The sequence below is a fragment of the Amycolatopsis sp. SB7-3 genome (genome assembly GCF_041021335.1).
Taxonomy (GTDB): domain Bacteria; phylum Actinomycetota; class Actinomycetes; order Mycobacteriales; family Pseudonocardiaceae; genus Amycolatopsis; species Amycolatopsis japonica.
Genome location: NZ_JBFPJQ010000001.1, coordinates 2,928,056 through 2,985,306, shown reverse-complemented (window position 1 = coordinate 2,985,306; position 57,251 = coordinate 2,928,056). Strand labels below are relative to the sequence as shown.

Annotated in this window: 53 protein-coding genes and 1 tRNA gene (1 of these 54 cut by a window edge); 30 read left to right on the top strand and 24 right to left on the bottom strand. The window is 68.3% G+C overall.

Features of this window, described 5'->3' with window-relative positions; genetic code table 11:
- Together AB8M46_RS14730 and AB8M46_RS14725 are read left to right on the top strand one after the other, a co-directional pair.
- On the top strand, positions 1–276 hold the 3' portion of the coding sequence (locus AB8M46_RS14730; protein ID WP_037332783.1) for a helix-turn-helix transcriptional regulator. Its footprint begins 15 nt before the window's first position; the window shows 276 of its 291 coding nt (coding positions 16–291); its start codon lies beyond the left edge, outside the window; the stop codon is at positions 274–276.
- Positions 273–662 carry a VOC family protein gene (locus AB8M46_RS14725; RefSeq protein WP_394360504.1) on the top strand — a complete coding sequence of 130 codons (390 nt, stop codon included), beginning with the start codon at positions 273–275 and terminating at the stop codon, positions 660–662. The genes AB8M46_RS14730 and AB8M46_RS14725 overlap by 4 nt, the downstream gene beginning before the upstream one ends.
- A gap of 60 nt (positions 663–722) precedes the next feature.
- Here AB8M46_RS14725 and AB8M46_RS14720 read toward each other — a convergent pair whose 3' ends face one another.
- A complete protein-coding gene (locus AB8M46_RS14720) occupies positions 723–1,103 on the bottom strand; it encodes a VOC family protein (protein ID WP_037332786.1) in 381 nt (126 codons plus the stop codon).
- A 47-nt stretch (positions 1,104–1,150) separates the two neighbouring features.
- Positions 1,151–1,294, bottom strand: a complete 144-nt coding sequence (locus AB8M46_RS14715; RefSeq protein WP_158633258.1) for a hypothetical protein — start codon at positions 1,292–1,294, stop codon at positions 1,151–1,153.
- 96 nt (positions 1,295–1,390) lie between these two features.
- On the opposite strand from AB8M46_RS14715, the gene AB8M46_RS14710 reads away from it, so the two are divergent.
- From AB8M46_RS14710 to AB8M46_RS14690, 5 genes are all read left to right on the top strand, one after another.
- The gene (locus AB8M46_RS14710) at positions 1,391–2,029 is read left to right on the top strand and encodes a TetR/AcrR family transcriptional regulator (protein WP_037332789.1); all 639 of its coding nucleotides are present in this window, start codon (positions 1,391–1,393) and stop codon (positions 2,027–2,029) included.
- Positions 2,030–2,069: 40 nt separating this feature from the next.
- The gene (locus tag AB8M46_RS14705) at positions 2,070–3,284 is read left to right on the top strand and encodes a DUF4241 domain-containing protein (RefSeq protein WP_394360503.1); all 1,215 of its coding nucleotides are present in this window, start codon (positions 2,070–2,072) and stop codon (positions 3,282–3,284) included.
- A 17-nt stretch (positions 3,285–3,301) separates the two neighbouring features.
- The gene (locus AB8M46_RS14700) at positions 3,302–3,724 is read left to right on the top strand and encodes a PPOX class F420-dependent oxidoreductase (protein WP_394360502.1); all 423 of its coding nucleotides are present in this window, start codon (positions 3,302–3,304) and stop codon (positions 3,722–3,724) included.
- A 96-nt stretch (positions 3,725–3,820) separates the two neighbouring features.
- Positions 3,821–4,390 carry a dihydrofolate reductase family protein gene (locus tag AB8M46_RS14695; RefSeq protein WP_394360501.1) on the top strand — a complete coding sequence of 190 codons (570 nt, stop codon included), beginning with the start codon at positions 3,821–3,823 and terminating at the stop codon, positions 4,388–4,390.
- 99 nt (positions 4,391–4,489) lie between these two features.
- Positions 4,490–4,861: a hypothetical protein gene (locus tag AB8M46_RS14690; RefSeq protein WP_394360500.1), complete on the top strand. Its 372-nt coding sequence runs from the start codon at positions 4,490–4,492 to the stop codon at positions 4,859–4,861.
- Positions 4,862–5,266: 405 nt separating this feature from the next.
- Here the strand turns inward: AB8M46_RS14690 and AB8M46_RS14685 are convergent, their stop codons facing one another.
- From AB8M46_RS14685 to AB8M46_RS14675, 3 genes are all read right to left on the bottom strand, one after another.
- Entirely contained in the window at positions 5,267–6,667 is a 1,401-nt protein-coding gene (locus AB8M46_RS14685; protein WP_394360499.1) for an MFS transporter, read from the bottom strand.
- The gene (locus tag AB8M46_RS14680) at positions 6,664–7,236 is read right to left on the bottom strand and encodes a TetR/AcrR family transcriptional regulator (protein ID WP_394360498.1); all 573 of its coding nucleotides are present in this window, start codon (positions 7,234–7,236) and stop codon (positions 6,664–6,666) included. Before AB8M46_RS14680 ends, AB8M46_RS14685 begins: the two co-directional genes overlap by 4 nt.
- Positions 7,237–7,330: 94 nt before the next feature.
- A tRNA-Tyr gene (locus tag AB8M46_RS14675) sits at positions 7,331–7,412 on the bottom strand.
- Between the two features lie 119 nt (positions 7,413–7,531).
- Between AB8M46_RS14675 and AB8M46_RS14670 the strand changes: the two genes are divergently transcribed.
- Positions 7,532–8,023, top strand: a complete 492-nt coding sequence (locus AB8M46_RS14670; RefSeq protein WP_016331028.1) for a YajQ family cyclic di-GMP-binding protein — start codon at positions 7,532–7,534, stop codon at positions 8,021–8,023.
- Positions 8,024–8,072: 49 nt separating this feature from the next.
- Here AB8M46_RS14670 and AB8M46_RS14665 read toward each other — a convergent pair whose 3' ends face one another.
- Positions 8,073–8,747, bottom strand: a complete 675-nt coding sequence (locus AB8M46_RS14665) for a hypothetical protein (protein WP_125732094.1) — start codon at positions 8,745–8,747, stop codon at positions 8,073–8,075.
- Positions 8,748–8,931: 184 nt separating this feature from the next.
- Between AB8M46_RS14665 and AB8M46_RS14660 the strand changes: the two genes are divergently transcribed.
- Together AB8M46_RS14660 and rfbA are read left to right on the top strand one after the other, a co-directional pair.
- Positions 8,932–10,080 (top strand): sialidase family protein, encoded by a 1,149-nt coding sequence (locus AB8M46_RS14660; protein ID WP_037332807.1) that lies wholly within the window; start codon positions 8,932–8,934, stop codon positions 10,078–10,080.
- Between the two features lie 53 nt (positions 10,081–10,133).
- On the top strand, positions 10,134–11,015 hold the full coding sequence (rfbA, locus tag AB8M46_RS14655) for a glucose-1-phosphate thymidylyltransferase RfbA (RefSeq protein WP_037332809.1): 882 nt from the start codon (positions 10,134–10,136) through the stop codon (positions 11,013–11,015).
- Here the strand turns inward: rfbA and AB8M46_RS14650 are convergent.
- From AB8M46_RS14650 to htpX, 3 genes are all read right to left on the bottom strand, one after another.
- A complete protein-coding gene (locus AB8M46_RS14650) occupies positions 11,005–12,321 on the bottom strand; it encodes an NtaA/DmoA family FMN-dependent monooxygenase (RefSeq protein WP_350592046.1) in 1,317 nt (438 codons plus the stop codon). The two genes, rfbA and AB8M46_RS14650, sit on opposite strands and share 11 nt — an antisense overlap.
- Before the next feature lie 3 nt (positions 12,322–12,324).
- On the bottom strand, positions 12,325–13,395 hold the full coding sequence (locus AB8M46_RS14645) for an LLM class flavin-dependent oxidoreductase (RefSeq protein ID WP_394360497.1): 1,071 nt from the start codon (positions 13,393–13,395) through the stop codon (positions 12,325–12,327).
- A 175-nt stretch (positions 13,396–13,570) separates the two neighbouring features.
- Positions 13,571–14,437: a zinc metalloprotease HtpX gene (htpX, locus tag AB8M46_RS14640; RefSeq protein WP_394360496.1), complete on the bottom strand. Its 867-nt coding sequence runs from the start codon at positions 14,435–14,437 to the stop codon at positions 13,571–13,573.
- A gap of 133 nt (positions 14,438–14,570) precedes the next feature.
- Here htpX and AB8M46_RS14635 point away from each other — a divergent pair, with 133 nt between their 5' ends.
- The 15 genes from AB8M46_RS14635 to AB8M46_RS14565 all read left to right on the top strand — a co-directional run bounded on the left by AB8M46_RS14635 (position 14,571) and on the right by AB8M46_RS14565 (position 31,639).
- Positions 14,571–15,539: a YncE family protein gene (locus AB8M46_RS14635; RefSeq protein ID WP_394360495.1), complete on the top strand. Its 969-nt coding sequence runs from the start codon at positions 14,571–14,573 to the stop codon at positions 15,537–15,539.
- A gap of 24 nt (positions 15,540–15,563) precedes the next feature.
- The gene (locus AB8M46_RS14630) at positions 15,564–16,751 is read left to right on the top strand and encodes a BtrH N-terminal domain-containing protein (protein ID WP_394360494.1); all 1,188 of its coding nucleotides are present in this window, start codon (positions 15,564–15,566) and stop codon (positions 16,749–16,751) included.
- Positions 16,752–16,760: 9 nt separating this feature from the next.
- The gene (locus AB8M46_RS14625) at positions 16,761–17,276 is read left to right on the top strand and encodes a thioesterase family protein (protein ID WP_051972694.1); all 516 of its coding nucleotides are present in this window, start codon (positions 16,761–16,763) and stop codon (positions 17,274–17,276) included.
- Between the two features lie 183 nt (positions 17,277–17,459).
- A complete protein-coding gene (locus AB8M46_RS14620; RefSeq protein ID WP_394360493.1) occupies positions 17,460–19,337 on the top strand; it encodes a S8 family serine peptidase in 1,878 nt (625 codons plus the stop codon).
- A 446-nt stretch (positions 19,338–19,783) separates the two neighbouring features.
- On the top strand, positions 19,784–21,019 hold the full coding sequence (locus AB8M46_RS14615) for a class I SAM-dependent methyltransferase (protein WP_378427018.1): 1,236 nt from the start codon (positions 19,784–19,786) through the stop codon (positions 21,017–21,019).
- Positions 21,016–21,807, top strand: coding sequence for a sugar phosphate nucleotidyltransferase (locus AB8M46_RS14610; RefSeq protein WP_394360492.1), 792 nt, complete (start codon positions 21,016–21,018; stop codon positions 21,805–21,807). Before AB8M46_RS14615 ends, AB8M46_RS14610 begins: the two co-directional genes overlap by 4 nt.
- The gene (locus AB8M46_RS14605) at positions 21,804–22,457 is read left to right on the top strand and encodes a PIG-L deacetylase family protein (RefSeq protein WP_378427047.1); all 654 of its coding nucleotides are present in this window, start codon (positions 21,804–21,806) and stop codon (positions 22,455–22,457) included. Before AB8M46_RS14610 ends, AB8M46_RS14605 begins: the two co-directional genes overlap by 4 nt.
- A 5-nt stretch (positions 22,458–22,462) precedes the next feature.
- Complete coding sequence (locus tag AB8M46_RS14600) at positions 22,463–23,485, top strand: NAD-dependent epimerase/dehydratase family protein (RefSeq protein WP_394360491.1); 1,023 nt, start codon at positions 22,463–22,465, stop codon at positions 23,483–23,485.
- Entirely contained in the window at positions 23,485–24,765 is a 1,281-nt protein-coding gene (locus AB8M46_RS14595; RefSeq protein WP_394360490.1) for a DUF4910 domain-containing protein, read from the top strand. The genes AB8M46_RS14600 and AB8M46_RS14595 overlap by 1 nt, the downstream gene beginning before the upstream one ends.
- A 56-nt stretch (positions 24,766–24,821) precedes the next feature.
- On the top strand, positions 24,822–26,087 hold the full coding sequence (locus AB8M46_RS14590) for a hypothetical protein (RefSeq protein WP_081975736.1): 1,266 nt from the start codon (positions 24,822–24,824) through the stop codon (positions 26,085–26,087).
- On the top strand, positions 26,084–27,031 hold the full coding sequence (locus tag AB8M46_RS14585) for a glycosyltransferase family 2 protein (RefSeq protein WP_394360489.1): 948 nt from the start codon (positions 26,084–26,086) through the stop codon (positions 27,029–27,031). The genes AB8M46_RS14590 and AB8M46_RS14585 overlap by 4 nt, the downstream gene beginning before the upstream one ends.
- A complete protein-coding gene (locus tag AB8M46_RS14580) occupies positions 27,028–28,263 on the top strand; it encodes a polysaccharide pyruvyl transferase family protein (RefSeq protein ID WP_052120230.1) in 1,236 nt (411 codons plus the stop codon). The genes AB8M46_RS14585 and AB8M46_RS14580 overlap by 4 nt, the downstream gene beginning before the upstream one ends.
- Complete coding sequence (locus AB8M46_RS14575) at positions 28,260–28,808, top strand: dTDP-4-dehydrorhamnose 3,5-epimerase family protein (RefSeq protein WP_037332834.1); 549 nt, start codon at positions 28,260–28,262, stop codon at positions 28,806–28,808. The genes AB8M46_RS14580 and AB8M46_RS14575 overlap by 4 nt, the downstream gene beginning before the upstream one ends.
- A gap of 4 nt (positions 28,809–28,812) precedes the next feature.
- Entirely contained in the window at positions 28,813–30,123 is a 1,311-nt protein-coding gene (locus AB8M46_RS14570) for a glutamate-1-semialdehyde 2,1-aminomutase (protein ID WP_394360488.1), read from the top strand.
- A 55-nt stretch (positions 30,124–30,178) separates the two neighbouring features.
- Positions 30,179–31,639: a right-handed parallel beta-helix repeat-containing protein gene (locus tag AB8M46_RS14565; protein ID WP_394360487.1), complete on the top strand. Its 1,461-nt coding sequence runs from the start codon at positions 30,179–30,181 to the stop codon at positions 31,637–31,639.
- 61 nt (positions 31,640–31,700) lie between these two features.
- Here the strand turns inward: AB8M46_RS14565 and AB8M46_RS14560 are convergent, their stop codons facing one another.
- The 12 genes from AB8M46_RS14560 to AB8M46_RS14505 all read right to left on the bottom strand — a co-directional run bounded on the left by AB8M46_RS14560 (position 31,701) and on the right by AB8M46_RS14505 (position 48,872).
- Positions 31,701–32,501 (bottom strand): class I SAM-dependent methyltransferase, encoded by an 801-nt coding sequence (locus AB8M46_RS14560; protein WP_394360486.1) that lies wholly within the window; start codon positions 32,499–32,501, stop codon positions 31,701–31,703.
- A 44-nt stretch (positions 32,502–32,545) separates the two neighbouring features.
- Positions 32,546–33,193 (bottom strand): phosphatase PAP2 family protein, encoded by a 648-nt coding sequence (locus AB8M46_RS14555; protein ID WP_394360485.1) that lies wholly within the window; start codon positions 33,191–33,193, stop codon positions 32,546–32,548.
- Entirely contained in the window at positions 33,190–34,392 is a 1,203-nt protein-coding gene (locus tag AB8M46_RS14550; protein ID WP_394360484.1) for a glycosyltransferase family 4 protein, read from the bottom strand. The genes AB8M46_RS14555 and AB8M46_RS14550 overlap by 4 nt, the downstream gene beginning before the upstream one ends.
- Positions 34,389–35,579, bottom strand: coding sequence for an O-antigen ligase (locus tag AB8M46_RS14545; protein ID WP_037332850.1), 1,191 nt, complete (start codon positions 35,577–35,579; stop codon positions 34,389–34,391). Before AB8M46_RS14545 ends, AB8M46_RS14550 begins: the two co-directional genes overlap by 4 nt.
- A gap of 64 nt (positions 35,580–35,643) precedes the next feature.
- Complete coding sequence (locus tag AB8M46_RS14540) at positions 35,644–37,176, bottom strand: right-handed parallel beta-helix repeat-containing protein (protein ID WP_394360483.1); 1,533 nt, start codon at positions 37,174–37,176, stop codon at positions 35,644–35,646.
- Complete coding sequence (locus tag AB8M46_RS14535; RefSeq protein ID WP_394360482.1) at positions 37,173–39,107, bottom strand: alginate lyase family protein; 1,935 nt, start codon at positions 39,105–39,107, stop codon at positions 37,173–37,175. Before AB8M46_RS14535 ends, AB8M46_RS14540 begins: the two co-directional genes overlap by 4 nt.
- Positions 39,107–41,287 (bottom strand): bi-domain-containing oxidoreductase, encoded by a 2,181-nt coding sequence (locus AB8M46_RS14530; RefSeq protein ID WP_394360481.1) that lies wholly within the window; start codon positions 41,285–41,287, stop codon positions 39,107–39,109. Before AB8M46_RS14530 ends, AB8M46_RS14535 begins: the two co-directional genes overlap by 1 nt.
- A 15-nt stretch (positions 41,288–41,302) precedes the next feature.
- Positions 41,303–43,198, bottom strand: coding sequence for an asparagine synthase (glutamine-hydrolyzing) (gene asnB, locus AB8M46_RS14525; protein WP_125732048.1), 1,896 nt, complete (start codon positions 43,196–43,198; stop codon positions 41,303–41,305).
- A 15-nt stretch (positions 43,199–43,213) separates the two neighbouring features.
- Positions 43,214–44,962, bottom strand: coding sequence for a Wzz/FepE/Etk N-terminal domain-containing protein (locus AB8M46_RS14520; RefSeq protein ID WP_394360480.1), 1,749 nt, complete (start codon positions 44,960–44,962; stop codon positions 43,214–43,216).
- Positions 44,959–46,248, bottom strand: a complete 1,290-nt coding sequence (locus tag AB8M46_RS14515) for an exopolysaccharide biosynthesis protein (protein ID WP_378427050.1) — start codon at positions 46,246–46,248, stop codon at positions 44,959–44,961. The genes AB8M46_RS14520 and AB8M46_RS14515 overlap by 4 nt, the downstream gene beginning before the upstream one ends.
- Positions 46,249–46,387: 139 nt before the next feature.
- Entirely contained in the window at positions 46,388–47,575 is a 1,188-nt protein-coding gene (locus tag AB8M46_RS14510; RefSeq protein WP_394360479.1) for a glycosyltransferase family 4 protein, read from the bottom strand.
- The gene (locus AB8M46_RS14505) at positions 47,556–48,872 is read right to left on the bottom strand and encodes a nucleotide sugar dehydrogenase (protein WP_037332866.1); all 1,317 of its coding nucleotides are present in this window, start codon (positions 48,870–48,872) and stop codon (positions 47,556–47,558) included. The genes AB8M46_RS14510 and AB8M46_RS14505 overlap by 20 nt, the downstream gene beginning before the upstream one ends.
- Before the next feature lie 352 nt (positions 48,873–49,224).
- Here AB8M46_RS14505 and AB8M46_RS14500 point away from each other — a divergent pair, with 352 nt between their 5' ends.
- Complete coding sequence (locus AB8M46_RS14500) at positions 49,225–50,253, top strand: hypothetical protein (protein ID WP_394360478.1); 1,029 nt, start codon at positions 49,225–49,227, stop codon at positions 50,251–50,253.
- Positions 50,254–50,290: 37 nt separating this feature from the next.
- On the opposite strand, the gene AB8M46_RS14495 is transcribed toward AB8M46_RS14500, so the two are convergent.
- From AB8M46_RS14495 to ddaH, 3 genes are all read right to left on the bottom strand, one after another.
- The gene (locus AB8M46_RS14495) at positions 50,291–50,956 is read right to left on the bottom strand and encodes a glycoside hydrolase family 75 protein (protein WP_394360477.1); all 666 of its coding nucleotides are present in this window, start codon (positions 50,954–50,956) and stop codon (positions 50,291–50,293) included.
- Positions 50,957–51,062: 106 nt separating this feature from the next.
- Positions 51,063–51,719, bottom strand: coding sequence for a polysaccharide deacetylase family protein (locus AB8M46_RS14490; protein ID WP_037332868.1), 657 nt, complete (start codon positions 51,717–51,719; stop codon positions 51,063–51,065).
- Between the two features lie 91 nt (positions 51,720–51,810).
- Entirely contained in the window at positions 51,811–52,656 is an 846-nt protein-coding gene (gene ddaH / locus AB8M46_RS14485; RefSeq protein WP_199754870.1) for a dimethylargininase, read from the bottom strand.
- Positions 52,657–52,730: 74 nt separating this feature from the next.
- Between ddaH and AB8M46_RS14480 the strand changes: the two genes are divergently transcribed.
- The 4 genes from AB8M46_RS14480 (at position 52,731) to AB8M46_RS14465 (ending at position 57,202) form a co-directional block, all read left to right on the top strand.
- Positions 52,731–53,177 (top strand): Lrp/AsnC family transcriptional regulator, encoded by a 447-nt coding sequence (locus AB8M46_RS14480; protein ID WP_005151923.1) that lies wholly within the window; start codon positions 52,731–52,733, stop codon positions 53,175–53,177.
- Positions 53,178–53,190: 13 nt separating this feature from the next.
- Positions 53,191–53,943 carry an enoyl-CoA hydratase gene (locus AB8M46_RS14475; protein ID WP_037332870.1) on the top strand — a complete coding sequence of 251 codons (753 nt, stop codon included), beginning with the start codon at positions 53,191–53,193 and terminating at the stop codon, positions 53,941–53,943.
- 290 nt (positions 53,944–54,233) lie between these two features.
- Complete coding sequence (locus AB8M46_RS14470; protein WP_125732040.1) at positions 54,234–56,141, top strand: 2-oxoacid:acceptor oxidoreductase subunit alpha; 1,908 nt, start codon at positions 54,234–54,236, stop codon at positions 56,139–56,141.
- A complete protein-coding gene (locus AB8M46_RS14465) occupies positions 56,138–57,202 on the top strand; it encodes a 2-oxoacid:ferredoxin oxidoreductase subunit beta (protein WP_125732038.1) in 1,065 nt (354 codons plus the stop codon). Before AB8M46_RS14470 ends, AB8M46_RS14465 begins: the two co-directional genes overlap by 4 nt.
- Positions 57,203–57,251: the final 49 nt, after the last annotated feature.

The window sequence follows — 57,251 nt, the reverse complement described above, 5'->3', positions numbered from 1 at the left end:
TTCAAGGCGATCGGCGACGCGACGCGACGCACCATCCTGGACGAGCTGACCGAAAAGGACGGTCAGACCCTGTTCGAGATCTGCGGCAGGCTGACCATGAAGCATGGCTTGTCCTCGTCACGACAGGCCATCTCGCAGCATCTCGCGATGCTCGAACAGGCGGGCCTGGTGCGCACCCGGCGACAGGGCCGCTACAAGTTCCACCACATCGACACGAGTCCACTGCGGTCGATCGTCGAGCGGTGGCCCATCGACCGAGAGGAACCGAACCCGTGATCCGGATCAACATCACCAGCGTCTTCGTCGACGACCAGGCGAAGGCCCTCGACTTCTACACCGAAAAACTGAGGTTCATCAAGAAAAACGACGTACCCGCCGGGGACGCCCGCTGGCTCACCGTGGTCTCCCCGGCCAACCCCGACGGCGTCGAACTGCTACTGGAACCGGACGGGCACCCCGCGGCGAAGCCGTTCAAGAAGGCGCTGGCCGACGACGGCATCCCGTTCACCCAGTTCGCCGTCGACGACGTGTACGCCGAGGTCGAGCGCCTCAAGGGGCTCGGCGTCGAGTTCACCCAGGACGCCGTGGACATGGGCCCCGTGGTCACCGCCGTCTTCGACGACACCTGCGGCAACCTGATCCAGCTCGCCACGATGAAGTAGACCCGGCGAGGCAAAGCGGGGCTCGGCCCACTGTGGACCAAGCCCCGCTTCGACGTTTCCCTACTGCTGCACCCACTCCACGAGCTCCACGGGCACGCCGTTCGGATCGGTGACCATGAAGAGACGCTCTCCCCACGGCTCTTCCCGCAGCGGCAACGTGATCTCGACACCTTCGTCGCGCAGGCGCTTCTCCTCGGCCTCGAGGTTCTCGACCGTGAAGGCCACGATCACGCCGGACGCGCGCTGCTGCCGCAGGTTCTCCGGCAAGACCTCGATCCCCGCCTGAAGCAGGACGATGCTCACCTTCGCGGTTTCGTGCCCGAGGGAGACGAAACCCTCCGCGGCCATCTGCTCGGTGAAGCCGAAGTGCTCGGTGAAGAAACGGCTGGACGCGGTGACGTCGTCGACGGTCAACGAGATGGTGGAGGCAAGGACGTTCATGGGCTATCCCCTTCGGTCGGCGTTGAGTTTTCGGATGAGCTGAGCGGTCAGTACGACCGGCGGCGCGGGACGCCGATCGAGCGGCGCACCGGCATCGAGCGGCCGGGGAACGGCTGCTGATGACGGCGGTCGTTCCGGCGGGCCTGGGCGCGGTTGGTGCCTTCGTTGCCTTGGGGGATTCGAGCGGTCAAGGAGCCTCTTCTCTCGTGGTCGGTAGTACGGACGTAAGTTTACATCCGACCTACCAGAAGTCAAGGATATTTTTACGACGGTGGTAAACTTCGCTCATGACCAGCGCGGATGTGGGCCTTCGGGAGCTCAAGAAGCAGGAGACACGGCAGCTGATCTCCGACCAGGCGACGCTTCTCTTCATCGAGAAGGGGTTCGAGGAGACGACGATCGCCGAGATCGCCGCCGCGGCGAGAGTCGCGAAGAAGACCGTCACCAACTACTTCGCGCGCAAAGAAGACCTGGCGCTCGACCAGCACGAGGAGTTCACGAACGGGCTGGCGAACGCCGTCCGCGACCGGAAGCCTGGTGAGTCGGCGCTGGCCGCGCTACGGCGCACCTTCCTGGACGCGGTGGCGGAGCACTCTCCCGTGATCGGTTTCACCGGGCCGGTCTTCGCGAAAATGGTGCTGGAGAGCCCGACCCTGACCGCACGGCTGCGTGAGCTGCACGAACTGCGCGAAGCCGCGCTCGCCGAACTGCTCGCGACCGAGACCGGAGCCGACGCGGACGACGTCACCCCGGTCATGGCCGCCGCCGAGCTCAACGCGATCGACCGCGTCCTCTTTCGCGAGGTCCTCCGGCGGTCCCATGCCGGCGAGAGCAACGACGAGATCGCCGAAGCGCTGACGAAGGCGACCAAGCGGGCTTTCGAGCTGTTGGAGCCCGCTTTCGGCGACTACGCGATCCGCGAATAGCCCCTGGGTTTTGTCGGGGGTTACCGCTAGGTTTCGCTCCATGTCTGAGGGGACCTTGCTCGACGTCGTCTACTGCGAAGGCTGGGACCCGGCCGCCCGCGCGCTGATCGGAAGGTTCTCCCCCGGCATCGCGCGGGAACGCGACGCCGCCGGGGAGCAGTACGCCGTCGCGCTGGTGCGTCCCGACTCGGGAGTTCCGTTGGTACTGGTCGAAGTCGCTTGGAAGCACCACTTCGCCCGCTCCGCGCACTTCGACGAGCGGAGCAGGCGCCGTGGGTTGTTCGAGTTCCGCGTGCTCGAAGACGGCTCGCTGTTCCTCGTGAAGGTCGACCAGTGGACCTACCATTTCGATGACCAGGAGGAATTCGACGAGCAGAACGCCGGCCGTGTCGAGCTGTCCTTCGGCCCCGACGGCGACGGCTGGATGCACAAGGCCCCTCGTGGCTACGGCGGCGGTTCCAGCAGCGGCCGTGTGCGAAAGCCGTTGTCCGAGCTGAGGATGCCGAAGCCCGCCTTCGGCGTCTGGGAACCCTTCACGAATTCGAAGGAGCTGACCCTGCGGACGCCGGACGCCCCGGTCACCGATCCACCGGTTCCGGTCGAGGAGCGCCCTTGGCGGCCCTCCGTTCCCTTGCGCCCCTTCGGTATCGACGAAATGTTCACGGCGGGTACGCGTTTCTCCCTGAGCGGTGGCCACGGCGTCGTCGAGATCGGCCTTCGGGACGCCGGGAAGCTCCGCATGACCAGCGGCAGGCTCGTCGCGGCGGATCCGGCCTTCCTGGATTCGGACGCCGCGCACTTCACGGTCACCGTGCCTCCCGGCGAGTACCGGGTGGTGATCTCGGTGATCCGGTTCGTCGACGAGCCGTCCCACGAACGGGTCGTGGCCGCGAAACTCGTCGTCGCCGACGTCCCCGTCGCCACCTGGGAAGCGGCGCTGTGGCCCGGGCAGAACGCGCTTTTCCTCGGTGACGGGGAGTTCTACGGCTATGGCGTGGACAGCGGCACTGGCTGCTTCACCGACGCCGACGCCCTTCCCGAGGAGATGGACGACGAGCTGCTCGAGAAGTTCGAGGAGGTGGACCCGCATATCGACGTCACGCCGGACGGTGCCGACGGCAACATCATCGCGTTCACCACCGGCTGGGGAGACGGCAGTTATCCGACCTGGATCGGCCGGGCGGCCGACGGCACGCCGGTCTGCTTCGTCACCGACATGCTGATCCTGAACCGTGCCCGGATTCTCACGGCCTGAGCGGGGATCATGGCGCCATGACCTTCACCGGAGAAGAGATCGCGTACCTGCGCTCGCAACCGTTGGCCCGCTTCGCGACCCTGTCGGAGGGCGGGGAACAGCCCGACGTCGTCCCCTTGGCGTTCGAATTCGACGGAACGGATTTCTGGGTGGGCGGCGCGGGCGCATCGGTCCTGGCGACCCGGAAGTTCCGCAATATCCAAGCGGGACAACGTAAAGTCGCCTTGCTCGTCGACGACCTCGTCTCACTCGACCCGTTCATCGCGCGCGGTGTCCGGATCTACGGAGAGGCCGCCGACCCGATCGAACGGATGGGAATCGTCGGCCCGGGCATCTACTCGCGCGTGACGCCGAAGGTTTCGTGGAGCTGGAACATGGCGGGCGAACCCGCGGGCGAGGCTTGGTATCCGTCGAGGCGAGCGGTTCACGGCGACACGTAGACGAGCATGTCCTTCAGGACGCCGCCGATCTCGTGATGGGCGGGCGGCTCGGTCATCGGTCCATTCTTGTCGGTGGGTGGCGGTACCTTCGAATCCATGCGGGAGCTGATCGTCACCGAGAACTGCACGATCGACGGCGTGATCGAACTGGCGGGCGACTGGTTCAGCCCGGGTGACACCGATCCGGACGTGGACCAGTCCGACGTTCTGGCCACGCTCCGGGAACAACGTGAGAACGCCGACGCGCTCCTGCTCGGACGCGTCACCTTCGAAGACATGCGCGGGTATTGGCCGCACGAAACCGAAGACACGACAGGCATTTCCGCTTACCTCGACACCGTGAACAAGTACGTCGTCTCGAGCACGCTCACGGAGCCGGAGTGGGAGAACACCACTGTGCTCTCCGGCGAGCTGCGCTCGGAGATCGAGAATCTGAAGTCCACCGAAGGCAAGGACATCGTGACCACCGGCAGCGTCTCGCTGGTGCGATCGCTCATCGCCGAGGGGCTCGTCGACGAGTACCGGTTGTTCGTCTACCCCGTCGTGGTCGGTGAAGGCCGTCGACTGTTCGAGGGCGCCACCGGTGTCCCGAAGCTTCGGCTGGTGGAGGAGAGGTCGTTCGCTTCGGGAATCGTGCTGCTGCGCTACCGCGCGGCGTCGAACTGACGGCTTCACCGGGTCGCGCGGCGGGAATTCCCTGCTCACCCGCCGCTCGGTAGGGTCGTGCTCCGGTTCGGCGACGGGAGAACGACGGAGGTGGCGCGCATGGCCGACGCGTCGAAGTTCACGGCCGAGGTGTTCCGTCGCGCGTCGGAACGGCCTCAGGTCCCACCGCGGCTGGCCCGGGCGGCGACCTGCGTCCGGGAAGGCAAGTTCACTTGGGAGGAGGTCGCTACCGGGAGTTGCGAGCACCCGCTCGCACAGGCGCTGTTCGCGCCCAGAGCCCAGGAAAAGCTGTGGCCGTTGCTGGCCGAGGTCGCCGCGGAGCTCGAATCGGAGCCTCCGCCCGCCGAACCCCGGCGCGCGCGACGAGCGCCGACGACGGACGACGACTTCAGTGAGTACACCTACCTCGAAGACCTGGCCGAACCGAACACGCGTCCCGCATGGCCGCAAAGGCGGGGACGCGGCCGGTGAGCGGCCCCCGTGAAAAAACAGGGTGAGGAGCGCACGGTCCCGCGCGTAGCGCCGGCGACCGTGATCAGTGAGACGGGCACAGGAGACGACCCTTCGGACGGCTGGTTCCCCGAGAGCGTGGCCACTGACTACGACGAGCCGGGCCGAGCGAACCGCCCGACGTGGTGACACCCGCGGCGGCCCGGTGCTCGAGTTCGCCGTCGGAACCGGACGGATCGCGATCCCGCTGGCCGCGCGTGGCGTGCCGGTGAGCGGTATCGAACTGAGCCGGGCGATGGCGGCACGGATCGCGGGCAAGCCGGGTGGCGGCGCGGCCCGTTCGCGATGGAGCCGGGCTATGTCGGTTTCGACGTATCGCCGGGATGCGACTGAAGCACCGTTGGGCGGACTGGGACCGCTCGGAGTTCACTGCCGAGAGCACGAAGCAGGTGTCGGTCTGGGAGCGCGGTTCGTGAGGATGATGGCCGCGCTGACGGCGAGCAGGGGCAGCGCCCACAGCGCCGTCGTGAGGTAGCCGGCCCGGGAAGGGAGCAACGTGCCGTCCGGGGTGGCGGCGGCGAGCAGGAGACCGGCGAGAGCACTGCCCACGGCCATCCCGATGCTGCGGGCGATCTGGTTGATCGAGAGCACGCTGGCCGTTTCCTCTTGGGGCACACCGGCCAGAACGAGTTTGGGCATCACCGCGAAGACACCTCCGACGGCGAAACCGAGCAGGGCGATCGCGACGAGGACGAGAAGAAACGACCGGTTGCCGGTGGCGAACAGCAGGGCGCTCACCACGGCGATCAGGACCGCGAACGCGTACGTCCACCGTTCGGTGAGGCGTGCGATGAGCCGCGGGATCGCTTTTCCCGCAACGAATCCGAGCAGTGAGAACGGGATCAGTGCCGCACCGGCGGCGACGCCGGGAAGCGCGAAGCCGTAGTGGGCGCTGGCCGGCGTCTGCACGTAACGGGTGAACAAGCTGAACAGCAGGTACAAACCCGCACCGGCCACGAGAATCGCCAGGTTCGCGCGAAGGATGCCGCCTTGGGCGAGCAACCGGAGGTTCACCAGCGGCGCCGTCGTGCGCAGTTCGATGAACGCCCACACGACCAGGACCGCGACGGACCCGGCGAGAACACCGATGCCCAGCCACGCGGTCGTCCAGATCGAGGGCTCGGCGATGACCAGGAGGATCCCGAGCGTGCCGAGGGCGAGTAGCAGCGTGCCGGGAACGTCGATCCGAGGAAGCTCGCCGGGTGCTTCGGCGGGCAGGAACCGCCAGGCGATGACGAACGCGGCAGCGGAAAGGAGGAAGCCGAAACCGTACGCGACACGTAGTCCCGCGAGCTGGTCGAGAAGGCTGACCACCGGATAGCCGACGCCGATGCCGACCGTCGACGCGACCGAAAGGGCGGCGATCGTCGATGTCGCGCGCTCAGGCGGCAGGTGGGCGCGGGCGACGCTCATCAGCAGCGCCCCGGCCGCGACCCCGAGCCCTTGCATGCCGCGTCCGATCAACAGCGCCGCGTACGGGAGCGGAAGCACCGTCAGCAACCCACCCGTCATGACCAGGGCCAGGGTGCCCAGGATCGTGGCGCGGCGGTACGGGCCGCTGCCGAGCCTGCCCAGTACCGGGCCCGCGATCGCGCCGCTGAACAGCGTCACCGTCAGGGTCCACTGTGCGGCGTCCAGCGAGACGTGCATGCCAGTGGCGACCGGAGTGATCAGGGGCGCCCCGACGCTGCCGATCACCGCGCCAGCCAACGCCGTGCACACCAGCGCCGGGCTCAGCCGCCCGTCGTGCCGGACGGGGGCACTCATCGGTTCGTCTCGGTGGTGATGTGGGTGAACAGCCCGGGCTGGATCCGGGTGCGGACGCCTTCGGCCCAGGCGTCGCCGACCTGCTCGACGTCCATCGCGGCGCCGGTGTTGAGCAACATCCCGAAGGCGAGGAACGTCTTCACGGTCACCGGATCGAGCCCGGTGCCGTCCTCGGCCGTGCCCCACATCCGCGCGAAACAGAACCGCACCGCGTCCCGTACCTCCGGGTCGCCACACGCGGCGAAGCCCTGAAGCTGCAACAACAACCCGGTCCGATCGGCCAGCAGGTCGTAGTACTGCGCGCCCATCGCCGAGAGCGCGTCCAGGCCGGTCTTCCCGTCGCCCGCGTCCCGCATCGCGTCGCTGAGCCGTTCGAACGCGGCCTGGACCAGCTCCAGGAACAGGGCCTTCTTCGTCCCGAACATCCGGAAGACGTACGCCTGCGTGATCCCCGCCGTCTTCGCGATCGCTTCCGTCGACGCCCCGTACAGCCCGTGTTCCGCGAACTCCTTCGCGGCGATGGCCAGCACCTGGGCACGTCGTTCGGGTCCGCTCATCCGTCCAGCCATGCCTCTAAGTTACTGGTTACTAACCACTAACTAAAGGTGGCCTGCGCAACAAAACAGAGCGGCCCCGTGACTGGGTCACGGGGCCGCTCTGGTGTGGCGAGTGAGGGATTCGAACCCCCGAAGGCAGTGCCGTCTGATTTACAGTCAGATCCCTTTGGCCGCTCGGGCAACTCGCCGTGGCCGGGTGTCCCCGGCCGAGACGAAAGAATACCCAATGCCGTGGCGGGCCGGTCAACCGGGTTCCGCAGGGCTAGGGTGGAAGCTCCTGACAAGCGAGTACGAGGTGTGAGAACACGTGGCGGATCCCTCTTTCGACGTGGTGAGCAAGGTCGATCGCCAGGAGGTGGACAACGCCCTGAACCAGGCCAGCAAGGAACTCGGTACGCGGTTCGACTTCCGGGGTACCGGGACCAAGATCGACTGGTCCGGTGAGGAGGCGATCGCGATCGAGTCCGAGACCGAGGAGCGGGCGCTGGCGGCGGTCGAGGTGTTCAAGGAGAAGCTGATCAAACGCGGCATCTCCCTGAAGGCCTTCGAGGCGGGCGAGCCGGCGTTGTCCGGCAAGATCTACAAGATCGGCGGCAAGATCCTGCAGGGGATCGCGTCGGACAAGGCGAAGCAGATCGCCAAGTTCATCCGCGACGAAGGCCCCAAGGGCGTCCAGGCGCAGATCCAGGGCGACCAGCTGCGGGTGTCCGGCAAGAAGAAGGACCAGCTGCAGGACGTGATCGCCTTGCTGAAGGGCAAGGACTTCGAGATCGCGCTGCAGTTCACGAACTACCGCTGAGCACGGCGACGACGAGGCCACCTTCGCCGGAAGGTGGCCTTCGTCATGTCTACGACGCGGTGACCGTCCAGGTCCCGTCGCCTTCCACCGACACGAAGGCCGGTCCGGACACGGGAACGCTGCCCTTGTAGTCGCCGAGCTGGTTCACGGGGAGCTCCGAGTAGTCGCCGCTGTGCACCCACACCGCCGTGCGACCGCTGTTCTTGGTGGTGACGGCGACCGCCGAGACGCCATCAGGCGCGGCGAAGACAGCTTCGCTCTTACCGGACAGGGGCTTGCCCGGCGTGAGTACGGGCAGGCCGCTTTCGTCGGTGATGGTCAGCGTCCAGGCGGCGTTGGCCTTGACGGTGAACGTCTTCGCCTGACGGCCGGGCATGTCGTTGATCCACTGCGTGCCCTTGTACGGGCCGACGTCGTTGACGATCAGCTCGTTCTCGGTGTTGACCGCGACGTGCCCGGAACACTTCGGGCACTCGAAGGTCACGAAGCCGATGCGCGACGGCCAGGCCATGGGGACCGACGCGTTCCCCTTCCCCGAATGCTTCTCCTCCGGCTGCGGGCCGGGCTTCGGGGTGGTGGTCGGCGTGGGGGTCGTCGATGGCGCGTGCAGCCCTTCCGGGGCGGCCGCGTGCGGGACGACACGGCCCAGAGCCGGCGGCGAGCAGGCCATCAGGCCCGCGGTCAGCAGCACGGCACTCGCAGCCGCGCACAAGCGCCTGATCACGTGTTTCCCCCTAGTCGAAACCGTCATCCGATCTTCGCCGCCCGATAGCCCAGCGTTACCGGATCACTCGCCCGAGCGATTCAGGCCACTCGGACGTGGGTTTCCGCCGCAACGCCTCCGCGAGAGTCCGAAAGGGACAAAAGCCCGTGTTGTAATCCGGCGATCGCGTTCGAGGAAGGTCACGATGAGACGCCGTTTCAGCTCCGCACTCGCCTTCGCGCTGTCACTCACGGTGATCGCGTCCCTGTTCACGTCCGCGCAGGCCGCGGAACGCCAGCAGCTCGTGCCCGGCTACGGCTCCTACCCGCGGCTGATTCGCCTTGAGCATTCCCCGATCGGCCGCGGCCGCATCCTCGCGTCGCTGACCAGCGAAGACGCGAGCGGCAAGTTCACGCCGATCATGGAAAGCACCGACGAGGGCCAGACCTTCCACAAGATCGGCGAGGTCCGCGACCGCGACGGTCGCCGCGGCATGTGCTGCGGAACGCTGTACGAACTGCCGCAGCGGGTCGGCAGGCTGCGCGCCGGCACCCTGCTGTGGGCCGCGAGTTACCGGCAGGACGCCGGTCCGCAACGGCGGATCGGCATCAGGATCTGGTACAGCCGCGACGCCGGCCGTTCGTGGGCCTTCCTGTCCGAGGCCGCGCGCTCGCACAACCACGACGGCATCTGGGAGCCGGAGTTCGTCGTCGACGCGGGCGGCACGCTCTGGCTGCACTACGCCGACGAGACCGAGGCGCCGCAGTTCGCGCAGGTGATGAACCGGGTCGCTTCCACCGACGGGGTGAACTGGGGCACCAAGCAGCGCACGATGGCCATCCCGCCGCATCGGGTGCGGCCCGGGATGCCGATCATCCGCCGCCTCCCCGACGGCCGGTACTACCTGGCCTACGAGATCTGCAACTACCGCGACCGCTACTGCGACCCGTACTTCAAGATCTCCCCCGACGGCGCCAACTGGGGCGATCCCCTCGACCCCGGCACCCGCGTCACCACCGCCAGCGGCAACTACTTCCAGCACGCGCAGACGATCACGCTGTTCCCCGGCGGCCCGAACGGGGTGCGGCTGGTGATGGTCGGGCAGATCTACACCAACGCCGCCGGGGTCCCGCAGGCCAAGAACGGCCAGGTCCTGCTGGCCAACGACAACTTCGGCGCCGGGCACTGGTACGAACTGCCCGCGCCGGTGCATGTCGTCGGGATCCACAACAACTTCTGCCCCAACTACAGCTCGACGCTGCTGCCGGTCGACGGCGGCAAGAACGTGTTGCAGATCTCCACCGAGTACAACCTCGGCTGCAAGGCGTATTTCGCGAAGGGCCCGGCGTTCTGAGCCACCCGGTAGTGTGAGGTCCCGAGCGATCGGCTACGAAGCGGGGGCATCGCATGAAGGGCATCGTGCTGGCCGGGGGCAGTGGGACGCGTCTGCATCCCATCACCCAGGCGATCTCGAAACAGCTGCTACCGGTCTACGACAAACCGATGATCTACTACCCGATCTCGGTGCTGATGTTCGCCGGGATCCGCGAGATCCTGATCATCTCGACCCCCGTCGACCTGCCGCATTTCCGGCGCCTGCTCGGTGACGGCAGCCAGTTCGGGCTCAGCTTCAGCTACGCCGAGCAGGCCGCCCCGAACGGGCTGGCCGAGGCGTTCGTCATCGGCGCGGACTTCGTCGGCGACGACGACGTCGCGCTCGTGCTCGGCGACAACATCTTCTACGGCCAGGGGTTCTCCAGCAGGCTGCAGGCCGCGGCGACCGCGCTCGACGGCTGCGTGCTGTTCGGCTACCCGGTCAAGGACCCGCAGCGGTACGGCGTCGGCGAGATCGACGCCGACGGCAAGCTCCTCTCCATCGAGGAGAAGCCCGAGAAGCCGAAGTCGAACAAGGCCATCACCGGTCTGTACTTCTACGACAACCAGGTCGTCGAGATCGCCCGTGACCTCAAGCCCTCCCCGCGCGGCGAGCTGGAGATCACGGACGTCAACCTCACCTACCTGCGGCAGGACCGCGCGACCCTGATCGACCTCGGCCGCGGATTCGCCTGGCTCGACACCGGAACGCACGACTCGCTGCTGGAGGCGGGCCAGTTCGTGCAGGTCCTCGAGCACCGGACGGGTGTCCGGATCGCCTGTCTCGAAGAAGTCGCGCTGCGCATGGGCTTCATCGACGCGGAGCAGTGCTTCGCGCTCGGGGCGAAGCTGGCGAAGTCCGGTTACGGTGAATATCTGATGAACGTCGCGCGCACCCAGGGTGCTACCGGCTGAACAGGTGTTCCCGCAGGGTGTCGCCGGTGTAATCGGTCCGGAAGACACCCCGTTCCTGAAGCCGCGGGACGACTTCGTCGACGAACGCGTCCAGCCCGCCCGGGGTCAGATGCGGCACCAGCACGAAGCCGTCGGCGGCGTCGCTCTGGACGTACTCGTCGATCGATTCCGCGATCTGCCGTGCGGTGCCGACGAACTGCTGGCGCGCGGTCACCTCGATGACCAGTTCGCGGATGGAGAGCTTCTTCTCCTCCGCGATCGCCCGCCATTTCGCGGCCACGGCCAGCGGATCCTTCTCGTGCCGGACCCGGCCCCAGGTCAGCGGTTCGGCGTCGGGGTCCGGGTCGATCTCGGGGAGCGGGCCGTCGGCGTCGTAGGCGGAGAGGTCGCGGCTCCAAACCTGTTCGAGGAACTGGATCGCGGTCGCCGGTCGCACCTGCTGATAGCGGATCTCGCGGGCCTGCTCGTGCGCGTCCTCCTCGGTGTCACCGAGGACGAACGTGGCGGCGGGCATGATCAGCAGCTCGCCGGGCTCGCGGCCGTAGGCGGGCAGCCGTCGCTTGACGTCGGCGAAGAACTCCTTGCCGCTCTCGAGTGAACCGTGTCGGCTGAAGATGACGTCGGCGGTCTTGGCGGCGAACTCCCTGCCCTCGTCGGAGTCCCCTGCCTGGATGACGATCGGCTGCCCTTGCGGTGTCCTCGGGACGGTGAACTCGCCCCGGATGTCGAACTGCGGTCCACTGTGGACAAAGCGTTCGATGCCACGGGCGAAGACGCCGTTCTCCTTGTCCCCCACCACCGCGTCGGGTGCCCAGCTGTCCCAGAGTTCGCGCACTGTGGCGAGGAACTCCTCGGCGCGACGGTAGCGGTCCTCGCGTTTCAGGAAGCCGCCGCGGCGGAAGTTCTGGCCCGTCCACGCGTCCGGCGAGGTCACGACATTCCACGCGGCGCGGCCGCCGGAGAGGTGGTCGATGCTCGCGACCTGCCGCGCGACCTCGTACGGCTCGTTGAAGGTGGACGACAGCGTGCCCGCGAGGCCGAGCCGGGTGGTGACCGCGGAGAGCGCCGCCAGCACGGTGGTGGTGTTCGGCCGCCCGACGACGTCCGAATCGAGGATCTTGCCCGCGTGTTCGCGCAGGCGCAGGCCCTCGGCGAGGAACAGGAAGTCGAACTTGCCCCGCTCGGCCGTGCGCGCGAGATGCTCGAAGGACGAAAAGTCGATTTGGCTACCCGAACGCGGGTCACTCCACACGGTGGTGTTGTTGACGCCGGGGAAGTGCGCGGCGAGTTTGACCTGTTTGGGCATTTGTCACGCCTCCGCGTACTGGTTGGCGGCGACCCCGAGGCCGAGATGGTCGCGCAGGGTGGCGCCGGTGTAGGCCTGCCGGAACGCGCCCGCGGCCTGGAGCGCGGGCACTGTCTCGGCGGTGAAGAGCGCCAGGTCGTCGGGCAGGACCGCGGGCCGGAGGTGGAAACCGTCGAGACTGTTGGACGCCCCGAGGCGGGGCAGCTCGGTGGCGAGGTCGGCGGGAGTTCCGGTGAAGCTCGGGCCGGGCGGGAAGGGCGCGTAGGCCTCCAACGCGCGGCGGCGGTCGATGGCCGCCTGCTCGGTTTCGGCGAGCACGATCGACAGGCCGGCGAGGAGTTTCGCGTCCGGGAAGCGCTCGCGGGCGCCGCGGATCTCGTCGACCAGGACGACGTCGGCGCCGTGCGCGTACGGCGAGTCGCCGTACACCGCGACGACGGGGTGGCCCTGCGGCGGGCGCGGTGTGATCGAAGGTCCCTTGATGCTGAAGAAGCGGCCTTCGAAGTCGACGTAGTGCAGCTTCTCGCGGTCGATGAAGCGGCCGGTCGGCTCGTCGCGGATGATCGCGCCGTCCTCCCAGCTGTCCCAGAGTCGGGCGATGACGTCGACGACCTCGGCGTTCTCCGCTTCGGCGTCCACCTCGGACGGCAGGGTGCGCCTGCCGAAGTGCGCGACCTCGGCCTCGGTGCGCGAAGGCACCGCGAGGACGCCTGCGCGGCCGCGGCTCGCGAAGTCGAGCGAAGCGACGGCCGTCGAGATGTGGAACGGCTCGGTGTGCGTGGTGGTGACTGTGGGAACGAGGCCGATTCCGCTGGTCACAGGGGCGAGCGCGGCGAAGGTGAGGAGTGCGTCGAGCCTGCCTCGGACGACTTCCTCGCCTCCGGGTTGGAGCGCGAGTGTGTCGTCGAGGGTGACGAAGTCGAGCGAAGCCGCTTCGGCGAGCTTCGCGTGGGCGAGGTAGTGGGCGGCGGTGAACAACGCGGACGGGCGGACGTCGGAGACCCGCCAGGCGGCCGGATGCTGCCCGGCCCCGTCGAGCGCGACCCCGAGGTGCAACTGCTGTGCGGAACCCATGCCCCGGGGAACTCGCGCACCAGGCCCTCGATTCCCGCTCCCACGGGGTGAGATCCCCGGCCAGACCTGCGTTTCGCGGGCTAATCGCGATCTGGAGGGGCCGCGTCGCGTTTAGCCCGCGAAACGCGATCTGGGCGCCCACCTGCGTTTCGCGGGCTAAACGCGATCCGGGAGGTCAGTGGGGGTGGCGGGCCATGTCTTCCAGGCGCCGGATGCGTTCGGCCATGGGCGGATGGGTCGAGAAGAGCTTCGAGAGGCCTTCGCCCGGACGGAACGGGTTCGCGATCATCAGGTGTGACTGCGAGACCAGCTTCGGCTCCGGCACGAGCGGCGCCGCGCGTGTTCCCTGATCGAGTTTCCGCAGGGCGGACGCCAGCCCGAGCGGGTCACCGGTGAGTTCCGCGCCCGACGCGTCGGCCTGGAACTCCCGCGAGCGGCTCACCCCGAGTTTCACGACGGCGGCCGCGATCGGCCCGATCAGCACCAGCAGGAGCCCGACCAGCGGACTGTCGCCGTCCTCCCGATCCCCGCCGCCGAAGACGCTGGTGAACATCGCGATGTTGGCGATCACGCTGATCACGCTCGCCAGCGCGCCCGCGACGCAGGAGATCAGGATGTCGCGGTTGTAGACATGGGACAGTTCGTGCCCGAGCACCGCCCGCAGTTCGCGTTCGTCGAGCAGGTCGAGGATGCCGGTGGTGCAGCACACCGCCGCGTGCCGGGGGCTGCGGCCGGTGGCGAAGGCGTTCGGGGCGACGGTGGGGCTGATGTAGAGCCGGGGCATCGGTTGCCGCGCCGTGGTCGCCAGCTCCCGCACGATCCGGTACATCGCCGGCTGCTCGGCCTCGGACACCGGCCGCGCGCGCATGGCCCGCAGCGCCAGCTTGTCGGAGTTGAAGTAGGCGTACGCGTTGACGCCGAGCGCCACCACCAGGCCGATGACCAGCGCACCCCGCCCGAAGAAACCGCTGATCCCGACGATCAGCGCGGACAGCAGGCCGAGCAGGACGACGGTCTTCAGCCCGTTCTGGTGCTTGTGCACGGCGTCCTGCTCCTTTCTTTCTCAGGGTGGGGGTTACTCATCGGAAACAACGCGATCGGGGGACGCGAAGTTCCTTCGCGTGCTCGGATCGCGGGTTATCGTCGAAGCCCGGAACGATCATCGGGAGGCGCCTGTGCGAGGACCCGAGCTGAGCCGCCGAGCCCTGCTCACGCTGGCCGCGGCCGGTGCCTCCGCGGTCGCCTTCGCACCGGCGGCCAGAGCCGAGAAAGTCCTTCTCGTCGAGGTCGGGGGCGCCCCGGAAGCGGTCGCGGTGAATTCCGTCACCGGCTTCGCCTACGTTTCGGACCCGTCCACCGGCACGATCGTCGTCCTCGACTCGCGGTCCGGCACGGTCGGTGACGTGATCCCGGTCGGCGGCGAACCCGCCGGGCTGGCCGTGGACGCGGTGACCGACCGGGTTTTCGTGGCGAATCCGCCCGCCGGGACGGTCCTCGTCCTGGACGGGCGGAGCAATGACGTCGTCAGCGTGGTGCCCGCCGGTCCCGGCGCGTCCAGTGTCGACGTCGACGAGCAGGCGAACCGCATCTACGCGGTCAGTGATCTCACCGGGACACTCGCCGTCATCGACGGCGTGAGCTGCCGCCTGCTGGACCTGGTCCCTGGCCCGCCTCGAGGGCTTTCCTCCATAGCGGTCGACAGCGGGCGCAAGCTCGCCTACTGCACCAGCACGGCCACCGACTCACTGGAGGTCTTCGACATCGGCGCGGGCGAGTTCACCGGCGGGATCCCGGTCGGCAAGGCGCCGACCGGCGTGGCCGTGCACGGTGCCACCGGCACGGTGTTCGTCGCGAATTCGGCCATCCATCATCTGTCCATCGTGGACACGGGTACGCGCAAGGAAAAGGCGACAGTGCTGCTGCGTTCGGAGTCTTCGGCGCTCGCGATCCACGAAGGATCGAACACCGTTTACACCAACGGCGGTCCCAACGGCATCGCCAGGATCGACGGCAGGACGAGCCTGCTCACCGGCGACCTGTCACTCGGCGTGAACCCCGGCGTGGTCGCGATCGACCAGCGCACCAGGACGGTGTACGTGACGGATCCCTTACGCGGCAGGGTTTCCCTCATCAGGGACTTCTGACGCCGGAACGGGCATGATGGCGGGGTGAGCGAGTACGCATTGCGTGGCGGGCTGCAACCCGACGTCTCGGCGGTCACCGCCGTACTGACCCATCACGGTGTCGAAGGGCCGGACGGTCAGGCGCCCGGCGAGGCGCTGGTCTTCGCCGCGTCCGGTGGGATCGGGGCCGGCTACATCCTGTGGGATTTCGCGCACGAGACGACGTCGACGATCGTGTTCGGCTTCCGCGCGCGCTGGCAGTATCCGCGGGAATGGCTCAAGTCCACAGTGGACCGTCTCGGGCTCGCCGCCGACATCCACACCACCGGAAGCAAACGTGCCGCCGCGAAACGGCTTTCCGCGAATCTCGAAGCGGGACGGCCGTCGATCGTCCTCCCCGACCGCGAATCACTCGGCTACTGGCGGCTGCCGCCGGAGATGTCCGGCGGTGGCGGCCACTTCGTCGTCGCGTACGGCGAAGAGGACGGCCGGGTGCTGGTCGACGACCGGAACCTCGCCCCGCTGACGGTCGGCCGGAAGACGTTCGACGCCGCGCGGGGACGGGTCGGCTCGTACAAGAACCTGCTCGCCACGATCGAGCCCGGCGAGGTCACCGACTGGCGGGCTGCCGTGCGCGGCGGACTGGCGGACTGCGCGCGGAACCTCTCGGAGCCGTCGAAGTCGTTCTCGCTTCCCGCCTGGGAGCGCTGGGCGAAGGCGATGACCGACGAACGCGACCCCAAGGGCTGGCCGCGCGCGTTCGGCGAGCGGCGCGGGCTCGTCGGGAGCCTGTTCACCGTGTGGGAGAGCGTCACTCCGGCGGGGATGGAGGGCGGGCATCTGCGCGGGCTGTTCGCCGACGCGCTCACCGAGGCCGCCACCCTGCTCGAACTCCCCGCGCTGGCCGAACAGGCGTCGACCTGGCGCGGGATCGCCGAGCGCTGGGCGGAACTGGCCGAGACGGCCGTTCCGGCATCGAACGCCGAATTCGCCTGGATGCGCGGGCTCGTCAGCGCGGTTTCCGCGGGTGTCCGCGAGGGCGACGCGGGGCAGGAAGCCGCCTCGGCCGCGGCCGAGGAGATGTGGAAACTGCGCACGCACTACAACGACGAAACCCCGTTCACCGACGTCGAAGCCCGTGAGCTCTTCAGCGCGATGGGCACCCGGCTCCGGGACATCCACACCGCCGAGACCGCCGCGATCCGCGAACTCTCCGAAGCCCTGATGGAGTGAACCGCGCCGGTGTCCGTTGCGCCGCGCGGCCGGAACACCACGCGATCGTTCAAGATCCACTTCGTGCACGCACATCCGCTGGGGACGACCAGTGCGCGTCCCGCTCCCGAGATCCACCTCCACCGCCATCGCCTGCGTGTCGCCGACCTGGACCATCTCGGCCACGTCGGGAATGTGCGGTTGCTCGACTACTTCCAAGAAGCCCAGGTCGCGATGCTCGACCCGCGGCGTGAGCACCTCTTCCAGGCCAAGGGACCGGCGTATCTCATCGCGAAGCACAACGTCAGCTACCTGCGCAGGCTGACCTTCCGCGACAGCCCGGTCGAGGTGGAGACCGTGGTCGGCCGGATCGGGACCTGCGACGTCGTGGTGAACAGCAGGCTGCGCGACGAGCGGGCCGTTTACGCGCGCTGCCGCACCATCTGGGTCGCGTGCGTCCTGCCCGAAGGCAGCACGCGAAGACTCGGCGACGAGGAACGCGAGCGGTTGACGCGGTTCAGCGGGGCGATCGACGAGCTTTCCTGAATGAGTTTTTAACCGTTTATGCTCCATTTCCCGCAACACCGGAAAACGGCTGGTCCGTTCAGCGGCTGATCATCCCGCTTTTCGGCCGGTACCTTCGGAAGACCTCTCCCCTGCAGAGCTCCCCGGAGGTATTTCATGCCACGGTCGAAGTCTGTCCGCTTTCTCGCGCCCTTGGTCGGCGCGATGCTACTGACGAGCGGGGTGGCCGTCGCCGCCCCGGCCGCCGAAGACCCCCAATTCATCCGCCTGGCCAGCAGGACCTTCGATCCGCTGAGCCAGCGAACGGCCGCGAGCCAGGACTGGAAGGGCGCCTACCTGCTCCAGGTCCGGAGCGCGCTGACCGACGAACAGCGCGGGCGATTGCGTTCACTCGGCGTGCGGATCGGGACCTACATTCCCGATTTCGCCTATGTGGTCCGACTGAAGCCGGAGAACCGCGAATCGGTCGCGAAATTGAATTTCGTCCGCTGGCTCGGCGAATACCGGGCGGACGACAAGGTGGAGATCTCGCTGGCCGCGACGGGCGGTTACCTGGTGACGCTCGTCGAATCGGACGCGCGGGATCAGCGCGTGGTCGCCGAGCGGATCCTGCGGCTCGGCGGGAGCATCGAGGCGATCTCGCAGAGCGGGCAGCACATCGTGGCGAAGCTCGGTCCCGGTCAAGCCGCCACTGTGGCGCAAGGGGCCGAGGTGCTCGCGGTCGGCGCGATCACCGCGCCCGAGACCGACATGGCCAACGCCAGGGAGAGCAGCGGCGCGAACTACATCGAGAGTGTCGGCGGGTACCGCGGCCAGGGCGTGCGCGGCGAGGTGATGGACGGCGGGCTACGCGTCACGCACCAGGAATTCAAGGCCCGGCCGACGGTGCTGCACGGATCGAACTCCACCAGCACCAGCCACGGGACGTCCACGTACGGCCAGATCTTCGCGTCGGGGGTGAGCGCGCCGCAGCGGGGGCTGCTGCCCGAGGCGCAAGGGATCTTCGCCACCTACGACAAGCCTGACCGCTACGCCCACACCAAGGAACTGGTCGACCCGGCGGGCAAGTACCGCGCCGTGTTCCAGAGCAACAGCTGGGGTGGCGGGCTGACCACGGCCTACAACTCGGTCTCCGCCGAGCTCGACAAGATCGTCTTCGATCACGACCTGCTGATCTGCCAGTCGCAGAGCAACGCGGGCACCCAGCAGTCGCGGCCGCAGGCCTGGTCGAAGAACGTGCTTTCGGTCGGCGGGCAGTACCACTACAACACGCTGGGCCGCACCGACGACAAGTGGAACGGCGGCGCGAGCATCGGCCCGGCCGCCGACGGCCGGATCAAACCGGAACTGTCGAACTACTACGACCGGATCGACACCACGTCGTCCGGCAGTGACACCTCGTACACGACGTCGTTCGGCGGCACGAGCGGGGCGACACCGATCACCTGCGGAAACGCCGGGCTGCTGTTCCAGATGTGGGCCGACGGCGTGTTCGACGGCGGCCCCGGCAAGGGCCGCGACGTCTTCGCGAGCCGCCCGCACGCCGCGACCGCGAAGGCGCTGCTGATCAACGGGGCCGACCAGTTCGCGTTCAGCGGCACCTCGCACGACATGACCCGGACGCATCAGGGCTGGGGCACCGCGAACGTGCGGTACCTGCACGAACAGGCCAAGGCGAACGGGTGGAAGCTGCCGGTGCTCGTGAACGAGACCGACCTGCTGGGCACCGGGCAGTCGAAGAAGTACACGGTCGCGGTGAACGGGACCAAGCAGTTCAAGGCCACGCTGGCCTACACCGACCCGGCGGGCTCGCCGAGCGCGTCGGTCACCAGGGTCAACGACCTGACGCTGAAGGTCACCGCGCCGAACGGGACCGTCTACTACGGCAACAACGGGCTGAAGGCGGGCAACTTCTCGACCGCGGGCGGGTCGCCGAACACCGTCGACACGGTGGAGAACGTCATCCTCGAGAAGCCGGCCGCCGGCACGTGGACGGTGGAGGTCGTGGCGACCCAGGTGAACGCCGACGGGCACCCGGAGACGTCGGCGACCGATGCGGACTATGCGTTGGTGGTTTCTTGACGGTGTGACCGCCCGGATCGCGTTTAGCCCGCTAAACGCGAAGTGGCCGGTGTTGCGCGTGAAGGCCTCCTTCCCTCGGCTCAGCCGCGGGAAGGGGGCCTTCACGCGCGTCGGGGCCTGAGGCCTGGTAGGCGCGTTTAGCCGGCGGAACGCGATCCGGGCGCCGGGGGGGCGGTGAAGGGATGTCGCGAAAGCCACTTTCGGGACATCAGACGTCGCGAAAGTGGCTTTCGCGACGTCCGTGGGGGCCTGGCGGGGCGCGTTTAGTCGGCTGAACGCGATCGGGCGGGGTTGCCCGCGCCCGGATGGCGGAGACGTCTGCGCCGATGGCCGAGACGCCAGGTTTCGGTTGTGAGACGGAAGCGTGAGACCCCTGGAAGGCATGTAACGAGGCGACCCGAGGTGCCGACGTCTGGGATACGTGACGCGAGCCAAGGAGCCTCTCGATGACCACCTGCCGTCTCTGCGGCTCGGCCCATCTCGCCAGTGTCGTCGACCTCGGGGCGACGCCGCCGTGCGAACGATTCCTGACCGCGGAGCAGCTGCAGGAGCCGGAGCCGACCTACCCCCTGCACCTGCGGGTCTGCACGGAATGCTGGCTGGCCCAGATCCCGCCGCTGATCACCCCGGAAGAGACTTTCACCGAATACGCGTACTTCTCGTCGTATTCCGCCTCTTGGGTCGACCACGCCAAAACGTTCGTCGACGGCGCCGTCGAGCGGCTGGGGCTCGACGGGTCCTCGTTCGTCGTCGAGGTCGCCAGCAACGACGGTTATCTCCTCAAACACGTTGTGGCGCAGAAGATCCGTTGCCTCGGCGTGGAACCTTCGGTGAACGTGGGCCAAGCCGCGCGTGACGCCGGGGTGCCGACGAAGACCGCCTTCCTCGGGCCCGAAACCGGACGCGACGTCCGCGAGGAGCACGGTCCCGCCGACCTCGTCGTGGCGAACAACGTTTACGCGCACATCCCGGACATCATCGGTTTCACGCACGGGCTCCGCGCCCTGGTCGCCGATGACGGCTGGGTCAGCATCGAGGTCCAGCACCTGCTGACGCTGATCCAGGACAACCAGTACGACACGATCTATCACGAGCACTTCCAGTACTACACGGTGGAATCCGCGCGCCGGGCCCTCGCGCGCGGCGGATTGTCCGTTGTGGACGTCGAGCTCCTGCCCACGCACGGCGGTTCGATCCGGCTGTGGGCGCGCCCGGACGCCGTCGCCGGCGAGCCGAGCGAGCGGATGATGCAGGTCCTCGACGCCGAAAAGGCGGCCGGACTGCACGAAATGTCCGGCTACACCGAATTCTCCGAGCGGGTCACCAAGGTCCGGCTCGAGCTGAACAAGTTCCTCACCGACGCCGCGCTCGAAGGCAAGACCGTCGTCGGTTACGGCGCCCCCGGCAAGGGCAACACGCTGCTGAACCACTGCGGCATCCGCCCGGACGTGCTGCGGTACACCGTCGACCGCAACCCGTACAAGCACGGCCGGTTCACCCCCGGCACCCGGATCCCGATCCTGCCGCCGGAGCGCATCGAAGCGGACCGGCCCGATTACGTGCTCGTCCTTCCGTGGAACCTCCGGAAGGAGCTGACCGCCCAATTGTCCTTTGTGGACGAATGGGGCGGGAAACTGGTCTTCCCCATCCCGCACCTGGAAATCGTCGAGGTGAAGTCGTGAAGGTAGTCCTCTTCTGCGGCGGCTACGGCATGCGGATGCGCAACGGTGACGCGTCCGACGTGCCCAAGCCGATGGCCATGGTCGGCCCCAGACCCCTGATCTGGCACGTGATGCGGTACTACGCGCATTTCGGCCACACCGAGTTCATCCTCTGTCTCGGCTACGGCGCGCACCACATCAAGGAGTTCTTCCTCAATTACCAGGAGACCACCTCCAACGATTTCGTCCTGCGCCGCGGCAAGGCCGAACTGCTGTCGACCGACATCGCGGACTGGTCGATCACCTTCGTGCAGACCGGTCTCGAATCGGCCATCGGCGAACGGCTGCGCCGGGTGCGCCCGTATCTCGAGGGCGACGAGATGTTCCTCGCCAACTACGCCGACGTCCTCACCGACGCCCCGTTGCCGGAGATGATCGAGCGGTTCACGGCATCCGACGCCGGCGCCTCGATGATGGTCGTGCCGCCGCAGTCGTCGTTCCACTGCGTCGAAATGGGCGAGGACGGCCGCATCGGCGCGCTGACCCCGGTCAGCGAGATGCCGCTGTGGGAGAACGGCGGGTACTTCGTGCTGCGCCAGGAGATCTTCGACCACATCCCCGAGGGCGGCGACCTGGTGGCCGACGGCTGCGGCGAGCTCGCCAAACAGGGCAAGCTGCTCGCGTACCCGTACCGCGGGTTCTGGAAGCCGACCGACACCGTCAAGGAGCGCGTCCAGCTGGACGAAGCGTACGCGCACGGAGACCGTCCGTGGGCACGCTGGGAACGCGAAGCGGCGAGCACGGCGTGATCGAGCTCGGCACCGGCGGCGTCCGGCGGATCGTCGCCCTCGGCGCGCACTGTGACGACATCGCCATCGGGGCGGGCGGCACGCTGCTGACGCTCTGCGCCGCCAACCCTGGTGTCCGGGTGGATGCCCTCGTCCTTTCCGGTGGTGGCACCGAGCGGGAGACCGAGGAGCGCGCGGCGCTCGCGGCCTTCTGCCCGGGCGCCGACGTCGAGGTCACCGTGCTCAAACTGCCCGACGGCCGGCTCCCCGCGCACTGGGAAGAGGCCAAGAACGGGCTGGAGGAGCTGCGCCGCCGCACCGATCCGGACCTCGTCCTCTCCCCGCGCACGGCGGACGCGCACCAGGACCACCGCGGCCTGGCGAAGCTGGTGCCGACGGTGTTCCGCACCCATCTCCAGCTGGAGTACGAGATCGTGAAATGGGACGGCGACCTCGGGAAACCCACCGCGTACGTGCCGCTTTCCCCCGAGCTCGCCGAAGAAAAGGTCCGGCTGCTGCAGGAGCACTACGCCTCCCAGCGGCACCGGCCCTGGTACGACCGGGAAGCCTTCCTCGGCCTCGCCCGCATTCGCGGCATCGAATGCGGGCAGCGCTATGCCGAGGCCTTCGACCTCAAGAAACTGACGCTCGACCTCACTCCGAAAGGCTGAAAGCCATGCGTGTGCTGCTGACCGGGCACAAGGGTTACCTGGGCACGGTGATGGCCCCGGTGCTGGCCGCCGCCGGTCACGAGGTCGTCGGCCTCGACTCCGGTCTCTTCGAGGCCTGTGTGCTGGGCCCGCAACCCGAAGACCCCAAGGGCCACGAAGTCGACCTTCGCGACGTCACCGCCGAGCACGTGACCGGCGTGGACGCGGTGATCCACCTCGCGGCGCTGTCCAACGACCCGCTCGGTTCGCTGGCGCCGGAGCTGACCTACGACATCAATCACCACGCTTCGGTGAAGCTCGCGAAGCTGGCGAAGGACGCCGGAGTGAAGCGGTTCCTCTACGCGTCGACGTGCTCGGTGTACGGCGCTTCGGGCGGCGACGACCTGGTCGACGAGGACGCGCCGCTGCGCCCGGTGACGCCGTACGCCGAGTCGAAGGTGCGGGTGGAGGACGACCTGAACGAACTCGCCGACGACGATTTCACCCCGGTGTACATGCGCAACGCGACCGCGTTCGGCTTCTCGCCGCGGCTGCGGTCGGACATCGTGCTCAACAACCTCACCGCGCACGCCCACGTCTCTGGCGAGATCCTGGTGATGTCGGACGGGACGCCGTGGCGTCCGCTGGTGCACGCGAAGGACATCGCGCGGGCCTTTTCCGAAGTGTTGGCAGCGCCCAGGGCGGCCGTGCACGGCAAGGCGTTCAACATCGGCACCGAACGCAACAACGTGACCGTGGCCGAGATCGCGCAGCAGGTCGTCGAGGCCGCGCCCAGCGCGACGCTGCGGATCACCGGCGAGTCCGCGGGCGACCCGCGCTCGTACCGCGTCGACTTCTCCCGGTTCCGCGAGGCCATCCCCGGTTTCGAATGCGACTGGTCGGTCAAGGACGGCGCGCTGGAGCTGATCTACGCCTACCGCACGCACGGTCTGACCGCGCACGACTTCAAGAACCGCTTCACCCGGCTGGCCACGCTCAACTCGCGGACCGCCGCGGGCGAGATCGACGAGACCTTGCGGCGACGGTGATGACGGACAAGCCCCTGGACACGGGCGCCGACCTGCGAAAGCTGGTCGAGCGCCTGTATCCGCTCTGTCGCAGCATCACCGGCGACGGCGTCCGCGCCACGCTGGAGATCCTCGGCGAGTACATCCCGCTCGACGTCCACGAGGTGCCGACCGGGACCCAGGTGCTCGACTGGACCGTTCCGCGGGAATGGAACATCCGCGACGCCTACGTGAAGGATCCGTCCGGCCGGAAGGTCGTCGACTTCCAGGCGTCGAACCTGCACGTCGTCGGCTACAGCGTGCCCGTCGACGAGAAGATGCCGCTGGCGAAACTGCGCGAGCACCTCCACACCCTGCCGGACCGGCCTTCGTGGGTGCCGTACCGGACGAGCTACTACTCGCCGGCGTGGGGTTTCTGCCTGGCGCAGGACACGCTCGACGCGTTGCCGGACGGCGAGTACGAGGTCCGGATCGATTCCACTTTGGACGACGGGCACCTGACCTACGCCGAGCACGTGGTGCCCGGCGAGGTCACCGACGAGGTGCTGGTGTCCTGCCACACCTGCCATCCGTCGCTGGCGAACGACAACGTCGCCGGTATCGCGGTCGCCGCCGCTCTCGCCCAACGGCTGGCCGAGGGGAAACCGCACCACACGTACCGGTTCCTGTTCATGCCGGGCACGATCGGCGCGATCACCTGGCTCGCACGCAACACCGAACGGCTCGGCAAGGTCGAGGCCGGGATCGTGCTCGCCTGCGCGGGCGATCCGGGATCGTTGCACTACAAGCGAAGCCGCCGCGGGGACGCCGAGATCGACAAGGTGCTCGAATACGTCCTCGCCGGGAAGCCGCACGAAATCCTCGACTTCTCGCCGTACGGCTACGACGAGCGGCAGTTCTGCTCGCCGGGGTTCAACCTCGGTGTCGGCTCGCTGACCAGGACCCCGTACGCCGGCTATCCCGAGTACCACACGTCGGCGGACAACCTGGATTTCGTGTCCACCGAGGCGATGGAGGACACCCTCGCGACCTTGTGCGAGGCGTTCTCCGTGCTGGACCGGAACCGCCGCTACGTCAACCTGAGCCCCTACGGCGAGCCGCAGCTCGGCAAGCGCGGGCTCTACGACTCCCTCGGCGGCCGCAGTGACGCCAAAGCGGCCCAGATGGCGATGCTCTGGGTGCTCAACCTCTCGGACGGCGAGCACAGCCTGCTCGACGTCGCCCAGCGATCCGGTCTCCCCTTCGATTCCGTCGTCGCCGCCGCTCACGCGCTGCAGGGCGCCGGATTGCTGAAGGAGTGACGCGGGTGACGAGCGGGAAACATCGGGCGACACTGGCCTCCGGGGCCGTGCGGGCCATGGCGGGCAGGCTCAGCTGGGGCCTCGGCGACCAGGCGGTTTCGAGTCTGACCAATTTCGCGGTCGGGCTGTTCGTCGCGCGTTCCCTCGGCACCTTCGCCTTCGGCATGTTCAGCCTGGCGTGGGTGACCTACGGCGTGGTGCTCAACATCTCGCGCGGCATGGCCACCGACCCGATGATGGTGCGTTTCTCCGCGGTGCCGGAAGAATCCTGGCGCCGCGCCGTGTCGAGCGCGGCGGGGACGGCCATCGGGGTCGGCCTGGTGACCGGGCTGATCAGCGTGCTCGCCGGCTCCCTCGCGGTACAGCCGCTGGGCGGGGTGTTCATCGCGCTCGGCGCCGTGCTCCCCGGCCTGATGCTGCAGGACGCCTGGCGGTTCGCGCTGTTCGCGAAGGGCGACGGGAAGAAGGCGTTCGTCAACGACACGGTCTGGGGCGTGGCCCTGATCCCGGCGCTGGCGATCGCCTCGCATTTCGGCACCGTGGTCGCCTTCGTGCTCGCCTGGGGACTGGCGGGCGCGGTCGCGGCGGTCTACGGGCTGTTCCAGACCGGCATCGTGCCGAGGCTCTCGGAGATGAAGGGCTGGCTCAAGGACCAGCGCGACCTGAGCGTGCGCTACCTGATCGAGAACGTCAGCAACGCCGGCTCGTCCCAGCTGCGTGCCTACGGGCTCGGCGCGATCGCGGGGATCACCGCGGTCGGCGCGGTCCGCGGCGCCGAGCAGCTGCTCGGGCCGTTCCTCGCCCTCCTGATGGGGCTTTCGCTCACGACGGTGGCGGAGGGCGCCCGTGTCCTGCGGCACGCTCCGCACCGGCTGAAGCATTTCTGCGTGGTCCTCGGCGGCGGCCAGGCCGGGGCGGCCCTGCTGTGGGGGCTCGGCCTGTTGCTCCTGGTCCCCCACGACGTCGGCCGCTGGATCATGGGCTCGGTCTGGGACGCGGCGGAACCGCTGATCCTCCCGGTGACCCTGTCCGTCACCGCCGCGGGCTTCACCGCGGGCGCCGCCGCCGGGCTGCGGGCCCTCGGCGCCGCCAAACGCAGTCTCCGTGCCCAGCTGGTCGCGTCGGCGGGCTATGTGGTCTTCGGGATCTTCGGCGCCTACCTCGACGGCGCCGAAGGTGCCGCCTGGGGCTCGATGCTCTCGGTCTGGCTGGGCGCCGCGCTGTGGTGGTACCAGCTCCGTGTCGCGTATCGCGAGTACCGGCCGCCCGCGCCGGAACCGGCCGCGCTGCGCACGAACGACGAAGAGGTGGGAACGGTATGACCCAGGTTCCACGGCTCAGCATCGGTTTGCCCGTCTACAACGGCGAGGAGTTCCTGTCCGAATCACTCGACGCCCTGCTCGGCCAGAGCCATGAGGACTTCGAGCTGATCATCTCGGACAACGCTTCGACCGACGGCACCGAAGAGATCTGCCGCGACTACGCGAGCCGGGACCCCCGGATCCGGTACCTGCGGCTGCCGAAGAACGTCGGTGCCTCCCCGAACCACAACCGTGTCCTCGACGAGGCGCGCGGCGAACTGTTCAAATGGGCTTCCCATGACGACCTCTACGGCCGCGACCTGCTGAAACTGTGTATCGAGGCGCTCGACGAGCGGCCGGAGGTGATCGTCGCCCACAGCTGGCAGGCCATCATCGACGACCACGGCTCGGTGACCCACAAACTCGACTACCCGCTGGCCACGGACTCCCCGCACGCGCCGACACGGTTCCGCAGCCTGCTGTTCGAAACGGGCGGCGACGACTTCTACGGGGTGATGCGCACGAACGTGCTTCGCCGGGTCAAGCCGCTCGACAGCTATCACCACGCCGACCGCACCTACGTGGCCGAACTGAGCCTTCACGGTCCGTTCCACCAGGTCCCCGAGGTCCAGTACTTCCGCCGCGACCACCCCGGCCGCGCGGAACGGGCGAACCCCAGCATCCGCAAACGCTGTTCGAACCTCGATCCGCGGCGCGCCGACCCGGTGCGGAATCCGATGCCGCGGCTCATCGGCGAGTACGTCGGCGGCTTCGTCGGCGGTATCCGCCGGGCGCCGCTCTCCTCCGCGGACCGGCGCGAGTGTTACCGGCACCTCGCCTCCTGGCTCGCCGACCGCTCCCGCGGCCGCAACGAGGACCGGGCCGAGGACGGCGTCCCCGAACTCGAAATCGACCGGATGAACATCGACGCCGTCGTCCCTGGGCGGCAGAGGAGGACGTCGTGAGCTCTCGCCCCGGAGCGAGAACGCGAAGACACCCCAGAGTCGGCTTCTTCGGCCTTCTGGGGGCAGGGAACATCGGCAACGACGGATCACTCGAGGTCGTGCTCGCGTACGTGCGGGAACGACATCCGGACGCGGAGCTCAGCTGCCTCTGCTCCGGGCCGGAGCAGGTGGAGACACGCTACGGCGTCAAAGCGGAATCCCTGCTCTGGTACTACTCGCGCAACCGCGACGCGGGAGGGCTCCGCGCGGCGCTGCTGAAGGCCGTCGGCAAGGTCGCCGACACACTCAAGATCCTCTTCTGGACCCGGCGCTGCGACGTCGTGATCGTCCCCGGCGCCGGCGTCCTCGAAACCACGCTTCCCTTGCGCCCTTGGGGTTTCCCGTACGCGATGGCGTTGCTGGGGGTGTCGGGCAGGCTGTGGGGCACCAGGGTCGCGCTGCTGAACGTCGGGTCGAACGTCATCCGGCAGCGGACCACGCGGCGGCTGTACCGGATCGCCGCCCGCTCCGCGCATTACCGCTCCTTCCGCGACGAACTGTCCCGCGACGCCTGGGCCGAGATGGGGCTCGACACCGCGAAGGACGACGTCTATCCGGACCTGGCCTTCGCCCTGCCGATCCCCGCCGGACGGCCGTCGGACGTCGTCGGCGTCGGTGTCATGGAGTTCCACGGCGGCAACGACGACCGGCGCCACGGCGACGAGATCCATTCGTCCTATGTGGACGCGATGAAACGGTTCGTGCGCAGGCTGGTCGACGACGGGCGCGAGGTCCGGCTGCTCACCGGGGACGAGATCGACGATCCGGTGGTCGAGCGGATCTTCGCCGACCTGCGCGAACACCGGCCCGGCCTCGACCCGAACCGGGTGACCGCGGCGAAACTGCCCACGCTGGGCGATCTCCTCACCGAGATCGCCTCGCTCGGCGCCGTCGTCGGGACCCGCTACCACAACGTCCTGTGTTCGCTGAAACTCGCGAAACCGACGATCTCGATCAGTTATTCGCAGAAGATGGACAGCATCATGGCGAACATGGGGCTGGCGGAGTACTGCCAGTCCGCCCGCGCCGTCGACGTCGACCTGCTCGTCCGGCAACTCGCCGAACTCGAGGCCGAACCCGAAGAGTTCTGGCAGCGTCTGCGCGATCGCAGCGCCGCCAAGCGGAAACTGCTGGAAAAGCAGTACGACGTCCTCGACGAGATCCTGTTCCGCACGGCCAAGGAGGTCCGATGAAGGCCGAGCCGGTCCCCGAAATCGAAGGCGCCTACCTCTTCACGCCGACCCCGTTCGCCGACGAGCGCGGATTCTTCAGCCGCACCTTCGACAGCGAGGTCGTCGCGTCGGTGGGCATCGACCCGGGCGGCTTCGCCCAGGACAGCATTTCGCGTTCACGCAAGGGTGTCGTCCGGGGGATGCACCTGCGCGGCGGACGCGGCGAAGCCAAACTGGTCCGGTGCTCCTCCGGCGCGATCTTCGACGTCATCGTGGACCTGCGGCCGGACTCCCCCACCTTCCGGGCCGTGAAAGGGTTCGAACTCTCCGGGGAGACCCAGGTCTCCCTGTACATCCCGGCGGGTTGCGCGCACGGTTTCCAGGCGCTCACCGACCCGGCGGACATCTCCTACCGCATCGACCGGCCGCACGATCCGGCCGAGGACATCGCGATCTCGTACGCCGATCCCGAACTGGCCATCCCGTGGCCGCTCCCGATCAGCGCGGTGTCCGAACGTGACGCACACGCTCCTCCTCTAGCCGCCGCACTGACGACCACGAGGTGATCACGTGAACCGCCCCTTGCCGCGCTCCGACCAGGCGAACGAACGACTGCACCGGGCGATCCCCGGTGGCGCGCACACCTACGCCAAGGGCACCGACCAGTACCCCGACGACCTCTCACCGGTCATCGCGCGTGGCCTCGCCGGCCATGTGTGGGACGTCGACGGGAACGAATACATCGAATACGGCTCGGGACTTCGCGCGGTCAGTCTCGGCCACGCGCACCCGCGGGTCCTCGAGGCCGTCCGGACGGAGATCGCGAAAGGCGCCAACTTCGTCCGGCCGTCGATCATCGAAGCCGAAGCCGCGGAACGGTTCCTCGCCGCCGTGCCGACCGCCGAAATGGTCAAGTTCGCGAAGAACGGCTCCGACGCGACCACCGCCGCCGTCCGGCTGGCGCGGGCGGCGACCGGACGGCGGCTCGTGGCGATCTGCCGCGATCACGCGTTCTTCTCCACCGACGACTGGTTCATCGGCACGACGCCGATGCCCGCCGGTATCCCGGACGAGACCACCGCGCTGACGGTTTCCTTCCCCTACGGCGATCTCGCGGCCACCGAAGAGGTGTTGCGGACCGAGGAGGTCGCCTGTCTCGTCTTGGAAGCCGCGACGCAGCAGGAACCGCCGGTCGGGTATCTCGCCGGGCTGCGCGAGTTGTGCGACCGGTACGGCACCCTGCTGGTCTTCGACGAGATGATCACCGGGTTCCGCTGGTCGGCGTCCGGCGCCCAAGGTCTGTACGGAGTCACGCCGGATCTCTCGACGTTCGGCAAGGCGCTGGGCAACGGTTTCGGTGTCTCGGCGCTGGCGGGCAAACGGGAGTACATGGAACTGGGCGGTACGCGCGACCACCGCGAGCGTGTCTTCCTGCTTTCGACCACGCACGGCGCCGAAACGCATTGTCTGGCCGCTTCGATCGCCGTCTTCGACACCTACGCCGAAGAAGGAATCACCGCGCGCCTGCACGAACTGGGCGACCGGCTCGCCGCCGGAGTCCGCGAAGTCGCCGCGAGCGCCGAAGTCGGCGAGCACGTGCTCGTGCGCGGCAGGGCGAGCAACCTGGTGTTCGCGACGCTCGACGAAGCGCGTGAGCCGTCACAGGCGTATCGGACGCTGTTCATGCGGGAGCTGATCAGCGGCGGTGTGCTCGGACCGTCCTTCGTGGTCAGTGCCGGGCTGACCGAGGACGACATCGACAAGACGATCGACGTCGTCGCGCGGGCCTGCACCACCTACCGGAAGGCGCTGGAACTCGGTGACCCGGCGCAATGGACGGGCGGCAGGCCGGTGAAACCGGTGTTCCGCAAGTACTCCTGAGGACCACTCGTTCGTGTCCCTCCTCTGCGCTGCGTGGTGATTTACCTTGATTCGTATGACTTGGGCAAGAACGACGGCGTTCGCGCTGTCGGTGGTCTTGACGGCCGGCTCCTTCACCGCCGTGGCAGCGGCGGCCGAGGCGCCGGCCGTCTGCGCGTCCGGACCGGCGAGTTTCCCCAAACCGGAGGACGCCGTCATCGTCGAACCCGGCGAACATCTTTCGATCGAGACCGCGGCGCATCCGCCGGGGACGACGTTCTGGCTCGGCGCCGGCACGCACATCCTCGCCGACGACCCGTACAGCCAGGTGATCCCGAAGGACGGCAACGTCTACCTCGGCGCACCCGGCGCGGTGCTGGACGGCCGCGGCGTCAACCGGGCGGCGTTCACCCAGCAGGCGAAGGACGTCGTGATCCGCGGGCTGACCATCCGCGGCTTCGCCGCCCCGCAGGACCAGGGCGTGGTGAACCACGATTCCGGCGAGCACTGGGTGATCGAGGGCAACGTCATCGAGGACAACCGCGGCGCGGCGATGATGGCCGGGCCCCGGCAGCAGGTGCTCGGGAACTGCCTGCGGAACAACGGGCAGTACGGCATCAACGCCTACCGCGCGGGCAACGGCATCAGCGGGCTCGTCATCGAGGGCAACGAGATCGCCGGGAACAACACCGAGAACTGGGAGAAGAAGGTGCCCGGCTGCGGTTGCAGTGGCGGGGCGAAGTTCTGGGCGGTCGACGGCGCGGACATCCGGGGGAACTGGGTGCACCACAACCACGGCGCCGGGCTCTGGGCGGACACGAACAACAACGACTTCGTCATCGAAGACAACGTGATCGAGGACAACGAAGCCGAGGCGCTGTTCTACGAGATCAGCTACAACCTGATCATCCGCAGCAACACCTTCCGCCGCAACACCCTGGTGATGGGCCGCGATTTCGCCGCGCGGGGAAACAACTTCCCGGTCGCCGCGGTGTATCTGAGCGAATCCGGCGGCGAGCCGCGGCTCCCGGCGCGGACCGACATGATCGAGATCGCGGAGAACGAGTTCGAGGACAACTGGGGCGGGCTGACCCTGTGGGAGAACGCGGACCGGTTCTGCAACAGCCCGTCGAACACTTCGACCGGGACCTGCACCCGGGTCGTCTCCTCGCCGTCGGAATGCGCGCCCGAGTCGATCGCGCAGCCACCGGCGTACGACGATTGCCGCTGGAAGACGCAGCGGGTCAACGTCCACGACAACGTTTTCCGCAGCGCTCCCGACTGCACGGGGCTGTGCGGGCGGATGGCGGTGCTCGCGAATTACGGCACCTATCCGTCCTGGTCGCCGTACCGGGGCAACGTCGTGTCCGACGCGGTGACCTTCGGGCAGGACAACGAGTGGTTCTCGAACACCTACCTAGGGCATTGGTCGTTCGTGGCGCATGACGCGTCACGGTCCCTCGATGTGCCGGCTTGGCAGGCGGCTCCGTATCGGCAGGACCCTTGCAGCACCTTCGACGGCGCCGGCGGCTGCTGACGCTTCACGTGACTCGCGTGATCGGAGACCGATCACGCGAGTCACGTCTTTCCGGCGGTGGTCAGTCCTTCTGCAGGAAGAAGTACGCGTACCGTTCGTCCAGCTCGTTCTTCGGCACCAGCTGGATCGCCTTGGGCGTGAACCCGCACCGCTCCGCCAGCTGCCAGAAGGCGTCGACGCGGTAGGTCGTCATCGCCGCCAGCCCCGAACGGTACGAACGACGGCGCGACCGTGTCCGCCAGGTGCCGGGGTCGTACTTGATCTGGATCAGCGCGAGCCCGCCGGGGACGAGCAGTTCCCGCGCGATGCGGAGCAGGCGCTCGCCGTACTCCGGCGTCGGGATGAGCTCGAAAACGTAGAAGCTCACGTACACGTCGCACGGTTCCTTCACCACCGAGAGCGCGGCTTCGGGATTCGCGACGTCGATGTCGACGGCCTGGAACGGGGTGTCGCAGACGTTCGCGACCTGTTTCCCGCATTCGGCCAGTGTCTCGGCGGAGATGTCGACGCCGATGAATTCCTGGGCGCGCGGGGCGAAGTGGACGGCGTTCGCACCACCGCCGCAGCCCCATTCGATGACGCGGTTCCACGGCCGGTCGAACCCCGCCAGCCGGGCACCGCCTTCGAACATCTCCAGATGCCGTGCGCCGACTTCCGACCAGAGGTCGTTGCCGTCGAACGTGCCGGAATCACGCCAATGGGAATTGTCCTTCCATCTTTTTCCGTCCGGCGCGTTCCAATATCCCTGCGCATCGGCCGAGATGGCGGATTCCGATTGTTTGGCACCGACCGTGGCCAGCGCGCGCTGGCCGAGATCCTCCGCCCGTGCGGCGATCCGCTTGGCGGTATCGAGGAGAGACATGGGATGGCCTTCCTTTCGCTGCGCGGTTTTCGGGGAAATAGCGTTCACGGCGTTCGCCGGGCCGACACCCTGTCCGTGAGCGACGCGACCGCCGGGACCACCGCGAGTGCCACACCGAGGCCGCCCAGCGTGTCAGTCGGGTAGTGCGCGCCCATCGTTACCTGGGCCCAGCCCATCGCCGTTCCGGCGGCGAAGACCACGACGACCAGCAGCGCCGTGGCCGGGCCGCGCCGAAGACCGCCGAAGGCACCGAGCGCGGCGGTGAAGGCCAGCGCGGCGACGAACCCGGTGTGCCCGCTCGGATACGACAGGAATTCGCCGTGGATGTACCGGCCGGTGAGCGGTTTCAGCCCGCTCGTCAGGCCCACGGTGACCAAGACCGCCACCACACCGGTGACGGCGGTACGCGGCCGCCGCGAATACAGGCACAGCCCGGAGAACAGGATCAGCGTGACGGCCGCGCCGACGGGCTCGCCGACGAAATCGATCACGGTCGCGATGGTCCACCAGGGATCGCCGGACCAGGCGAGCGCGTCCACGAGTGTCGCGTCCGGTCCGGTCGGTGTCGAGGTGCCCGCGTAACCGAGTCCCAGTACCAGCGCGGTGAGCACGCCGATGACGGCGAGGACGAACGCGGCCGGGCGGAGCACCGGCGGCAGGGCCCGTGGTGCCGCCAGTACGCCCTCCTTCACTCCGCGGCCACCCGCTCGGCCGCCTCGATCGCGTCCTCGTAGCCGCCGATCAGCCGCTCCAGCCCCACCTCGGGGGTGAATTCCTGTTCGTAGACCAGCCTCGCGGCCTTGCCGAGTTCGCGGTTCCGTTCGACGTCTCCGACGATCTCCCGCAGCCGCCGCGCCAGCGATTCTTCGTCGCCGGGCTCGTGCAGCGCCCCGGTCACGCCGTCCTCGACGAGTTCGCGGAACGCGCCGTGCGCGGCGGCGAGGGTCGGGACACCGGCGGCCATCGCTTCGACGACCACCAGCCCGAACGTCTCCAGCCATTCCGACGGCGCCACCGCGACCGCGGCACGGGTGAGGAGTTCGGCGCATTCCGCCTTGGTGCGCAGTCCTTCGTAGCGGACGTCTTCACGGCCCTCGGCCCAGCGGGCGACCTCGTCCTGCATCGGCCCGGTGCCCGCGATCACCAGCGGCATACCGAGCCCGCCCGCCGCCGCGAGCCGGTCCCAGGCCGCCATGAGCAGGCCGACGCCCTTCTCCGCGGTGATCCGGCCGAGGAACAGCACATGTTCGCCGGTGCCCGTGCGCCTGATCCCGGGGTCGGTGACGAAGTTGTACTTCACCGCCAGCCGTCCGGCGGGCATGCCCGCGGCGATCAGGGTTTCGCGCTGCGCCCGTGAGATGCAGAAGAACCGGGAGACGCCGGACCACCAGCGACGCCGGTTGAGCAGCAGACTCGCCGCCATCGGCACGGTCGCGAGCGCCGAACCGCGGTAGCAGCCGTGCCGGACCGCGGGCGCCGGCGTCCGGCCGACGCAGTCCGTGCACACCCGCCCGTCGCGGTACAGCGTGCCGGGCGGGCAGATCAGCGTGTAGTTGTGCACCGTCGCGACGACGGGCACGCCGACGTCCGCGCACGCCGCCAGCACCGACGGCGACAGCAGCGGGAAGGTGTTGTGGACGTGGACGACGTCCGGCCGGTCTTCGGTCAGCCGCCGGACGAGGTCGGTGCGCACCGCCCGGTTCCACGGCACCTGGAGCGGGACGACGGCCTTACGCGGCAACGACATCGCGGAGATGTCGTCACTGCGCCGTTCGAAGAGGCCGACGTCGTGCCCGGCGGCCGCGAGCAGCGCGACCTCCTGGTCGACGACGTTGTTCTCCCCGCTCGGCTGTTCGGACCGGTAGCGGTTGTGGACCACGAGGACCTTCACGCAGGCTCCTTGGCCGGGATGAACTTCTTCTCGACGACGGGTTCGGACGGCACCCGCACCAGCAGCGACGCCGCCAGCGCCAGATGCAGCAGGTACGGCGACGCGTCACCGAGTCCCGCCTCGGTGTAGGACGCCGAAACGCAGTAGGTGATCAGGAAGATCGCGCACGCCCTGGCCAGCGAAGGCGGCCGCAGCGCGGCGACCACGATCAGCACGAGCATGAAGGCCGCGACGATCGCGATCCCGACGTAACCCTGTTCGTGGTAGACCGCGAGCCAGCTGTTGTCGATGGGCAGGCCGATGTAGGACTTGTTCGTCAGCCCGACACCGAAGATGTACTCGCCGATCGTGCGCGGGTCGGACAGCAGCGCGTCCCACACCTTCGCCCGGCCGGTGAGGCTGGAGAAGTTCTCTGAACTCTGGCCGCGCAGGAACCACGCCTGCAGCAGGGAACCGAGGACGACGGTGGAGACGGCGCCGATCAGCGCGGCCCCGGCGAACACCTTCCTGGCCCGCGCGCTGGACATCCAGAGCGACAGCAACGCGATCAGGACCCCGGCGATCAGCCCGAGCGTGGCGGTGCGGGTGTGGGTCAGCAGCAGGATGCCGATCGACGGGACGATGACGATCAACGCGTTCAGACGGTCGAGTTCGCCGCCGAGCCACAGCAGCAGCGTGAGCCCGATGACCACCGCCGAGTACTGCCCGACCTGCGGCGGGGTCAGCGGCCAAATCGTGCCGGTCAGCCGACCGCCGTACTCCTCCGCCAGCGCGATCCCCGGTGACGCCGCCAGCCCGGCGACGACCGTCACCAGCACCACCGAATAGGTCCGGATGTGCTGGCGGACGAGCCGGATCCCGCCGTCCCACCACCGCGTCAGCAGCCACAGCGTGCTGACGAACAGGCCGAACCGGAAGCAGCGGAACAGCGCGCCGAGGCCGACTTCGAGGTTCAGGCTCGCCAGAAGGCTCAGCACAACGAGGATGCTGAGCAGCAGCAGGTACGCGCTCGGCCGGATCCGGAGCCGGAGGTTCAGCGCCAGCGCGATACAGAACGCCAGGACGAGCGAACCCATGGTGACCAGCTGGATCACCGAACGCGGGATCGGGATGACCGTCGTCGCGCCGGTGGAGCCGAGGGTGTTCAGGATCAGCAGTGCCCAGACGAAGGCGACCGCCTTCGGCATGTCCGGCGACTGCGAGGGACGTTCGCCCCGGGGCAGATGCGGGAAACGGGTCCTCGGCCGCATGTCAGCCACCCCCTTGCCGGGTGTAGGTCGATCCGGCGTCCTGGTGGTACGGGCCGCCCTGCCATTCGCCGATGCTCAGGTTCCGGCTCGGTTCGAAGGCGATGAAGTTCCACGGGCCGACGTAGGTGTTGTCGTGCCATTTGTTGCCCTGGTCGAAGGTGATCGCCTGCTGCACGACCTCACCCTTGTACGGCGACCAATCCGGGTACGTGCCGAAGTTCGCGAGCACGGCCATCCGCGCACAGGTGTTCTCACAACCGGTCACGGCCGGGTCGAGGACGAACCGGTTGTGATGGATCTCGACGCGCTGGGTCTTCCAGCGGCAGTCGCCGAACAGCGCGCCCGACGCGATCGCGGGCCGGGCGCACGTCGTGTGGTCCGGCACCAGCCGCGTGCAGGCCCCGGACGAGGTGTTGGCGGGGCTGTTGCAGAACCGGTCCGAGTTCTCCCACAGCGTGATGCCGTTCCAGTTGTTCTCGAGGACGTTCCCGGCGATTTCGATCTTGTCGGTCCGCGCCTTCACCCTCGGCTCGCCGCCGGATTCGGAGATGTACACCGCCGCCACCGGGAAGCTGTCGCCGCGGTCGATGTAGGACTTGCCGTCCACCGCGTTGTTGCGGCGGACGGTGTTGCCGCGGATGACGGCGTTGTAGCCGGTCTCGTACATGATCCCGGTGCTGTCGTTGCCCTCGACGAGATTGCCCTCGATCAGGAAGTCGTTGTTGTTGGTGTCCGCCCAGAGCCCGACCCCGCGGTTGCCGTGCACCCAGTTGCCGCGGACGTCGGCGCCGTCGACGGCCCAGAACTTCACGCCGCCGGTGCAGCCGCAGCTTTCGACCTTCTTCTCCCAGTCGCCGGTGTTGTTGCCGGTGATCTCGTTGCCTTCGACGAGCAACCCGGTGATCCGGTTCTGCCCCTCGTAGGCGTTCATCCCGTACTGCCCGTTGTTCCGCAGGCAGTTGCCCCGCACCTGCTGCCGCGCGCCGGCCATCAGGCCCGCGCCGTCGTTGTCCTCCACCGTGTTGTGCTCGATGATCCAGCCGGGGGCGGAATCGTGGTTGACCACGCCCTCGTCGCGCGGGGCGAGGAAACCGCGCACGGTGAGGTACTGGATCTTGACGTCGGCGGCGCTGCCGGAGAAGGCGTACTGGTTGATCTTGCGACCGTCGAGGATCGCCTTCGGCGCGCCGACATAGACGTTCCCGGCCTTCGGCTGCACCTGGTCGAACCGGTCGTCACCGAGCCGGTGTGTTCCCGGCGCCAGCCAGAACGTCGTCCCCGGACCACTCGCCCTGGTCTTCGCCGCGAGATCGCCGGGGATCGCCGGATCGACCGTCACCGCTCCCGGCGGGGCCACCGACGGCCCCGGCGGCAGCTTGCCGCAGACCTGCGCCACCCCGCCGGACGGCGCCCGCGCCGGGTCCGGCGGTTTTCCCGCCTCGTCGGCGGGTTCGGCGGTGCAGGAGGCCAGCGCCGCCGCGGCCAGCAAGGCTGGCAGCACGACGCGGCGGAAGCGGTGCGGTCGAACCGTCACAACGGAGGTCCCTCGGGCTCGAAGGTGAGCAGTGTGGTCATCCCGGTCGAGGCGGTTCCGGTGCCGATCAGCGTCCACGCGGGCTCGCGTCGGCCGAATCCCGCCGAGTACCAGCCGAGCGGCGGGGTGGCCTCACCGCGGTGCGCGGACCATCTGAGCCGTGCCGGAAGCTCCATCGACGCGCCGCGCACCCGGCCGTCGACCGTCCAGGACAGCTTCGCCGTCGACCCGGTGAGCACGACCTCGACGGCCGGGCCGAAGTGGAACGCGAGACGGCACGGCTGTGCCTCGCCGCCGCGGACCTCGTCGAGGATCCTCAGCTCGGTGCCGTCCAGTTCCACCGAACGCCGGTGCACCGACGGCGCGTAGCCGTCGTGTTCCGCGCTCCAGCGCGACGGCGTCCCCGCCGCGATCACCGTGGTGACCGCGTGTTTCGTCCACAGGAACGGCCCGCCGGAGACGGACTGGTCGGTGCGGGAGAGTTCGAGCGTGTTGTGCCCGGCCGTGGACCGGAAGTACGACCGCCACTTCGGTTCGCCGTGGTAGCAGTACGTTCCCGGGTCGGCGAGGATGTCGACGCCGTCGTGCCGGACCTCCACCGAGAGCGCGTCCGCGTGCGCGTGGGCGGCGATGGACAGGAACCCGTGCGGCCCGCCGTCGCACCGGCACCAGATCCCGCCCTCGCGCAGGATGGTCATCCCGGCGTCGGCGAAGTCGTCCCGCCGTCGCGCCGGTCGCCGCGCGGCGACCTGGATGTCCTTGTCCAGCGCGGAGAACAGCTGGGTCCGGACGTCCCCGCCCGGCGTCTCCGGCCACCAGTCCAACCGTCCGAAAAGGACGGACCCGGTGTCGATCAGCGAGGCCCAGCGGCTGGTCTCGTCGCCGTCGACGATGAGGCCGAAGCCGTCGTCCGCGTCACCCTGCCGCGGCGGCCGCAGCTTGTTGTCCACAATGGAGGCCAGCGCGTCGGTCATCCGGAGCAGGACGAGCCAGGTCGACTCGGGCACCGTGACCCCGGCGGCCTTCGCCTCCAGCGCCCCGGCGAGCCCCAGCTCCAGGACGAGCCCGTGGTACTCGGTGGCGAGTTCCCGGTTGAGACCGGAGTCGAAGGTGTTGTGCCGCAACATCTTGTCCAGCGACGCGAGCGCCGAATCCCGCCACCGGCCGGATTCGGGGAACCAGGCGAACGCGCAGGCCGCGGCGAGCTGCCCCGCGTCCTCCGCGATCACGTGGTTGTTCGCCGACGAACCCCGGCTGGGGAACGCCGCCAGCCAGCGCTGGTGGTGCCAGATCTGGTTGAGCGCCACCGGGTTGTCCTCGAACAGCGCCGAAACCCGCGACCAGCCGTCGAGCAGCCGCCGGACCCACACCCACGACAGCAGCCGGATGCCGAGTTCGATCCCGCTGACCCAGTGCACCCCGCGCATCGGCGGGTTGGCCGCCCACCACGACGCGAGATGCGCGGCCACGCGTTCGGCGAACCGGTCGTCGCCGGTCAGGGCGTACGCGGCGGCCAGCACGGTGAGGTGCTGATGCCGCGACGGCTCCCAGATCTGCTTGATGTCGCCGACGGTCTCCTCGCTCCGGTACGGGATGTCGAAGGAGTACACATCGGACGGTGCGCGACGGCCGGTCTTCGGGTCGTACGACCAGTCCGGATCGACGAGGTCGTCGCGCTCGACGCCGAAGTATTCGGCGCGCCCGTCCATCAGCCGGTCGGCGGTGACGAGCAGATCCTTCACCGCTTCGCCCGAGACGGCGGCGAGGACGTCCTCACCGGGCACCGTCGCGAACCGGCGGTCCGGCAGCCAGGCCGCCTTCTCCCCCGCGACCCCGCGCCACTGGCGTTTGCGCACGACGTCGGTGACCCGGCCCGCGATCTCGGCGGGCCCCATCCTCGACAGTCTTCGCAGGTACCAGGACGGATCCATCAGCCCAGCCCCTCCTTGGCGTTGATCCGCACCGGTGCACCGGTTTCGAGGCTGCGGTTGACCGCGAGCGTGGCCAGCGTCGTCGAAACGAGCGACTCGACGGAAACCGGCATCGAGACGCCGGTCGTCAGCGCGTTGACGAACGCTTCGAGCTCGGCGGCCTGCCCCTTGTCCCGGCCCTTCGGGATACGGGAGCTCGCCCACTTCTTGCGGCCGAACACCGACGCGCGCGCGAAGTCGTCGAACTTCAGCACCTTGCCGTCGGCGGTGACGTCGATCGTCTCCTTGGGGAACGCCGGCGAACCGCTGGTGGTGTACGCGATCGACGCGGTCGAGCCGTCCGGGTAGCGCAGCAGGATCTGCAGGTCCTGGTGGCCGGGGGTCGCGGTGGCGTACACCGACACCGGGTCGGAGCCGAGCAGCCAGCTGACCGTGTCGATGAAGTGGCCGCCCTCGCCCGCGAACCGCGAACCCTCGCTGTCGGCCTGGTTGTACCAGCTGTTCGCGTCGAGCTGACCGGCATTGACCAGGTACCGCACGGAGGCCGGGCCGATCCGCGGTCCGAAGTGGAGCATCGACTCGTTCAGCAGCGGCGCGAACCGGCGGTTGAACCCGACCTGCAGCCGGTCGTTGCCGGATTCCTCGATCGCGCCGAGCACGATCTCCAGTTCCTTCTCCGACAGCGCCAGCGGCTTCTCCACGAAGACCGCCTTGCCCGCGAGCAGCGCGCGCCTGGTCAGCTCGGCGTGCGAGCTGTGCCTGGTCACGATGAACACGGCGTGGATCGAGTCGTCTTCGAGCATCGCGTCGACGTCGGTGGAGGCGCGGGCGAAGCCGAACTTGCGTTTGGCGTTCGCGCCCGAGAGCGCGGAGGTGGTGACGACTTCGAAGAGGTCGAGGTACTCCATCTCCACGAGATGCGGGAGAAGCATCGAGGACGCGTAGTTGCCGGCGCCGATGAAGCCGACCCGCAGAGTGTCGATCTTCGGCACCGCGCGGGTGGTCACCGGCGCCGGGAGCGCGACCTCGGTGACCTGCTCGGTGGCCGCGACGGCGCGCTTCTCGTACTCGAACAGCACCGCGACGGCCTTGAGCTCGCCCTCGTTCAGCTTCCGGTACGTCTCGACGGCGTCGGAGAATTCCGAGACGTGCGAGATCAGCGGCTCGACGTCGAGACGGCCACTGCCCATCAGGTCGACGACGCAGGCGAGGTTGCGGCGCTCGGTCCAGCGGACCTGGCCGATCGGGTAGTCGCGGCCCTCGAGTTCGTACTCCGGGTCGTACCGGCCGGGGCCGTACGAGCGGGAGAACCGGACGTCGAGTTCCTTTTCGTAGTAGGCGTTCCACGGCAGGTTCAGCGAGCATTTGCCGATGTCGATCACGCGGCCGCGGTCGCGGGCCAGCTTCGCGGCCAGCTCCACCGGCTCGTTCGTGCTGCCGCCCGCGGCGAGGTACACCTGGTCGACGCCGTGTCCGGAGCTGATCTCCGCGACCGCCGTGTCGACGACGCCGGACCCCGGGTCACCGCATTTCAGAGCGCCGAGCTGTTCGGCCAGCGCGCATCGCGACGGGTCCGGGTCGACGCCGACCACGCGGACCCCGGACGCGACCAGAAGCTGCACGACCAGCTGGCCGATCAGGCCGAGCCCGATGACCAGCGCGATGTCGCCGATCTGCGGTTCACCCTGCCGGACACCCTGCATCGCGATCGAGCCGACCGTGCCGAACGCGGCGTGCCGCGGGTCGACGCCGTCGGGCACCTTGGTGTAGAGGTTCTTGGGCACCCAGTTCAGTTCCGCGTGCAGCGCGTGCTCGTTCCCGGCGCACGCCACGTAGTCCCCGACGGCGACGTCGTCGATGCCCGCACCGACCTCCTCGACCACGCCGCACAGCGAGTACCCCAGCGGCGTGTACGAGTCAAGTTTGTTCATCGCCTTGCGATAGGTGGCACCCAGCCCGTTCGTGGCGACGCTCTGCATCACCTTCGCGACCTGATCCGGCCGGGCCTTCGCCTTGCCCACCAGCGAAAGACTCGCCTCGGACACCTTCATCATCTCGGTGCCGGTGGAGATCAGCGAATAGGCGGTGCGGACCAGCACACCCCCCGGTTTGCACGCGGGCACTTCGACGTCGAGGAGCGCCAGCTCCCCGCTCTTGTAGTTCTGCACTACCTGCTTCACGTCGCTCCTCAGCGATCAGGTGGTCCGGGCCGACACGGCGCCGCGATACCAGTACTCGAGGGTCAAGATGTGCCAGAGGTGCTTGGACCGGTCCTGCTGCCCGGACGCGTCTTCGTCCACGAGCTTCCGCAGGGCCTCACGACGGAGGAACCCGGCCTTCACCAATTCACCTTCGTTCGTCACCTCGCGCACCAGCGGCGCGAGGTCGCGGCTCATCCAAGCCCGCAGCGGTGCGCTGAACAGCCCCTTCGGCCGATGCACGATCTCGGCGGGGAGGATGGACAGCGCCGCTTCCTTGAGCGCCATCTTCCCTTGGCGCTTCACGATCTTCTTGTCCCCGGGGATCCGGAACGCGGCCTTCACGACCTCGATGTCGACGAACGGCGTCCGCACCTCGGTGGAGGCGGCCATACTGGACCGGTCGGTGTAGGCGAGGTTGAGCCCGGGCAGGAAGAGCCGCGAATCGGCGAGGCACATGCGGTTCACGAAATCCGACAACGTGTTGTCGTGATAGGTGTCCGCGTGTTCGGTGATCACGTCGTCGACGGCACCCGCGAGGTCCGGGTTCAGCAGACCGGCGAGTTCGGCCTGGTCGTACATCGTGTAACTGCGCCGGAACGCGGTCTCTTCGGGCAGCTCCGCGAACGAGAGGAACCGCTTGGCGAACCGGACCGACCGGAACCCGCGCTTCGAGGTCGCCACCGGCAGTCTGTCCACAAGGGACTCCACGGGCCGCCGCACGAGACCGGGAACCCGTTGGTACTGAACGGCGATCTTGTTCGCGAGATGCTTGCGGTATCCGGCGAACAGCTCGTCGGCGCCCATCCCCGAGAGCATCACCTTGACCCCGGCCTCGCGGGCGGCGGTGCAGATCAGGTAGCTGTTGATCGCCGCCGGATCGCCGATCGGCTCGTCGAGGTGATAGGTCATCCGGGGCAGCAGGTCGAGCACCTGCGGCGCGATCTCGATCTCGTGCAGGTCGACGCCGAACTTCGCGGCGACCTTCTTCGCGTACCTCAGGTCGTCCGGCATGGCCTCGAACTTCGCGTCCTCGGCCCGGAAGCCGATGGTGTACGCGGAGATCCCCGGCCGCTCGCGCGCGGCGAGCGCGGTCAGGTAGCTGGAGTCGAGCCCGCCGGAAAGGAACGTCGCGACCGGCACGTCGGCGATCAGGTGTTTGCGCGTGGAGTCTTCGATGACGGCGTTGAGGTCGAATTCGCCTTCATAGGCGGCGCCCTCTTCGGCGACCTGGCGCAGGGACCAGAAGGTACCGCGTTCGACGTCGCCGTTCGGCCGGAACCGCGCCCAGCTGCCCGGCGGCAGCTTCTCGGCCTCGCGGAACGCGCAGCGGCCGTCCGGGACCCAGTAGTAGAGCAGGGAAGCGACGAGCGCGGTGTCGTCGATGGTCAGCGAGCCGCCCAGCTCGGCGGCCAGCGCCTTCAGCTCGGACGCGAACGCGACCCCCTTGCCGCGGCGCACCAGGAAGAGCGGTTTGATGCCCAGCTGATCGCGGACCAGCACCAGCTCACCGGAACGTTCGTCGAAGACACCGAACGCGAACATGCCGCGGAGCCGGTGCAAACCCTCGGTGCCCCATTTCCGCCAGGCTTCCAGCAGGACCTCGGTGTCGGACGTGCCCCGGAAGCGCACGCCGGCGGCTTCGAGTTCCTTCCGCAGTTCCGGCGCGTTGTACAGCTCGCCGTTGTAGGTGAGCGCGAGCCCGTCCTTGACCATCGGCTGCGCGCCGGTCTCGGTCAGGTCCACGATCGACAGACGCCGGTGTCCTAAATGGACTTCTCCGTGGTCGTACCGCCCGGAACCGTCGGGGCCCCGGTGGGCGAGTGTCTTCGTGAGCCGATCGGTGAGCGGTCCCCCGTCCGGCCAGAAGTAGGCCCCTGCGATGCCGCACATCTGCTTTTACTCCCCCTACAAGGCTTCGGCATTATCCGGTGACACAGGCGAGAATCGTTTGGTCGGCTGATCGGCGTTGTCGAGCTCTTCCGGCCGCTTGTACGGTGTCGGCGGACGACGACGGACGGGCTTCTTGTCCTTCGCCGGTTCGAGTACGCGGTCGACCGGCTTCGCGGGCTCGGGCGGCGCCACCGCGAGCCGCCGCACGGTGGGCTCGTCGTCCGGGAACATCTCGACCGGTTTCGACTGCGGGGCACGGTCGAACCTCGGCCGGGGGCGGCGGACGGGCGGCGGCTCGGGTGCCTTCACCGGTTCCGGTTCCGGTGACGCGACCGGCTCCGGTCCGGCCAGAGCGGCCCGCGTCTCGGCGCCCCGGCCGCGCAACGCCGTGTGCAGGCCGTCCCACAGGGTTCCGTCGGTGTGGTCACGCGGATCCGGGTCCACCACGACGATCCCGATGATCGGGATCCGCCGTTCGGCCAGCTGACGCGCGACGGTGTGCAGCCACTCGGTGTTCGCCCGCCCGGCGCGCACGACGAGGATCGTTTCCGCACCCAGGTGTTCGAGGTCCGTCCAGGCCGTCCCCGGCTCGATCGACCCGACACCGACACGGCACTCACCGGGCGCCTTCGGCTCATCGCGGCCCAGCACGCGGACCTTGCCTTCGCCGGCGAGAGCGCGCAGATCCGCCTTCGGCAGCTCGTCGACGAGCGTGACCGGCCCCTTCTCCGCGAGCCCGTTGGCGATGTCGACGGCCAACGCTGCCGTCGTGGCGCGGGCGCCGAGGTCGAGCAGCGACACCGTCCCGTTCTCGCCGATCGTGCGGAGCAACGTCGCCGCGACCCGCTCGCGTTCCGCCACCGCACGGGACTTCCGCCACCAGCGCCGCGGTTTCGGCAGCTGGGCGAGCACCGAAGCGCCGAGATGCCACGACAGTTCGCGCCGCAGCACCGGCCGGTCCTTCACCACACTGCTGATGGCGGCCAGCACGAGCCCCAGCAGCAGGCCGAGTACCGCACCGATCCCGGCGGCGGCACCGGTGGACTTGAGGAACGACTTCGGCACGATCCTCGGCGCGTCCACGATCTGCGTCCCCGCGCCCACCTTCGGCGTGCCGATCCCCGCTTCCTGCGCGCGGCCGTCGTAGTCGGAGATCTTGGAGGTCAGCTCCGCGCGGCGGGAGTACATCCGCTCCAGCTGGGCCGGATTGGGATTCCTCTTCGCCTCTTCGGTGACTATGTCGTTCTGGACGGTGGCGAGTTCCGTCTGCGCCTGGTTGCGCTGATCGATCAGGGCCTTCTGCTCGGCGGCGGCGGCCGCCTGGTTGCGCGCGACGTACTCGGTGATGAACGCGTCCGACAACGCCTGCGCGCGGGCGACCGCCTCGGCGTTGTCCTTGCCCTTGACCGTCACCTGGAGGACGTTGTTCGTGACGCCGAGCCCGGTGTAGTCCTTGAGGAACTCTTCCGCGGTCTGGGTGCTGTTCAGTTTCTTGAGCGCTTCGCCCGCGATCTTCGTCGTCTGCAGCACGGCGACGTCGGTTTCCATCAGCGTGCCGCTGTCACTGGGCGAATCGTCGGCGTGGATGACGAGGATCTTCGCCACCGCCGTCGGCGGGGACGGCAGGAGCAACGCCACGAGCGCGCCCGCGATCAGCCCGAACAGCGCGGTGGCCAGCCACAGGCGACGACGTCGCCGGACCGAGACCACGAGCCGCTGGAGATCGATGAGCGGCTCGGATTTCTCTTTTTCGGCGGTCGTCACGGGGTACCTGCCAGTGCTTCTCGATCTGTTTCGGCCTTCTTCTCGGCCTTCGAGGCCCGGGTGGGCCGGACGGGGCGGACCAGGGCCGCCCCCACCACGGCCAAACCCGCGTCGGCGCACGCCTCGGCGAAACCGACCAGTTCCCACGCGGTGCGGGTGCCGACACCGAGCACGACCAGGACGCCTTCGGCGGAGGTGTCCTCCACCACCGGCCGTCCGGGAGCCACTTCGACCACGGTGAACCAGCGGTCGGAGAGCGCGGCGATCCGGTCGGCCGCGGTCCGCGCGGCGTGGTCGCCGCCCGCCACCAGCACCAGCAACCGGCGCTGGGGCAACCGGGCGACGAGACGGCGGAAGTGGACCTCGCCGTCGATCTCCTCGGGGGTGACGTCCACGCGCCGGATGTTCCACGGCCGGTCGTCGCCGAGCAGTTTCGCCCGCAGGCTCCGCCCGGCTTCGGGAACCGCCTCCTCGGCGACGTCCACGGTGGCCAATACAGGGCCGCCGAGCGCCGCGCCGACCTCCTCCTCGTCCCGCAGCCGCCGGTCGGTGCGGGCGGCGAAGAGGTGACCGAGCAGGCCGAACACGAAGAACAGGAGCGCGCCGCCGAGCGCGAGCTGCGGCAACGTCGGCGCCGCCGCCGAAGTCGGCCGTTCGGCCGCGCCCATCACGACCATGCTGCCGAGACCGCCGCTCGTGGTGTCGGTGGCGTTGAGCGTGGACATCGCCTGCTCGATCGACGAACGCAACGCGGCCAGCTCGGTGCGCAACTGGACGGTCTCCACCGACGTCGTCCCGTCGGAGACCTTCTCCGTCAGCTCGGAGATCCGCTGGTTCGCCTGCGCGACCTGCTGGCGCAAGGTCTCGCGGCGTTCCTGCGCCACCTTGACCGCGGCGTCCCCGGTGCTGGCGAGGACCTGCGTCGAGTACTTCACGAATTCCTGGGCGACCTGGTCCGCGACCTGCTGCGCGTGCTCGGCGGAGTCGTCCGTCGCGGCGATGGTGATGACGTTGCCCTGCGCGACCGTGGTGGTCACGCGGTCGCGCAGATCGGCGCCGCTGCCGCGGCCGAGGACGGCGGCGGCCCGGTCGAGTACGACCGAACTGGTCGCGACCTCGGCCTGGGTGAGCAGTTCGCTCGCCTCGCGCGGGCCCTGGAGCAGGACGTTGGAGGTGGTCCGGTATCCGGGGGAAAGGATCATCGACGATCCCGCGCCGACCAGTGCGCCGAGGAGGGCGAGGACCACCAGGGTCCGCCACCTCCCGCGCAGGACCTGCCCGATCATGGACAGGCGCACCGTGTCGTCAGTCAAAGCCGGGATCTCCGTCCGGTGCGTGTGGGTGTGGCATGAATCCCGTCGGAGCGACCGCGATGTTGGTTACAGGTTTGCCCGAGTCTTGTTCAAAACGCGATCGGGAAGTCGATCAGCGGACCGCGGCCGCATAGGCCGCGAGCAGGGCTTTCTGGGAGTTCTCCCACGAGAGCGGACCGGCGACCCGTGCCCGCCCCAGCTCACCCATCTCCGCCCGCTGCTCCGGCGAATCGAGCAGATGCGCGATCAGTTTCGCGAACTCCGGCTCGTCGTTCGCCGGCGCGTACAGCGCGGCTTCCCCGGCCGAAACGCGGGCCTCCCGCAGTTCGAAGGAGACGATCGGACGGCTCATCGCCATGTACTCCATGATCTTGTTCATGGTCGACACGTCGTTGAGCGGGTTCAGCGGGTCCGGCGAAAGGCAGACGTCGGCCGAGGACAGGTAGCGCAGCAGGTCCTCGTCGGAGATCCGGCCCGTGAACTCGACCTGATCGTCGAGCTTCAGTTCCTTGGACAACGCCACCATGGCGTCGAAGGCGTCACCGGAACCGATGAACACGGCGTGCCAGTCGTCGCGACCGACCTCGTCACGCAGCGAAGCGAGCGCGCGCAACGCGTAGTCGACGCCGTCCTGCGGGCCCATCACACCGAGGTACGCCAGCAGATGCGGCTTGCCCTTCTTGAGTTCGGGCTCGGCGGGCACCATGTGGAACCGCTCGACCACGGGCGCGCTGCGCACGACGAAGACGTCGTCCGGCGACTTGCCGCCGCGTTTCACGGCGACGTCCTTGTAGCTCTCGTTGGTCGCGATGACGACGTCGGCCGTCTTGTAGGTGCGGCGTTCCAGCGCGCACACCGCGCGGTACAGGAAGTCCTCGCCGCGGTCGAAACGCGAGAGGTACAGCTCGGGACAGAGGTCGTGCTGGTCGAAGACGAACTTCGCGCCTTGGCGCTTGAGGTACAGCGCGACCAGGAACAGCAGATCCGGCGGGTTGCAGGCGTGCACCACGTCGACCCGGCCGACCTTGCGGGCGAGCCGGAGCGTGTGCCACAGCGCGGATCCGTACTCCTGGACGTATCCGGCCGGACCACCGGTGGCGGCCTTCAGCGGGTACCGCAGGATGTGGACGCCGTCGATGGTGACCTCGGCTTCGGTGTCCCGTTTCGTCCCTTGTGGACAGATGACGTGGACTTCCCAGCCGGCGTCGCGAAGGGTCTGGCACTCCTGCCAGACACGGCGATCGAAGGGGACGGAAAGGTTCTCGACGAGGATGAGAGCTTTACCAGGCAAGACCGACATATCCCTCTTCAGCCCGGCGCTCGGCGGCGTCGGGTACGCGGACGAGATCGATGATGGTGTGGCCGCCACCGGCCGGGAGCGCCGCGAGGACCTCCGGATCGGAGGAGCCGATGAGGCAGACCTCGGCGTGGTCGACGACCTCGTCGATGGAGCCGGCCAGCAGCTGGCCGAGATGCGGCAGCCTGCCCTCGATGTACTCGCGGTTCGCGCCCATCAGCCGCGAAAGGCTGACGTTGGCGTCGTAGATGCGGAGGTCGTAACCCTTGCCGAGCAGCCGCTCCGCGAGCTCGACGAGCGGGCTCTCGCGGAGGTCGTCGGTGCCGGGTTTGAACGACAGGCCGAACAGGCCGATCTTGCGTTTCCCGGTGCGCGCGACCAGATCGAAGGCGCGCTGGAGGTGTTCGTCGTTGGAGGGCAGCACGTGCGAGAGGATCGGGACGGCGACGTCCGCGCGGTGCGCGGCGTAGACCAGGCCGCGCAGATCCTTGGGGAGGCACGAGCCGCCGAAGGCGAACCCGGGGCGGAGGTAGGCGGGGCTGATGTTGAGCTTGCGGTCGGCGAGGAAGACGTCGATCACCTGATGCGAGTCGAGCCCCAGCGCGCGGCAGATGGCGCCGAGCTCGTTCGCGAAGCCGATCTTGAGCCCGTGGAAGGAGTTGTCGGCGTACTTCGTCATCTCGGCGACCGGGATCGCGACGCGGAAGACCTCGCCGGGAAGCCCTTCGTACAGCGCCGCGACGACGTCGCCGCTGGCCGGGTCGAGCTCGCCGATGACGGTTTTGGGCGGATCGAAGAAGTCCTTGACGCTGCTCCCCTCGCGCAGGAACTCGGGGTTCACCGCGACCCCGAAGTCCACGCCGGCGGTGCGGCCGGACGACTTCTCGAGGATGGGGACGAGCAGATCCAGGCAGGTGCCGGGGAGCATGGTGCTGCGGAAGACGACCGTGTGGCGCTCGGTCTTGTTTCGGAGCGCTTCGCCGATTTCCTCGGCGACGCGCTCCAGGAACGCCGTCGACAGGCTGCCGTTCGGCGCGGACGGGGTACCGACACAGATCAGGGAGACTTCGCTGTCCGCGATCGCCTGTCTGACGTCGGTGGTCGCTCTCAGCTTGCCCTCGGCGACCACTTGCGCGGTCAGTTCCCCGATCCGCTCCTCGACCACCGGCGCCTTGCCGCTGGAGACGAGTTCGATCTTCACCGGGTTCACGTCGACCCCGACGACCTCGTGCCCGCGTCCGGCCAGGCACGCCGCCGACACGCAACCGACGTAACCGAGCCCGAAGACACTGATCTTCATGACGAATTCCTCCAGCCGCGTTCCGCTGCCCGTTGGTCGGCGGTGGGACCGGGTTCGTTACCGGTGTCCGTCGTTCGCCTGCTTTTGGCGGAATGCCTGTGCGGCAAGGGAATCACTCATCGTCCGAGAGGCGCGAAACGCTACAGGGCGCGCGTAACGATCTCGTGAGTGATTCAGGCTGCGGTGAGGCGTCGGTCCGGGTGGTCGTGAGTGGTAAGTGACGTTAGAACGTCACTTACCACTCACGACCAACCGGACCCAGTTATCCACAGCCAGCGCCCTCCCCCCGCTGCTTGTCCACAGATCCGCTTCGAGCCACCCGCAACGACCCTCCACCGGCGATCGTCAGAGGGTGCCCATCAACAGACGCTGGTCGGAAGACTCCGTCCCGGCCGGACAACGCCCGAGCTGGCCGATCCTCCTGGCGGAGCAACAGGGAATCGTCTCGAGGGGGCAATTGCGCGCCTACGGTCAAACCATGTCGGACATCAGGGCGAATCTCGCGGCCGGACGCTGGCAGCGGGTTCTCCCACGGGTTTACTCGACGTTCACCGGCGACTTGTCACGCTCGGCCAAGATCCAAGCCGCGCTGCTCTACGGAGGCGGGTACGCGATTTTGAGCCATCGAACGGCCGCCGAAGAATGGAAAATCCTCCCGGTCATCGAAGGGCCTGTCGAAATCACGGTTCCGTACACCTTCTCCGCGATCTCGCAGACTCCCTTTGTCATCGTGCACAGGTCTCGCGCGCTGCCGCACATCGCCGCGGGAACGCATCCCCCACGAAGCAAGGTGACGGACACGATCCTTGATCTGGCCGCCGCCCAGCGGACCCCGCACCAGGCGACGAACACCATCGTCGACTTGCTCGGCCGGACCAGGACGTCCGTGGCCGCCATGGAGGCGTGCGTGCTGGTCCGGCCGCCGTTCCGCTATCGGCCCGCCATTCGATACGGCCTCGCCCTCGTCGGCGGGGGATTGATGTCGGCTCTCGAAGTGGCCTACCTGGAAAAGGTCGAGGACGAGCACGGATTACCGCGCGGAAACCGGCAAACGCCGATCGAGGTGGACGGCAAAACGCTCTGGGAGGACGTCACCTACGACGATCACGGCGCCGCGATGACGGTCCGGCTCGACGGTCGGGCGACCCATGCGATGGCAGGCATCGCATTCCGGGATCGCCGACGGGACAACGCGGCCGAACTGGCGGGACGGGCAAGACTCGTCAACGGCTGGCACGACGTCCAGGACTCGCCGTGCGAGGTGGCCGCCGAGGTCCGCACCATTCTGGTTCGCGAAGGTTGGGACCCGGCAGGGGCGCGGACGACGACTTGTTCGCGGTGCGGCGAGCGGCAGAACGGTCCGGGTGGTCGTGAGTGGTAAGTGACGTTAGAACGTCACTTACCACTCACGACGTCTTTTACCCGACCCACTTCGCCGCCAAACCCTCCCCGACGGAAGTCGCCTTCCCGTGGTTCTCGATGGGCGAGACCTTCGAGTTCTTGAAGCAGATGTACGTGACGCCCGAGTCGACGCCGCCGTTCTTCGGGTCCGGGTTGATGCCCAGCGCCTTCGCGGTCGCGTAGGACGCTTCGCCGATGATGTCCTTCGGGCCGGTGTCACCGATGACGGTGTAGAGCACCTTGTTGTTGTAGATCACCGCGCACGATCCGGCGCCCTTGAGGCCGGCCTTCTCGAAGTTCCACGTGCTGCTGATGCTCGGCACGACGATGTAGAGCGTCTCGTCGGCGACCAGCGCCTTGCCGTCGGAGCGCGGGTACGCGGTGCCGTCCTGGAACCACGGGTCGGTGTTCTTGTTGCACCGCGCGGTCGGCTGCCCGTCGCAGTCGACGTCCATGTCGGCCTTCCAGAACACGGCGCTCCCCGCGTCGCAGACCGCGATGGTCCGGCCGGTCTCCTCGTCGGTCTTGTACTTGCCGTTCGAGACCTGCTTGCAGCTGGTGGTCTTCGCCAGCAGCTGCTGCGCGGTCGGCCCGGCCTGGATCGAAGGGGCGGCCGCGGCCGTCGCCGCGGGGGCCAGTCCGGCGGCCACCACCATCGCCGAGAACAGGAGCAGTTTCCGCATACCGAGCACCCCTTAGTTAATAAAGCTTCTTTATCGAGGGTCCTCAGAATGCCTTCGCCGAAGTTTCAGCTCAAGGGTTATTTTCCCACCACACAAAGAAAACCGGTCAAAAGCGGGCAAGCCTGGCGACCCGCGACATGACCCGTCCCGCTCGGCGGTACAGGCCTTCCCGGTTACCGAGCACGCCGTCGATCCAGTCCTGATCGATGTCGTGCCGGACCTCCGTGCGCGGCCGCAGCCAGCTGTCGCGCGACACGGCCCCGCCTTCGTGCGTGTAGACCCGCGTCGCGCCGGAACGCCGGAGCCTGCTGAGCACCCGCCGGTCGTAGGCACCGAAGGGCGGCGCGTACGCGCGTACGGGTTCGCCACTCAGGTCCTCGAGCAGCTTCGGCGCGATTTCGAGTTCGCGCCGGGCGTGCCTGCCGTCGAGGCGCCGCCAATCGCGGTGCTCCCAGCCGTGCGAACCGATCGACATCCCCGCCTCGACCAGTTCGCGAAGACCGTCGGCGTCGACGAAACCCCGCTGCCCGATCCGGCCGGCCAGCGGGAAGAACTCGGCCGTGAGATCGCGCTCCACCAGTCTGGGGAGCGCGATCTCGACGTCCGAGACGTTGCCGTCGTCGAAGGTCAGCCCGACGTCTTCGCGTCCGGCCACCGAGTCGAGCACCCGCTCGAACTGCTCGACGGTCACCCATGTTTCGTCTTCGCCTGGATCCAGCGCGCGCACGGGTTTGCCCACGCCGCCAATCGCCAGGATCACCATCCGCGCCTCATTCGGGACCGAGTGTGTTTCCCGATTAATCGCGTTGGCGAATGGAGTAGTTACATGATCCCGCAAGGTGTCCACTAATGGATTACTTGCGGATCTCCAGGGTGCAGCACTTCGGGCCGCCGCCGGCCTTCCGCAGCTCGGAAATGTCCAGGAAGACGACCTCGTAGCCACGTTCGGTCAGCCGCGCCGCCAATCCGGTCGCCTCGACCGGCAGGACGACGTTGCGGCCGTCGGACACCCCGTTCAGGCCGAAACACTCAGCGTCGGCGCGGTCCGCGATTACCGCGTCGGGGAACATCCGCTCCAGCACCTTCCGCGACCCGGCCGAGAAGGCCTCCGGGTAGTAGGCGATCTGGGCGGACGTCGTGTCGGTCGCCTCGGCGAGCACGAACAGCGCGGTGTCGAGGTGGTAGTAGCTCGGGTCGATCAGCCGCAGCGAGACGACCGGGACGCCGAGGACCTCCTGCGCTTCGGCGTGCGCGGCCGGGTCGGTGCGGAAGCCGGTACCGGCGAGCAGGATCTTGCCTGTCCAGGCGAAGTCGCCTTCGGCCTCGTTGATCTTCTCGGGCATGGTGATGTCGCGGTAGCCGTGCTCGACGAACCAGCGGCGGAAGTGCTCGGCCTCGGCGGTGCGCTGCGGGGCGCGGAACCGCGAGCCGAGGACCCGCCCGTCGACGACGGTGCCGGAGTTCGCGGCGAACACCATGTCGGGCAGACCGGGCTGGGCGTCGATCTCCTCGACGGTGTGGCCGAGGCGTCGGTAGGTGTCGCGGAGTTCGGTCCACTGCGCCATCGCGGCGTCGACGCTGACCGGGACCGACGGGTCCATCCACGGGTTGATGACGTAATCCACCGCGAAGTACCGCGGCGGGCACATGAGGTAGCGGCGCGTCGTGGGTACACGGGGCTGCTGCTCCAGTTCCGGCATACCCGAAGGGTAAGGCTCACCTAATTCCGCAATCAATCGCTGTTCGCTGCGCATATACCTGCTAAACATTGCGTGTGAACACCATCGACCAGCGAATCGTTTCATGCCTGATGGCCAATGCGAGGTCCAGCTACGCCGACATCGGCAAAGTCGTCGGCCTGTCCGCGCCCGCGGTGAAACGACGGGTCGACAGACTGCTCGAAACCGGGGTCCTGCGCGGCTTCACCGCGGTCGTGGACCCCGAGGCGCTGGGCTGGGGCACCGAGGCGTTCGTCGAGATGACCTGCAACGGCAACATCACCCCCGCCCGGATCCGGGCCCGGCTGGAACCGCTGCCCGAGGTCGTCGCGGCCTACACGGTGTCCGGCGCTGCCGACGCGATCGTCCATCTGCGCGCTTCGGACATCCACCACCTCGAGACCGCGCTGGAACGGCTGCGCGGACTGGAGATCGTCGACCGCACGGTCTCCACCGTCGTCCTGTCTCGGCTACTGGAACGCCCGCCGACGCCCGAAGCGTGACACCCTCGACCGCGTGACCGATCAGATCCGCTCCAGCCATGACGGCGGCGTCGCCGTGCTCACCATCGACGCGCCCGCGACCCGCAACGCCCTGACCCTCGACTTGTCCGCGCAACTGGCCGAGGCCGTCTCGCGCGCCGAAGCCGACGAAAGTGTCCACGCCTTGGTCGTCACGGGCGCGCCACCGGCGTTCTGCGCGGGCGCCGATCTGGACACGCTCGCCGGCGCCCGGGAGGACGGACTCCGCGCGATCTATGACGGTTTTCTCTCGGTCGCGCGGTGTTCCCTGCCGACGATCGCCGCGGTCGGCGGGGCCGCCGTGGGCGCCGGGCTGAACCTCGCGCTCGCCGCGGACGTCCGCATCGTGGGACCGAAGGCGAAGTTCGTGGCCAGATTTCTCGATCTCGGCATCCATCCCGGCGGCGGGATGACGTGGATGATCCAGCGGCTCGTCGGCCCGCAGAAGGCCGCGGCGATGACACTCTTCGGTGAGGTCGTCGGCGCCGAAGCCGCTGTCGAATGCGGGCTCGCGCTCCGACTCGTCGAAGGAGATCTGGTCGAGGCCGCCCGTGAACTGGCGAAACCCGCTGTCGGCGCTCCGCGAGACGTCCTTCTGGCGACGAAGCGCACGCTGCGGCACACCGCCGCGCTGACCGACCATTCAGCCGCCGTCGACGCCGAGATCGAGCCCCAGGTGGCGTCACTCACCGCACCCGCGTTCACCGAACGGCTGGCCAGGTTGCGGGCTTCACTGTCCAACTGCTGATTGGTCCTCGACCGGACTTCACTACGCTGGAAGGAGATACGGCTCACAATCGGGCCGCATCGCCGACCGTTACCATCAGTAACAGATAAACCGGATAATCCCCGCTCAGCGACGAGCTCAGGACACTCGAGAAGTAGGTCCGGCCCGTTTTTACGGCAACCTGGGAAGTGTGCCGAGGACTAGCCTCGGGACATGGCACCTGTGACCTGTCCGACATCGCCGGGCGAGGCACGCCGATCTCCGGCACGGCCGGGGACGACGCACGTCGGGAGAGAGGGAATCCCTGACCTATGAGCACGAGTGCGAACGGCAACGGCTCCTTGTCGGCCGTCAGGCCCACCGAGGTCGCCAAGCTGGACCGGGTGGTCATCCGGTTCGCCGGCGACTCCGGTGACGGCATGCAGCTGACGGGCGACAGGTTCACCTCGGAAGCGGCCGCTTTCGGCAACGACCTGTCGACCATGCCGAACTTCCCCGCCGAGATCCGCGCGCCACAGGGCACCATCCCGGGCGTCTCGAGCTTCCAGGTGCACTTCGCCGACTACGACATCCTGACCCCGGGCGACCGGCCGGACGTCCTCGTCGCGATGAACCCCGCCGCCCTGAAGGCGAACCTCGCCGACGTCCCGGCGGGCGGGACGATCATCCTCAACACCGACGAGTTCTCCAAGCGGAACCTGGTCAAGGTCGGCTTCGAGAACGACCCCCTCGACGACGACACCCTTTCGGCCTATCAAGTCCACCGGGTCGCCATGTCGACGTTGACCAGGGGCGCGCTCGAAGAGACCGGACTGTCCAAAAAGGACGCCGAACGCGCGAAGAACATGTTCGCGCTCGGCCTGCTCTCCTGGATGTACCACCGGCCGACCGAAGGCACGGAACGCTTCCTGCGCGAGAAGTTCGCGAAGAAGGCCGACATCGCCGAGGCCAACATCCTGGCGTTCCGCGCCGGCTGGAACTACGGCGAGACGACGGAGTCGTTCGCGACGACGTACGAGGTCGCGCCCGCGAAGCTGAACCAGGGCACGTACCGCCAGATCACCGGGAACACCGCGCTGGCGTACGGGCTGGTCGCCGCCGGGCAGCAGTCGGGCCTGCAGATCCTGCTGGGCACGTACCCGATCACCCCGGCTTCGGACATCCTCCACGAGCTGTCCAAGCACAAGAACTACGGCATCCTCACCTTCCAGGCCGAGGACGAGATCGCCGGTATCGGCGCGGCGCTCGGCGCCTCCTACGGCGGTGCGCTGGGCGTCACCTCGACGTCCGGTCCCGGTGTCGCGCTGAAATCCGAGGCCATCGGGCTCGCGGTGATGACCGAACTGCCGCTGGTCGTCGTCGACGTCCAGCGCGGCGGCCCGTCGACCGGTCTGCCGACCAAGACCGAGCAGGCCGATCTGCTGCAGGCGATGTTCGGCCGCAACGGCGAATCACCGGTGCCGATCGTCGCGCCGCTGTCCCCCGCGGACTGCTTCGACGCGGCGCTGGAGGCCACCCGGATCGCGCTCAAGTACCGCACGCCGGTGTTCCTGCTGTCGGACGGCGCGATCGCGAACGGCTCCGAGCCGTGGCTGATCCCGAACGTCGAGGATCTGCCGGATCTGCGCGTGGAATTCGCCACCGAGCCGAATGCCGAGGACGGTTCCGGGGAATTCTGGCCGTATGTACGCGACCCCGAGACCCTCGCCCGCGAGTGGGCGCTGCCGGGCACCGCCGGGCTGCAGCATCGCATCGGCGGGCTGGAGAAGGCCGACAAGACCGGCCACATCTCCTACGACCCGGACAACCACGACAAGATGGTCCGGCTGCGCCAGGCCAAGATCGACGGCATCGACGTCCCCGACCTCGTCGTCGACGATCCGAGCGGCGGCAAGGCACGGGTGCTGGCACTCGGCTGGGGCTCGTCCTACGGACCGATCGGCGCCGCGTGCCGCCGCGTCCGCAAGGACGGCATGCCGATCGCGCAGGCGCATCTGCGCCATCTCAACCCGTTCCCCGGCAACCTCGGCGACGTACTCCGTTCGTACGACACGGTCGTCGTCCCGGAAATGAACCTCGGCCAGCTTTCGATGCTCTTGAGGGCCAAGTATCTCGTCGACGTGAAGTCGTACACGAAGGTCGCCGGGCTGCCCTTCAAGGCCGAAGAGCTGCAAGGCGTCTTCACGGAGATCATCACCAGTACGGAGGGGGCGAAGTGACCGCGATCGACCTGGGGATCCCCACCCTCGGCGGCTTGGACCTTGTGCCGACCGAGACCGAACCGCAGAAGGCCAAGGACTACAAGTCGGACCAGGAGGTCCGCTGGTGCCCCGGCTGCGGTGACTACGTCGTGCTCAACGCCGTGCAGTCGTTCCTGCCGACGCTCGGCCTCAAGCGCGAGAACATCGTGTTCATCTCGGGCATCGGGTGCTCGTCGCGATTCCCGTACTACCTGAACACCTACGGCATGCACTCGATCCACGGCCGGGCGCCGTCGATCGCGACCGGGCTCGCGACCGCGCGGCCCGATCTGTCGGTGTGGGTCGTCACCGGTGACGGCGACGCGCTGTCCATCGGCGGCAACCACCTGATCCACGCGTTGCGGCGCAACGTGAACATCAAGATCCTGCTGTTCAACAACCGGATCTACGGCCTCACCAAGGGCCAGTACTCGCCGACGTCCGGGCCGGGCATGGTCACGAAGTCCACCCCGATGGGCTCGGTCGACACCCCGTTCAACCCGCTTTCGCTGGCGATCGGCGCCGAGGCGTCGTTCGTGGGCCGCGCACTCGACTCGGACCGCAAGGGCCTGACCGAGGTGCTGGAAGCCGCCGCGAAACACCGCGGATCGGCGCTGGTGGAGATCTACCAGAACTGCCCGATCTTCAACGACGGCGCCTTCGACGTCCTCAAGGACAAGGACGAGGCCGCCACCCGGCTCATCCCGCTGAAGGCGGGCGAGCCGATCAAGTTCGGCCCGCAGGGCGAATACGGCGTCACGCGCGGCGGCTGGGCCGGGCTGGAGGTCGGGAAGGTCGCGAACATCGGCGAGGAGAACCTCGTCGTGCACGACCCCACGATCGAGGACACGGCGTACGCGTTCGCGCTTTCGCGGATCGGTGACCAGAACCTGAACCACGTGCCGACCGGCATCCTGCGGCAGGTCGAGCGGCCCACCTACGACGACCAGGCGCGTGCCCAGGTCGCGGAGGCGCAGGCCGCCCGCAAGCCGGATCTGCAGGGCCTGCTGCGCGGCAAGGACACCTGGACCGTCGTGTAGGTCTCCCCTCGAACGCAATGAAAGGTCCTTTCCTCGCAAATTTTGCGAG

Bases quoted from the DNA above. Each gene is read 5' to 3' on its own strand.
- AB8M46_RS14720 (WP_037332786.1), bottom strand. From the start codon at position 1,103: ATGAACGTCCTTGCCTCCACCATCTCGTTGACCGTCGACGACGTCACC.
- AB8M46_RS14710 (WP_037332789.1), top strand. From the start codon at position 1,391: ATGACCAGCGCGGATGTGGGCCTTCGGGAGCTCAAGAAGCAGGAGACA.
- AB8M46_RS14705 (WP_394360503.1), top strand. From the start codon at position 2,070: ATGTCTGAGGGGACCTTGCTCGACGTCGTCTACTGCGAAGGCTGGGAC.
- AB8M46_RS14700 (WP_394360502.1), top strand. From the start codon at position 3,302: ATGACCTTCACCGGAGAAGAGATCGCGTACCTGCGCTCGCAACCGTTG.
- AB8M46_RS14695 (WP_394360501.1), top strand. From the start codon at position 3,821: ATGCGGGAGCTGATCGTCACCGAGAACTGCACGATCGACGGCGTGATC.
- AB8M46_RS14690 (WP_394360500.1), top strand. From the start codon at position 4,490: ATGGCCGACGCGTCGAAGTTCACGGCCGAGGTGTTCCGTCGCGCGTCG.
- AB8M46_RS14685 (WP_394360499.1), bottom strand. From the start codon at position 6,667: ATGAGTGCCCCCGTCCGGCACGACGGGCGGCTGAGCCCGGCGCTGGTG.
- AB8M46_RS14680 (WP_394360498.1), bottom strand. From the start codon at position 7,236: ATGGCTGGACGGATGAGCGGACCCGAACGACGTGCCCAGGTGCTGGCC.
- AB8M46_RS14660 (WP_037332807.1), top strand. From the start codon at position 8,932: ATGAGACGCCGTTTCAGCTCCGCACTCGCCTTCGCGCTGTCACTCACG.
- rfbA (WP_037332809.1), top strand. From the start codon at position 10,134: ATGAAGGGCATCGTGCTGGCCGGGGGCAGTGGGACGCGTCTGCATCCC.
- AB8M46_RS14650 (WP_350592046.1), bottom strand. From the start codon at position 12,321: ATGCCCAAACAGGTCAAACTCGCCGCGCACTTCCCCGGCGTCAACAAC.
- AB8M46_RS14645 (WP_394360497.1), bottom strand. From the start codon at position 13,395: ATGGGTTCCGCACAGCAGTTGCACCTCGGGGTCGCGCTCGACGGGGCC.
- AB8M46_RS14620 (WP_394360493.1), top strand. From the start codon at position 17,460: ATGCTACTGACGAGCGGGGTGGCCGTCGCCGCCCCGGCCGCCGAAGAC.
- AB8M46_RS14615 (WP_378427018.1), top strand. From the start codon at position 19,784: ATGACCACCTGCCGTCTCTGCGGCTCGGCCCATCTCGCCAGTGTCGTC.
- AB8M46_RS14600 (WP_394360491.1), top strand. From the start codon at position 22,463: ATGCGTGTGCTGCTGACCGGGCACAAGGGTTACCTGGGCACGGTGATG.
- AB8M46_RS14595 (WP_394360490.1), top strand. From the start codon at position 23,485: ATGACGGACAAGCCCCTGGACACGGGCGCCGACCTGCGAAAGCTGGTC.
- AB8M46_RS14590 (WP_081975736.1), top strand. From the start codon at position 24,822: ATGGCGGGCAGGCTCAGCTGGGGCCTCGGCGACCAGGCGGTTTCGAGT.
- AB8M46_RS14585 (WP_394360489.1), top strand. From the start codon at position 26,084: ATGACCCAGGTTCCACGGCTCAGCATCGGTTTGCCCGTCTACAACGGC.
- AB8M46_RS14575 (WP_037332834.1), top strand. From the start codon at position 28,260: ATGAAGGCCGAGCCGGTCCCCGAAATCGAAGGCGCCTACCTCTTCACG.
- AB8M46_RS14565 (WP_394360487.1), top strand. From the start codon at position 30,179: ATGACTTGGGCAAGAACGACGGCGTTCGCGCTGTCGGTGGTCTTGACG.
- AB8M46_RS14560 (WP_394360486.1), bottom strand. From the start codon at position 32,501: ATGTCTCTCCTCGATACCGCCAAGCGGATCGCCGCACGGGCGGAGGAT.
- AB8M46_RS14545 (WP_037332850.1), bottom strand. From the start codon at position 35,579: ATGCCGAAGGCGGTCGCCTTCGTCTGGGCACTGCTGATCCTGAACACC.
- AB8M46_RS14535 (WP_394360482.1), bottom strand. From the start codon at position 39,107: ATGGATCCGTCCTGGTACCTGCGAAGACTGTCGAGGATGGGGCCCGCC.
- asnB (WP_125732048.1), bottom strand. From the start codon at position 43,198: ATGTGCGGCATCGCAGGGGCCTACTTCTGGCCGGACGGGGGACCGCTC.
- AB8M46_RS14515 (WP_378427050.1), bottom strand. From the start codon at position 46,248: ATGATCGGGCAGGTCCTGCGCGGGAGGTGGCGGACCCTGGTGGTCCTC.
- AB8M46_RS14510 (WP_394360479.1), bottom strand. From the start codon at position 47,575: ATGTCGGTCTTGCCTGGTAAAGCTCTCATCCTCGTCGAGAACCTTTCC.
- AB8M46_RS14505 (WP_037332866.1), bottom strand. From the start codon at position 48,872: ATGAAGATCAGTGTCTTCGGGCTCGGTTACGTCGGTTGCGTGTCGGCG.
- AB8M46_RS14495 (WP_394360477.1), bottom strand. From the start codon at position 50,956: ATGCGGAAACTGCTCCTGTTCTCGGCGATGGTGGTGGCCGCCGGACTG.
- AB8M46_RS14490 (WP_037332868.1), bottom strand. From the start codon at position 51,719: ATGGTGATCCTGGCGATTGGCGGCGTGGGCAAACCCGTGCGCGCGCTG.
- ddaH (WP_199754870.1), bottom strand. From the start codon at position 52,656: ATGCCGGAACTGGAGCAGCAGCCCCGTGTACCCACGACGCGCCGCTAC.
- AB8M46_RS14470 (WP_125732040.1), top strand. From the start codon at position 54,234: ATGAGCACGAGTGCGAACGGCAACGGCTCCTTGTCGGCCGTCAGGCCC.